Source organism: Castellaniella sp. (assembly GCF_049650445.1).
Taxonomy (GTDB): Bacteria; Pseudomonadota; Gammaproteobacteria; order Burkholderiales; family Burkholderiaceae_B; genus Castellaniella.
Genome location: NZ_JBASAD010000001.1, coordinates 57,361 through 103,011, shown reverse-complemented (window position 1 = coordinate 103,011; position 45,651 = coordinate 57,361). Strand labels below are relative to the sequence as shown.

The following is a 45,651-nucleotide window of genomic DNA, read 5'->3' as shown; positions in this document are numbered from 1 at the left end:
GATCTGGCCCAGCGCTATGCCCTGCTGTGCCGGGACTCGGCGCCCGAACTGCAGGAACGGCTGCGGGCGCCGGCCGCCTGCCGCGACCTGGCGCGGTTGCTGCCGGGAGTGCTGGCGCGTCTGGTTGCAGTGCCGAACGATGCCGCCGCCTGGCTGGCGCTGCTGGAATCCTGCGATGCACTGCGCCGACCCGAGCGTTTCGAGGCGCTGCTGGCGGCGGCTGATTGCGTACGCGGCGATGTCGACCCGGCGGCCTGGATGCGACGGCTGGATGCGGTGCGTGCGGTGGACGCGGGCGCCATCGCCCGCGCTGCCGGGGGCGATGCGGCGCGCATCCGGGATGATCTGCGCACGGCGCGGCTGCAGGCGCTGGCAGTCGTCTGAAAACCATGACCTCTGACGACCAACCCGTCCTCGTCTTCGATTCCGGTATCGGCGGCCTGACCGTGCTGCGCGAGGCCCGCGTGCTGATGCCCGAGCGGCGCTTCGTCTACGTCGCCGACGATGCCGGTTTCCCCTATGGCGGTTGGGCCGAGGAAGACCTGCGAGACCGCATCGTGCGAGTATTCGCCGATCTGTTGCATGATCACGACCCGGCCCTGTGCATCGTCGCCTGCAATACCGCATTCACTGTGGCGGGTGCGGCGCTGCGGGCGGCGTATCCGGACATGACTTTTGTCGGCACCGTTCCGGCCATCAAGCCGGCGGCCGAGCGCACGCGTTCCGGGCAGGTCTCGGTGCTGGCGACCCCGGGCACGGTGCGGCGCGACTACACACGCGACCTGATCCAGTCCTTCGCCACGCAATGTCATGTGACGCTGGTGGGTTCGCCCCGGCTGGCGCGCATGGCGGAAGCCTATATGCGTGGCTTGCCGGTCAGCGACGAGGCTGTGGCCGCCGAAATCGCCCCCTGCTTTGTCGACAGTGGCGGTGCCCGCACCGACATCGTGGTGCTGGGCTGCACGCATTATCCCTTCATGGCCAATGTGTTCCGGCGGCTGGCGCCCTGGCCCGTGGATTGGCTGGACCCGGCCGAAGCCATTGCCCGGCGCGCCCGCAGCCTGTTGCCGCGCCGTGCCGATGCGCTGCATCCGGCCGAGGACGACACGGCGCTGTTCACCGGAGGCACGCCGGACTTCGCCACGCGGCGTTTGATGAACAGTTTCGGCTTGAAAGTGGTTTAGCACGCAAGCCGTGTCGCCCGGTTGCGGTCCGCCTACAGCCGATCCCGCCGGTCCCCGCGCGTGAAACCCAGCAGGGGCGTGTCCAGGCCCCTGCCGACGGCCAGGACCTTGAACAGTTCGCCCATCTCGGCCTCGGACAGCAGGGTGTTCAGGGCGGTCAACTGGCGCGCGCGTTGTGCGGGATCGTTGCCGGGGGCATGGATCAGATCCGTCAGGCCCGCGTTCATCAGGAAGCGCGCCTGGGACGTGTAGCCCATGACGTCCAGCCCGCCGTCCAGCGCGGCGTCGGCCATGGCGGTGAAATCGACGTGGGCGGTGATGTCCTGCAGGCCGGCCAGGATCAACACCTGATCGTGGGCGTGGTGGCGGAAGTGGCACATCAGCGTGCCGCGCAGGCGTTGGGGGTGGTAGTACTCGGCCTGCGGAAAGCCGTAGTCGATCAGCAGGGCAGCGCCGTGTTGCAGCCAGCGGCCCAGATCGCGCACCCAGGCCTCGGCCTGCGGATTCATCTCCGACTGATAGCCGGGCAGGGCGGGCATGCGGGCGGCCAGGGTCGCTGCGGTGGGTGGCGGCGCTTCGCGTACTGCCCAGCGGAAGGGGGCGATGGCCTCGGGACGGGCGTCCAGGGCGACGCCCAGCAGTTCCGGCGCGCCCGCAGCGTTCCAGCGGAACAGGACGGCAGGCATGGCGTCCAGGACCTCGTTGGCTACCACGCAGCCGCTGAAGGCCGCCGGCAGCGTGTCCAGCCAGCGGACTCGGTCGCCCCAGTCCGACAGGCGCTCACGCTGGCGCACGCGCAGGTCGGCGGACAGTTCCAGGATCTCGTATTCGACCTCGAGGCCCAGGTCTTGCAACGCGGGGATCAGCGCGGCGGCCAGGGCGCCCGATCCGGCGCCGAACTCCAGGACACGGGTGGACCCGCTGGCTTCCAGCACCTGGGCGACCTGGCGCGCGAGCGCACGGCCGAACAGGGGGCTGGTTTCCGGGGCGGTGGTGAAATCGCCGTCGCGGTGGAACTTGGTGCTGCCGGCGCTGTAGTAGCCCAGACCGGGCGCGTACAAGGCGGCTTCCATCCAGCGCTCGAACGGCAGCCAGCCGCCCGCATCGCGGATGCGCTCCGCGAGCATGGCCTGGACGAGAGCGCCGTGGGCGCGCGCGTCGTCGTCGGGTTGCGGCAGGCCGGAGGGGGTATGGACGGCGGGCAGTTCGATCATGGGACGAGGCAGGACATAGGACAGTCCCCTACGGACTGTCCTATGCCTGACGAGTCGGAGCGGCTTGCAAGCCGCGACGTGGGGGGGATGCCACAACTGTAAAACAAAAACCCCGGCGTTGTGAGCGCCGGGGCCATGAGGCGATTCAGATCACCAGATCAGGCGAAGCGAGGACGCGACGCGCGAGGCTGATCCTGGCGATCCTGCCGCTTGAAGGACGGCTTGGAGCCAGCCTTGTGGGCGGGACGGGCGGCGCGCGGCGCATCGCCGTCACGGCTCGGACGCGGGCCGGCGCCGTGGGGCGCGCGGTCGGCCTTGGGCTGGAAAGGACGCCCCTCGCCGCGTTCCGGACGGGCAAAAGCCGGCTTGTCCTGTTCCCAGGGCTTGCGGGCACGCGCCGGGCGCGTGTCGCCGTCCGTGTCTTGCTGCCAGGGTTTGCGGGCGTAGGCCGGACGGCCCTCGCCGCGTTCCGGGCGGGCAAAAGCCGGCTTGTCCTGTTCCCAGGGCTTGCGCGGCGCGCGGGCCGGGCGGGTGTCGTCACCTGCCTGGGCGTCTTGCTGCCAGGGCTTGCGGCCGCGCGGTGCGGCGCCGGCGGGGCCATCCTTGTGCCAGGGCTTGCCGCCTTGCGGCCGGGCGCCCCGGGTGGGCTTGTCCTTGTAGGTGGGCCGCACGGAACGCTGCGGCTCCAGGCCGGGGATGGTTTCCATGGGGATGGCCTGGCCGATGAAGTGCTCGATGCGGCGGACCTTGTGGCGCTCGGCGTGCACCGCCAGGGTGATGGCCTGGCCGTCGCGCCCGGCGCGGCCGGTGCGGCCGATGCGGTGCACGTAGTCTTCGGCCTGCAGGGGCAGGTCGTAGTTCACGGCGTGGCTGATGGTCTGCACGTCGATGCCGCGTGCGGCCACGTCGGTGGCGACCAGAACGCGCACCTGACCCTTTTGCATCAGACCCAGGGTGCGGGTGCGCTGGCGCTGGTTCATGTCGCCGTGCAGGGCGGCGGCGGCGAAACCTTCGTCGGACAGATGGTCGGCCAGATCGTCGGCGCCCCGTTTGGTGGCGGTAAAGACGATGGCCTGATCCAGGCTGGCGTCGCGCAGCAGGTGGTCCAGCAGGCGCAGCTTGTGGGCCTTGTCGTCCGCGTACAGCAAGTGCTGGGTGATGTTGGTGTGCTTCTGGCGGTGGGTGGTGATCTCGATGCGCTGCGGTTCGCGCATCAGGTTGGCCGCCAGGTGGGCGACCGTGCCGTCCAGCGTGGCCGAGAACAGCAGCGTCTGGCGCTCGACCGGCGTGCTGCGGACGATGGTCTCGATGTCTTCGATGAAGCCCATGTCCAGCATGCGGTCGGCTTCGTCCAGCACCAGGGTCTGGACGGTGGACAGGTTCACGCGGCGCGCTTGCAGGTGGTCGATCAGGCGGCCCGGGGTGGCGACCAGCACGTCCACACGGCGCGACAGGGATTTGATCTGGGCGCCGTAGGGCATGCCGCCGACCACGGTGGCGATGCGCAGACCGTCGATCTGCTTGCCGTAGGAACGGGCGGCGTCGGCGACCTGCATGGCGAGTTCACGCGTGGGCGTCAGGACCAGGACCTGAACGCCGCGGCCGCCCGCGCCGGCACGGTGGCTCAGGTGTTGCAGGGCGGGCAGCATGAAAGCGGCGGTCTTGCCGCTGCCGGTCTGCGAGGACACCATCAGGTCATGGCCGGCCAGCGCTTGCGGGATGGCGGCGGACTGGACGGAGGTGGGCGTGTCGATGCCGAGGTCGCGCAGGGCGGCCACGAGCTGGGGGCCGAGCCCCAGGGAGTCGAAGGACATAGGTTTCCTTGCGCCCGTGATGACGGGCGATATGCCGCGGGGAACGAATCGGATGTCCCCGCCGGGTTGCTGTCGCGGATGTCTGCCGGACAGAATCAGTCGCATGTGCCGACCGAATCAACCCAAACGGCACGCCAAGCGTGAAACCGAGGTCAGAAGGTCAGAAAACAAGCAATCCGGCAGTTTGGCATAGGGATTTCCCTGAGTCAATACTAAAATGAGGCCGATAACCTCATTGCAAGGGGTTTTGTTGGATTGATGCCGAATCGGTCGGGATTTTGGCAATCATATTGTTTCGTTCTGTTAGGCTATGCGCTGCATCGACTTATCGCTTCAGGTCTCAAGGATTGACTCCGCATGATGACGCTTGACCATTTCTTCGTCACCGGCACGGAGACTGACGCTCTGGTGCAGGGCTCCTGGCAGCCCGGTCTGGTCCTGCTGTCCGTCGTGGTGCCGATCTTCCTGTCGATGATGGCGCTGCAGACCTCGCATATCGCCCGCAACACCCCCAGCCCTTACTATCGTCACGTCGCCATCGGTACAGGGGCGGTCGCCCTGGGTGGCGGGATCTGGACCATGCATTTCATCGGCATGCTGGCGTTCCATCTGCCGGCACCCATGATTTACCGCACGGACGTCACCTTGGTGTCCTTGCTGCCGGGGCTTGTGGCCTCGTGGACTGCCCTGTGGATGTTGACGCGGCGTGAGCCGACCGGCTGGCCGCTCGTGATCGGCGGCGTGGTGGTGGGCGCGGGCATCGGCGCCATGCACTACATCGGCATGGCGGCCATGGTCACGCCCCTGGACATGCGCTATGACCCGTTGCTGTTCGGCCTGTCCATCGTCGTCGCGGTGGTGCTGGCGATGCTGGCGCTGTGGATCCGCTTCGGCCTGCGCCGCACGCCGCTGTCGCGGCGGACGCGGTTCATGCTCAGCGGAGTCATCATGGGGGTGGCGATTGCCGGAATGCATTACATCGGCATGGCGGCCGTGCGTTTCTATGGTGTGCTGTCCGGTGCCGACACCGAGCATGGCGTCTGGCTGGGCACCACCTGGGCCTCCTTGGGGCTGGCATCCATCAGCCTGACGGTCACGGTGCTGGTCACGTCCCTGAACGGCCTCATCCGTACCCGCGAACTGTACCGCGAGGTCGGGGAAAGCCAATCGCGCCTGCAGGCCATCCTGGATACGGCCGTGGATGCCATCATCACCATCGACGGCGACGGTATCGTGCAGGAGTTCAGCCATTCGGCCGAACGCCTGTTCGGCTACCAGGCCCAGGAAGTGATCGGGCACAACATCAAGATACTGATGCCCGAGCCTTATCATTCCGAGCACGATGGTTATCTGCAGCGCTATCGGGCGACCGGGGTGCCGCACATCATCGGCCTGGGCCGTGAGGTCATCGGGCGGCGCAAGGACGGCAGCCTGGTGCCGGTGCGCCTGGCCGTTGGTCGTGTGCCCTTGCCCAATCAGGAACAATTGTTCGTCGGCATGCTGACTGACATCAGCGACAAGCAGGCGATGGAAGCCTCGCTGCGCGAAACCGCCGAACGTGCCGAGCAGGCCGCTGCGGCCAAGGGCCACTTCCTGGCCAACATGAGCCACGAGATCCGCACGCCGATGAATTCCATCATCGGCTTCACTGACCTGCTGCTGCAAACAGACCTGGCGCCCGCCCAGCGCGGCCACCTGAACATCATCCGCCAGTCTTCGCGCAATCTGCTGCGGCTGCTCAACGACATTCTGGACACGTCCAAAATGGACAGTGGACGGCTGGAACTGGAAAACCGCGACTTTTCGCTCAAGGCCCTGGCGCTGCAGATCGAGTCTTCGCTGCGTCTGGGCGCTCAGGCCCGGGACTTGCGACTGACGACCCAGTATCCGGCCGACATGCCGGAATACTTCAAGGGCGATACCCTGCGGCTGTTGCAGGTGCTGACCAATCTGGTGGGCAACGCCATCAAATTCACCGAGACCGGCGGGGTGGACGTGCTGTTCTCCCTGGAGGGCGGCGTGGTGCACGTGCAGGTGTGCGACACGGGCATCGGCATGAGTCCCGCGCAGGTCCAGGCCATCTTTGATCCCTTCACCCAGGCCGACGCTTCGATCAGCCGACGCTTTGGCGGTACGGGGCTGGGCACGACCATCGCCCGCCAACTGGTGGAGGCCATGAAGGGGCGCATCGAAGTCGAAAGCGAGCCCGGTCGGGGCAGCACTTTTCACGTGTGGCTGCCGCTGGCACCGGGTGAGGCGCCCGCCGAGCCGCAGGCTTCGGGCGAAGCGCCTCAACTGCCACCCCTGCGCGTACTGATCGCCGACGATGTGGAGCAGAACCTGGACCTGCTGACGCTGGTGCTGCAGTCCGGCGGCCATACGGTGGAAGCCGCCCGGGACGGCGAACAGGCCGTGGAGCTGTTTCTGGCCGGCCGCTTCGATGTGGTCCTGATGGATGTGCACATGCCGCGCGTCGATGGCCTGCAGGCGACCCGTCTGATCCGCCAACATGAGCGCACCCAGGGCCTGGGGGCTACGCCCGTCATCGCCCTGACGGCCAGCGTAATGGCCAACGACCGGCGCGAGGCGCGTCAGGCCGGCATGAGCGGCTTCGCCGTCAAACCCCTGGACATCCCCCGCTTGTTCGAGGAGATCGCCCGGGTGCTGGAAGGCCGGCCCGAGACCGGTAGCGGTCCGATGGTGGTCGGCCGTGCCGTGGTCTCGTCGATCGACTGGGAACGCGGTATGGCGCTCTGGGGGGACCGGGCGCGGTTGGCCGACCGGATCCTGGCCTTCCTGGACGAGGCGCCGGACAAATACCCCTTGCCCGATGTGGGCGAGCACGCCGATCCCGAGGCGCTGCTGTTCAGCCTGCATGGCCTGCGCGGTGCGGCGGGCAATCTGGCCTTGATGGCCCTGTCGCAGCAGGCGGGCGAACTGGAAGACCTGGGCCGGACGTCGGGATCGCTCGACGGCGTGTCGGAGCGCCTGCCGCACCTGCGTGCGTTGATGGAGGTTGCGCGTCAGGCAGCCAGGTCGGTACGCCGGAGCGCATCCGCCGCGCCTGGATCAGAGGCGCACGCAGCTCCGTCGGCGGATGCCATCGCAGCCGTGCGGGCGCCGCTGACGATCGCGGATACTGATCTGGAAGCGGCCGTGGCGGCGCTGCGGACCGTGCTGGCCAGCAATGCGCTGGACGATGCCGCGCTGGACGTCGTGTGCGCCGGGCTGGGTGAGCGAGGCGGCCGCGCCCAGGCCCAGGCCCTGCGTACCGCCGTCGACGCATTTGAATTCGAACGGGCTGGCCAACTGCTGGAGTCCATTCCGGCGGAAATCGCCGCGCATGCCTGCAAGTCGGACTGACCCCTGAGCCGATCGCAAGGAAACACTGGATGGATGACAAGAAGGATGGACGCCGCACGGTGCTGCTGGTGGACGATGAATCGACCAATCTGCAGGTGCTGCGGCATACCCTGCAGGCACAGTACCGCCTGCTGTTCGCCAAGGACGGCCCTACGGCGCTGTCTCTGGTACGCAAGGAACGGCCCGACCTGATTCTGCTGGACATCATGATGCCGGGCATGTCGGGCTACGAAGTCTGCGAGACCCTGAAGCGCGACGAGAGCACCCGCGCCATCCCGGTGATCTTCGTGACGGCGCTCAGCCAGGGAGACGACGAGCACAAGGGGCTGGAACTGGGCGCGGTGGACTACATCACCAAGCCTTTCAACCCTCCGGTGGTGCAGGCCCGGGTACGGACTCATCTGTCCCTGGTGCAGGCCGGGGAAGTCCTGGAAACCCGCCTGCAGATCATCCGCTGTCTGGGTGCGGCGGCGGAATACCGCGACAACGAGACTGGCTTGCACATCGTCCGCATGAGCCATTACGCCTGGCGCCTGGCGCGCGAGGTGGGCTACAGCGAAGAAGCGGCCGACGAACTGCTGAACGCGGCACCCATGCACGATGTGGGCAAGATCGGTATTCCCGACGCCGTGCTGCTCAAGCCCGGCAAGCTGAACGCGGCGGAATGGGCCGTCATGCGCCAGCACACCGTGATGGGCGCCCGGATCATCGGCGAACACCCGTCCAGCCTGTTGCGGCTGGCCGCCACGATCGCCCTGCGCCACCATGAGAAATGGGACGGCAGCGGTTATCCGGACGGCCTGGCGGGCGAAGCCATTCCCCATGCCGCACGCATCATCGCGCTGGTCGACGTGTTCGACGCCCTCACCAGCGTGCGGCCCTACAAGCCGGCCTGGTCGATCGAAGACGCCGTGGCCCACATCCGCAAGGAAAGCGGCCGTCATTTCGACCCGGAACTGGTCGAGGCGTTCTTGCGTTGCCTGCCGGACATTCTGGAATTCCGCACGCGTTGGGCGGACGAGCCGGAGACCCAGGAACTGGATCAGGTCCGCTGAATCGGTTGGGGTGGCCCTATTGGGTCGATTCGCCCGGATTCATGTCTGTGATGTGCCGGCCTCCCGATCGGCGGCAGTCCGGCGCCTCGTGTCGGTGCAGACCCTGGCAGAAGTAGTCACGCTGCAGTTCGTCTTGCCGGCTCCCGCCGCCTGATCTGGTTTTTGCAGAGTCTGTCGTTCTGTCGCCACGACAGTGTGATGGACCTTGCATGCCCATATTGTCAAATATCGTTTGACATAATGTTCATATTATTTCCAATTGTCTAATGATATCGAATGTCCCAAAATCGGATTTCCTGATGTTGGACGTGTGACTGTGTTGTGCAACCCGAATGATCTGGCGGTTCCAAATGGATCCGGATCGTCCGATGCGGGGGGGATCATGCAGACCGACGAACGGGCAGACCATTCGTTCAGGTTCAAGGAGACCGGAATCGCGGTGGTCTGGACGAATTTTCAGTTCCGCTGATGTATTGGCGGCATTCAAAGAAAGAGAGGAGCTTCCTGCAATGAATATTCATGGTGTGAAAATTCTGGCCGCCGCCTTGGCGGGTTTGGTCATCGCGGCACCTGCGTACAGTGTGGAACGGACGGTCGACGTGGCCGGTTTTGGCGCCAAATCCGGCGCCATCCGTCTGTTCGGCATGAATGCCGAAGCGGCGTTGAATGCCGCGGCTGATGCGATCAATGCCGCGGGCGGCGTCAAGCTGGGGGATGGCGCCACCGGCAAGATCAAGGTGACCTATTACGACGATCGCTGCAATGCCGAAGAAGGCATCTCGGTCGTCCGCAGAATCGCGGCGACCGACGCCATCATCGGTGTCGGCCCGAGCTGCTCGAACGTCGCCGAATCGGCCTTCGGCATTCTGCAGAAGAAAGTGGGGGATGCCAGCGACAGCGGGCTGCAGTTCCCGATCTTTGCGGATGTCGCTTCCAAGGTCGGCCTGGCGGGCATTTCTGAATGGTCCTTCAGAAATGTGCCCAACGAACTCGAGATGTACAAGTCGCTGTTTGGCTGGGTGAAGCAGCAGTATCCCGACCTCAAGACCCTATACGGCGGCGTGGAGGTCGATTTTGCGCACTCCAAGGCCACGTTTGGCGCGATGAAAGGACAGGCGGAGGCCAACGGTTTCAACGTCCTGGGCACAAGCGAATGGCTGTTGAACGATACGGCTTTTTCCAATCAGGTGCGTGACATGCGTCGTGCGCAGCCGGATATCGTGGCCATCTCCGCTCACCCCATCACCACCTGCGGCGTGCTGCGCGAGATGGAGCGTCAGCAGGTCAAGCCCAAGCTTCTGATCGGGCTGACCAGCTCGTCGACGCTCGAGACCCTGAAAGGCTGTGCCAAGCAAGCTCAGGGCTTGCTGATTCCGACCGGATTCGCGCCGATCAATAACCAGGCCCGGACCGCTGCGGAGCAGATCGCTGCCAAGGGCGGGAGCGCTGACCTGCACAGCGCGGCTTCTTACGAAATCATGTTCTACCTGAAGGACATCATCGAGTCGCAAGGCGTGATGGCCAAGCCCGAAACGGTCGAGGAAGATCGCCGGAAGATGCGTGCGGGCATGGCCGCGCTCGACGAGACGCGTGGTCTGCTGGGTGCTGTCAAGCGCACGGCGGATCGTGAAGCCATCAAGCCGTTCGTCTTCGTCCAGGCTCGAGGCGATCATTGGGAAATGGTTCATAACCCGGCCGTCGCCAAATAGGCCGGATATTCGAATCATTGATCCAGGGAGCAAAGCGTGGACCCATTCTTCTTTATCGATACATTCCAGTCGCTGGCGAGCGGGGTGCTGTACGGCGCCACCTATGCGCTGATCGGGCTTGGGTTCACGCTCATTTTTGGGGTGATGCACAAGATCAACCTGTCGTATGCGGCCGCCTCGATCGGCGGCGCCTATGCCAGCATCATGGTACTGAACTCAGTCGCCGCGCCTGTGTTCGTGGTGTTTCTGCTGGCTGCGCTGGCGGGCGGGTTGATCGGCCTGCTGGTGTATTTCACGTGTTTTCACTTCATTTCACCGGCGCATCCTCTTTCCATGCTGATGGCCACGCTGGGCATGCTGCTGTTCATCGAAGAGGTGATCATCCACGCTACCCATGGCGTACCCGTGGCCTATCCCAGCTTCGTCGAAGGCTCGCTCCAGTTGGGGGAGTTCTTCTTCCGTGGCGACCTGATCGCCGTGTTCCTGACGGCATGCGCCTGCATGGCGGGGTTGCTGTGGCTGCTGCATCGCACGAAGCTGGGCCTGGGCACCCGGGCCGTGGCGCAACAGCCCGTGGCTGCCAGGCTCTGCGGCATCGACATCACCCTGGTCAACGGGCAGTTGTTCGTGATCACGGGGCTGCTGGGCGGGGTCGCCGGCGCGATGATCGGTTCGGCCGTGGGCGCGCTTTCACCCTTGCTGGCGCTGCCTTTGACGGTGAAAGGTCTGATCGTCACGGTCATCGGCGGTCTGGGCAGCGTACCGGGCGCCATCATCGCCGGGCTTGCGGTGGGTGGCCTCGAGAATCTGTTCCAGTCTCTACGCGGGGTCACCGAGCGGGATCTCTACGTCATGCTGGTGTTGTTCGCATTTCTGGTGCTGCGGCCCAACGGGCTGTTCGGTTCCGTTTCGGCGCGTGATTGAGGAGAACGGCATGGATTTTTACTACGGACTCATTCAGATCATCGGCATCCATGCGTTGCTGGGTTTGTCGTCCTACTGGATTCTGCTGACCGGACAGGTCAGCCTCGCCCAGGCCGCCTTCTTCGGCATCGGCGCCTACCTTGCGGGGATGTTGACGACTTTATGGGGCTGGCCGCTGGTGCCCGCCCTGCTCGCGGCGGCGGCCGTTTCCGGCTTCGTCGCCTTTCTGATCGGATTTCCCGCGTTGCGGGTCAAGGGCTTGATGCTGGTGGTCGCGACGATCGCCTTCAGCGAGGTCGTCCGGATCGTCCTTTTCAACTTCAAGTTCCGGGTGTCGGTCGATGGCGTGGAACTTGGCCCGGCTGGCGGCGAGGGGTTCTCGCAAATCCGCTATTTCTCCCTCAATGGCTGGAGCGTCTTTGAAGTGATGATGTTCATCTGGGCATTCGTCCTGTTGGTGCTGGCGATGCTCTGGTGGCTGGACCGCTCCAGAATCGGCGTGGTGTTGCGTGCGGTGGGCGAGGACGAACTCGCGGCGCAGGCGGCCGGTATCAACGTGATGGCGATCAAGGTGCTGGCCATGACCGTGAGCGGCGCGCTGGCTGGGTTGAGCGGGGGGATCTTCGCGCATTACACGACCCACGTCGAGCATGCGCAATTTGGCATCGTGCTCGCGGCGTTTGCCCTGTCGTATCCCATCATCGGGGGCCTGTCCAGTGTCTTCGGCACGGTGCTCGCCGCCATTTTCATTCAGGGCGTGCTCGTCGAGGGCCTGCGGTTCATGGGGGATTGGCGCAGTTTCGTGTTTGGTCTGTTCATCATCTTGACCATGAATTTCAGGCCGGATGGTTTTCTGAATGGCCGCCCGGGTTGGCTGCGGTTCGGCGCGGTACGTAAAAAGGAAGCGTGAGGATGCTCAAAGTCAGTTCGCTCAGCAAGAACTTCGGAGGCATTCAGGCGCTCGACGGCCTGACCTTCGATGTCGAGGAAGGCGAAATCCATGGCCTGATCGGCCCCAACGGTTCGGGCAAAAGCACGACGGTCAATCTCGTGTCCGGCCTGTTTCTGCCATCCTCGGGCAAGATCGAGTTCCTGGGGCAGGACATCACCGGACTGCCCCTGCATCGCCGCACGGCCGCCGGTATCAGCCGGACGTTCCAGAACATTCGTCTGTTCGGCAAGCTCACGGTGTGGCAGAACCTCTGGATCGCGCAGCGGGACGGCGGCAACTCCGGCGGTTTTCTGCGCCGCTGGATGGGCGGCGAGGCGGCTGCGCGGGAAGAAATCGACGAAATCCTCGAGATGTCGTCCCTGCTGCACAAACAGGATGTCGCGGCTTCCAATCTGTCCTTTGGTGAGCAGCGGCGCCTGGAGCTCGCCCGGGCGATTGCGGGCAGGCCGAAGCTGATCCTCATGGATGAGCCGGCCGCCGGGATGAATCCGGAGGAAGTGGCCGACCTCGAGGCGCGCATCCGGGAACTGAAGCGGCGCAACGTGACGGTCCTGCTGATCGAGCATCACATGGATCTGGTGATGTCGGTCAGCGATCGAATCACGGTGCTGAACTTCGGGCGCCGTATCGCTCAGGGACTGGCCCAGGAAATCCAGTCCGACCCTGTGGTGCAGGAAGCTTATCTGGGAGTTGCGGCATGAGCACCCTATTGGAAGTCTCCGACGTCGTGACGTGCTATGGGCGGATTCAGGCGCTGCGGGGCGTGTCCCTGCGCGTGGAGGCGGGACGGGTGACGTGCCTGCTGGGGCCCAATGGCGCCGGAAAGACCACCCTGATGATGACCGTGACGGGCTTGCTCAAGCCTCAGTCGGGCGACATCGCATTCATGGGCAAGCGGATCGCCGGCGTCTCCCCCAGCACGATCGTCAAATCCGGTCTGGCGCTGGTGCCGGAAAACCGGCTGGTGTTCAAGGACATGACGGTGCTGGAGAACCTGGACGCCGGGGCCATCACGCGCACGGATCGCGTCAAGGTGCGGGAAGATCGCGAAAGATTGCTCGACCGGTTCCCGCGTTTGCGAGAGCGTGCGGGACAGCAGGCGGGCACGCTCTCGGGGGGAGAACAGCAGATGCTGGCCATTGCGCGGGCGCTCATGTCCAACCCTTCGCTGCTCTTGATGGATGAGCCGTCCGTCGGGCTGGCTCCGCTGGTGGTTCAAGAAATCTTCGAGGTCATCGCCGAACTCAAGAAGGACGGGGTGTCGATTTTTCTGGTCGAGCAGAATGTGCACATGGCGTTGCGGGTCGCCGACCATTTCTACCTGATGGATCACGGCCGCATTGCATTCGATGGCGATGCGCAGGCCCTGGCAGAAGACGAGGTGATCCGGCGCGCCTATCTGGGCGATCGTCGTTAGTGCACCAGCCGGGCGGTGCCTGATGGTGCGCCAGGGCCCCCGGATTTTGCAAGGAGTTGCGTGCACATGCTGGTTGACCTGCTGCAGAACACGGTCGAGGGTCTGGCCAATGGCGCGGCGTATGCCTTGATCGCGCTTGGCTTCACGCTGATGTTCGGGGTGTTGGGCAAGCTCAACCTCGCCTACGGCGCCGTGATCATGATCGGCCTGTATGCCGGAGCCTATGCCCACCTCCGGTGGCAGGCGGGGTGGGGTGTGGCGGCCGTCGTGGCGGTGTGCGGGGCGGTCGTCGCCGGCATTTACGTCGAGCGCGCCTGCTTTGCGCCGATGCGCCGAGGTGGTGCCATGGCCTCGATGGTGGCGAGCTTCGCGATCTGGATGCAGCTCGAGGAAGTGGCAATGCTGGTGCTGCCCAGGCATTCCTATCCCGTGCCTGCCCTGGGGGACGGCACGGTGATCCACCTGGGCCCTGTGCTGCTGCGTAGCGAGCATCTGCTCATGCTGGTCATCGCTGTCGGGGTCATGGTGATTCTGGAGTGGGTGGTGCATGGCAGCCGGTTCGGTCTGGGCTTGCGGGCGATCGCCGAGAACCCCCGGGCCGCGAAGTTCGTCGGTCGGAACGTGGGCCATACGCTCTTTCTGGCCTGCGTGCTGGCTTCGGCAGTCGGTGGCATCGCCGGATGGCTGATCGTGTCCGCCGATCAGCAGGTCAGCGGCATGTTCGGCATGTGGGCCACGTTCAAGGGGCTCGTCGCGGCGATGCTGGGCGGGTTTGGCTCCTTGCGGGGCGCCGTGGCGGGAGGCCTGCTGCTGGGTGTGATCGAGGCGCAGGCCTTATGGTTGTTCGGGCCGCAGATCCGCGATCTGTCCGCCTATCTGCTGCTCTTTCTGTTGCTCGTTCTGCGGCCCGGAGGCCTCTTCGGCCAGACGCGGGCCCTGCGCGATGCGGCGGCGCACAGGAGGCTTTGAGGCTGTGGATGCTTTTACGATCGGGGTCGTTTCCAACATCGGGATGATGACGCTCCTGGCGCTTTCCGCCTACCTGCTGTTGCTGGTGGGCGAGGTTTCGTTCGGCCAGCAGGCGTTTTTCGGTATCGGCGCCTATGCGGCCGGGATTGCGACCGCCCTGTGGGGCTGGCCGCTCTTGCCGGCGCTCCTGTTTGCCGCGCTGCTCGGCGCGGCGACTCAGTTCGCGATCGCGATTCCCACGCTGCGTTTGCGGGGGTTCTATTTTTCCATCGCGACCCTGGCTTTTGCGGAAATCGTGCGCATTCTGTTTGAATTGTTTCACTACCAGCGCGAAATTGGCGGCCGTCTGGTAGGCCCGGAGGGCGAGCACGGTTTTCGGGATGTGCGCTATGCGTTCGACAACGGGATCACCCCGCTGGACACTCTGCTGGTGATCTGGGCGCTGGTCGGGTTCGTGCTGGCCGCCTTTGCCGGTCTGGAACGCAGCCGCTTCGGTGTCAGACTGCGGATGATCGGAGAGGACGATGTGCTGGCCGCTCTCAATGGCATCGATGTGACCCGATATCGGCTGGCCGTCTCGGCGGGGGCCGGCGCGCTGGCTGCTTGTGCGGGCGGCTTCTTCATTCATTCCGTGACGTACGTCGAACCCGGCGTCTTTGGCGTGATGCTGGGCGTGCATGCGTTGGCCTATGGCCTGATCGGCGGCCTGGGCACTGCATTCGGCCCTTTGCTGGGGGTATGCCTCGATATCGGGTTTCTGGAATCTTTTCAAAGCCTGTCGCAGTATCGGATGGTTCTGTTCGGCGGCTTGGTGGTCCTGCTGCTGGTCATGCGTCCACGCGGTCTACTGGACGAAACGGCGGTCCATCGCCTCGGGCGGCTGTTCAGGGGCGCGCGATGAAACTTGCTCTGGAACGGGCCAGCCTGCATTTCGATGGGCATGCGGTACTGGACGGAATCGACCTGGAGGTCCGAAGCGGGCAAGTGCTGGGGCTGGTCGGACCCAACGGTTCCGGCAAGTCGAGCCTGATCAATGTCCTGAGCGGTATCTATCCTTTGAGCGGCGGCCGCCTGCTGATCGACGGGGCAGACGCGACCTCATGGCGGCCGCCGCAGATTGTGGCGGCCGGCGTGGCGCGCACGGTTCAGAACACCCGGATATTTGGCAGGCTCACCGTCCTGGACAATGTGCGTGCGGTGGGGAACGGCGCGCGCTCTGCGGCCGAGGCGCTGCTCGAAGACGTGGGCCTGCTCGACCAGCGTCATGCGATGGCGTCGACCCTGGGGTTCGCGCAGAGGCGGCGGCTCGATCTGGCGCGCGCCCTGGCGCTGCGTCCCCGCGCCTTGCTGCTGGACGAGCCTTCGGGAACCCTGACTGCGGCTGAAACCGACGCGATGATCGAGATGCTGGCGCGCATTGCCTTGCCGGGGCGGACGGTGGTCATCATCGAACACAAGATCAACCTGATCGCGGCGCTGTGTCCGGAGATGGCTGTCCTGCACATGGGCCGGAAGATTGCCCAGGGGCCAGTGGCCGCGCTGTGCGACGACGCGCTCGTGCGGGCCGTGTATTTTGGCGACCGGGGACCCGTCCATGCTTGAGGTGCGCGGCCTGGCCGTGAGACACGGCGCGCTCGAGGCGGTCCGTGAGGTCAGTTTCGAGGTCCCGGCAGGCGCCGCCATCGGGCTGCTGGGACCGAATGGCGCTGGAAAATCCTCGGTCCTCGAAGCCATTTCCGGGATGAAGCGGCCGGTCGGGGGGCAGATCAGCTTCCTGGGTCGGCGCATCGAGACATGGTCGTCGCATGCAGTGCTGGATCTGGGCATTGCCCATGTCCCCGAAAATCGACTGATCTTCATGCGTCTGACGGTCGGAGAGAACCTGATGGTCGCCGCGCCTGCGCGCATGAGCAAGGCACACATCCGCAGGCGGCGCGAGGCGGTGCTGGATTATCTGCCCGAGCTGGCTCCCCGCCTGGATGAGCCAGCCTCGTCTCTGTCCGGAGGGCAGCAGCAGCTTCTGGCCGTGGGGCGCGGGCTGATGGCGGATCCGCGATTGCTGATCCTGGATGAACCGACGCTCGGCCTGTCGCCGCTTGCGACCGCCAGGATGTTTGCGCTGATCGTTCAATTGTTGGCCGATGGTCTGGCTGTGCTGCTGGTGGACCAGAATGTGCACCGCGTCCTGGAAATTGCCGACACGGTGCACGTCATCGATCGAGGCCGGATCGTCCTTTCCGGGCATGGCGGCGTCTTGATCGATGAACCGTTTTTCAACGAAGTCCTGCTTGGCGCGAGCCGGCGAATTACATAGAGGAGATAGCATGATCATGATGTTGCGCCCCATTTTTTTCTCGACGGTCCTGCTTGGCGTGCCCTTGGCCGTGCCGCCTGCCGCCGCGCAGGCCGCCGGCCTTGCCGGCCGGGTGAACTGCGTGGAAACCAACCAGAAACTTGACTACGCATGCACGGTCCGGATTGCCGACGCGGCCTCGAACGAGGTCGTGGGCGGTCTTGCCGTCCAGGTCAAGGCGGGCATGCCTTCGATGCCCATGGCGCATAACATTGCGCCCGTTGCGGCCCGGGAGACTCAGGCGCCAGGCGTGTACGCATTTTCGATCAAGCTGGACATGTACGGGAAATGGGCGTTCTCCATGCATATTTCCGGCCCGCGCCAGGAACTTCTGGTCGATATGCTGGATCTCTCGCCTGGCGACGGCGACCTGGGAGCGGGCGGGCACGGCCATCACCCCGCGCATTCTTCTTCAACCCGGCCCTCTGAATGATGGGCTACACCTTGCAGGAAAACACCATGAGCGTCACATTGACGTACCGGGATGGCGCGGCCGTGATCACTTTGAACCGCCCCGAAGCCATGAACGCGCTGAATGCGGAGATGATCCATTCGATCGGCGCGCTGATCGATGAGGCGGGCGACAGCGATGCTTCCGTCCTGATCGTGGTGGGCGCGGGAGGCAAGGCTTTCTGCGCCGGCGCGGACGTCACGGGAATCCTGGGCCGGGATGCCGATGCGCAGCGGGCGTTCGCCCGCTTGGGACAGCGGACCTTCGCCAGGCTCGATGCGTTGCGCATGCCATCGATCGCCGTGATATCGGGGGTGGCTTTCGGTGGCGGGCTTGAGCTGGCTCTGGCCTGCACGTTCAGGGTGGCGACCCCGGCCGCCCGCCTGGCGCTGCCCGAGATCCGGCTGGGGCTGATTCCGGGCTACGGCGGTACGCAGCGGCTGAGCCGGTTGATCGGTCCCGCCCGTGCCCTCGAAATGATCACCACGGGAAGAGCCGTTCGAGCCGAAGAAGCTGTCCGCCTCGGCCTGGTCAACGCCGTGGCGGAGGGCGATGATCCAGTTGCGCTGGGGAGCGATTTCGCGTCCGCGCTCGGCAATCCGCCACCCGCCGCCTTTGCCCTGGCACGCGACGCGGTGCTGCAAGGCTTTGACATGGCACTGGCCTCAGGTCTCGAGCTGGAAGCCGAGCTGTTCGCCGCAGTGACACAGACGAAGGATGCCACCGAGGGCGTGGGGGCGTTCCTGGGAAAACGCCAGCCCGTATTCGTCGGTCACTGAGAGATCCCGAGCCTGGGAGCCCCTCCTTTTCTATTGAGACGTTTTCATCCGATCGAGGTCGAACAATGGAACAAGACATGTCGCACATTTCTTTCAGTGCCCTGGTCATCGATCGGGCGGAGGACGGCTCGATCACCCGCCGCTTGTCACGGATGACGGAAGATCAGTTGGACGCCGGCGAGGTCACCATCAGGGTGGCGTTTTCCAGCATCAACTACAAGGATGCCCTGGCCGCGACGGGCGCGGGCAAGATCATCCGCCGTTTCCCGTGCGTCGGGGGTATCGATCTCGCCGGGGAGGTCGTGCGCTCGTCCGACGAGCGCTATGCCATAGGCGATCAAGTGGTGGCGGCAGGCTTTGACATCGGCGTTGCGCACCATGGCGGCTATGCCGAATATGCCCGGGTTCCGGCTGACTGGATCGTACCGTTGCCGGATGGCCTGAGTCCGCTCGAAGCGATGGCGTTGGGTACGGCCGGGTTCACGGCTGCGCTGGGAATCGTCCGCATGGAGGACAACGGCCTGTCCCCCGACAGGGGCCCCGTCCTGGTGACGGGTGCCACTGGCGGTGTGGGCAGTCTGGCAATCGATATGCTGGCCGGCTTGGGCTATGAGGTCGTTGCGCTGACTTCCAAGGCGATACAGGCGGATTATTTGAAGCGGCTTGGCGCCGCCGATGTCAAGCTGGTGTCGAGTATCGACCTGGACCGTCTCCGGCCTCTGGAGGGGGCTCGATGGGCGGGAGCGGTGGACAATGTCGGTGGCCCGCTGTTGAGCTGGGTGATCTCGACGATGAAGCCCGAAGGCACCATCGCCAGTATCGGCAACGCTGCCAGCGCGGAGCTGCACAGCACGGTGTTCCCCTTCATCCTCAGAGGCGTCAGCCTGATGGGCATCAATTCGAGTTTGATCTCCCATTCGGTGAGTCGGCGGGTCTGGCAGCGCCTGGGCGCGGATCTCAAACCGCGTCATCTCATGGAGATCACCCGTGAGGTCGCTCTGGAGGCGCTGCCTGGGTGTTTTGAGGACTTCATCGAAGGTCGCGCGAAAGGGCGGACGGTCGTGCGCATCGGCGGGTAGGACGTCGGATCTGGTTCGAATCCGAAATTATGTAAAGATATTGACATAATTTCGGATTCGATGGATCATGAGGCATATCCACCTCTGATCCTATTTGAACCATGACTACCTATCCCAATTTGTTGGCTCCGATCCGTATTGGCACGACGACGCTTCCCAATCGCATGGTGATGGGGGCGATGCATACTCGTCTCGAGACACTCGACCGGCCTCAGGAGCGGCTGGCGGCCTTTTACGCGGCGCGTGCCCGGGGCGAGATCAGCCTGATCCTGACGGGCGGATATTCACCCGTGCCCGAAGGCGTGATGGATGAGGGCGGCCTGTATCTGAATTCGCCCGAGCAGCTCGGAGAGCATGAACTGATCACCTCCGAGGTCTCAAAGGCTGGTGGGCGCATCGTGCTGCAGATCCTGCATGCCGGCCGCTATGCCAAGGTGCCCGATTGCGTGTCGCCGTCGCCGGACAAGGCGCGCATCAATGCATACACGCCGCGCGAACTGAGCACGCAAGAGGTCCGGGAAACGATAGGCAGTTTCGCCAACACTGCGGCATTGGCCCGGCAGGCGGGCTATAGCGGGGTCGAGATCATGGGCTCCGAGGGGTATCTGATCAATGAATTCACCGCGCCGCTCACCAATCGGCGCGAGGACGAGTTCGGCGGTTCTTTCGAGGGCAGGATCCGCTTTCCCCTGGAAATCGTGCGATCCGTCCGTGAGCGCGTCGGCCCGGATTTCATGTTGATCTACCGCATTTCGTCCGTCGATCTGATGGAGGGCGGGATGACGGCCGAAGAGATCGCCGAGTTCGCCCGTCGTATCGAACGAGCGGGCGCCGATATGATCAACACGGGGGTCGGCTGGCATGAGTCCTCAGTGCCGACCATCGCCGCCTCGGTGCCGCGGGCGGCCTGGGCGGCCGCCGTGCGCAACATCAAGCAGGCGGTTTCGATCCCCGTCATGGCGTCGAACCGGATCAACACGCCGGAAGTGGCCGAGGCCTTGATCGCCGCAGGAGATGCCGATCTGGTGTCCATGGCGCGTCCTTTGCTTGCGGACCCTGATTTCGCTTTGAAGGCTCGGCTGGGGCAGGGCGATCTGATCAGTCCCTGCATTGCCTGCAATCAGGCCTGTCTGGATCGGATTTTCACCGAGCGGCCGGCCACCTGCATGGTCAACCCGGTTGCGGGCAGGGAACTGGAGTTCCAGGAGGGCAAAGCCGCGCGGTCCCGCCGCATCGCGGTCGTGGGTGCTGGTCCCGCAGGGCTGGCCTTTACCGTCAATGCGGTGCGCCGCGGGCATTCGGTCGAACTGTTCGAGGCGGACCGTGAACTTGGCGGGCAGTTGAACATGGCCCGGCAGGTGCCAGGGAAGAATGAGTTCAACGAACTGCTGCGGTACTTCCGGGCCTCGCTCGATCACCTCGGCGTTCCGGTGCATCTGAATACGCGCGTGGACGCGCAGCATCTGCTCGATGGCGGCTATGACGAGATCGTGCTCGCGACCGGCGTCGCACCGCGCACGCCGGACATCGCAGGCGTGGATCATCCCAAAGTGCTGAGCTATGTGGACGTGCTGAACCGGCGTGTGGAGGTCGGACAGCGTGTGGCCATCATCGGCGCAGGCGGTATCGGGTTCGACGTGGCGGAATTCCTTGTCGGGCGGGCCGATGAATCGCTGGATGTCGCAGCCTTCCAGCGCGCCTGGGGCGTCGATCCGACGATCAGCGGGCCGGGCGGTCTGCTGCCCGCCGCGCACGACCAGGCCACGCGCACTGTGCACATGTTCCAGCGCAAGCCAGAGTCGTTGGGCAAGAATCTGGGCAAGAGCACGGGCTGGATACTCAAGGTCAAACTGCGCAAGGCGGGGGTGAACATGATCCCGGGGGCGTCCTACCAGGCGGTCGATGATCAGGGGCTGCACTACACGGTCGATGGGCAGACGCATGTGCTTGCCGTCGATCACGTCATTCTGTGCGCCGGCCAGAATCCGAATCGAACGTTGCATGAAGCATTGCTGGCCAAAGGCAGGGATGCCCATCTGATCGGTGGCGCGGATGTCGCCGCCGAGCTCGATGCGGTGCGCGCGATCGAGCAGGCGACGCAGCTTGCTTATTCATTTTGATCTTCCCCATTCTATTTTCAGGAGAAAAAATTTCATGCGTGGACTCAACGATAAAGTGACTCTCATCACGGGCGCGGCGGGCGGTATCGGTCGCAGCCTGGTCCGGAGATTTCTGGAAGAGGGCGCGCGTGTCGTGGCGCTGGATCTGGATGCTGCCGGGCTGGCTGATCTCGAGACGCAGTGTGCCGGTCATGCCGGTCTTTTGAGGACGATGCCGCTCGACATCACGGATCATGCCGCCGTGCAGAAAACCGTCCAGGCGGTCCATGCGGAATTCGGACGCGTCGATGTTCTGGTCAATAATGCGGGCTGGGATGTGGCCAAGCCTTTTGTCGAGACGACGCCGGAGCTTTGGGACAAACTGATTGCCATCAATCTGAAGGGGCCGCTCAGTCTGCAGCACGCCGTGGTTCCGCTGATGCTGGCGGGCGAAGGCGGAAAGATCGTCAATATCGCTTCGGATGCCGGGCGTGTGGGCTCCTCCGGCGAGTCGGTCTATGCCGCCTGCAAGGGGGGGATCATTGCCTTCAGCAAGACCCTGGCTCGGGAAGCGGCGCGAGGCAATGTGCGGGTCAATGTCGTGTGCCCCGGCCCGACCGATACGGCCTTGTTGCGCTCGTTTACGGGAGATGGCGAATTTGGCCAGAAAATCTACGACGGCCTCAAGCGCGCCATTCCTCTGAAGCGTTTGGGACAGCCCGAGGACATCCCGGGAGCGGTCGCTTTTCTGGCCAGTGACGATGCGGATTTCATCACCGGCCAGGTGATCTCGGTCTCGGGTGGCTTGACGATGCACGGCTGAATGCGCCATGAGATCGCCACGGCCGGCGCTCGTTGCGCACGGCTTTGAGCGAAGGACGAGAGCTTGGGTGGAGTAGAATCAAGCTCGACGAATAACCAGGTTCCGGGCCGCCATGCGGCCCGAAGTCTTACCGGAACTTCGAATTCATGATCAAGGTAAATGAGCCGTCCTCGGAGGGATCTGCCTCAGAAGTCCATAACCGGCTTTTTTTCCGGCTGTTCCAGGTAGGCAATACGCTTGACCGTCAAAGCATCAAAGAATTGGGGATCACCCCTGTCCACTGGGCGGTCATGGGCGCATTGTCCCGTCCCAAGGCCCGGGCGGGGATGTCCTTTTCAGACCTGACCGAGTATCTGTTCGTCAGTCGCCAGAACCTGGACGGTGTCCTCAAGCGTCTGGAGCGTGATGCGTTGGTCGAGCGGGTGACCGACGATGTCGATCGTCGAGCCAAGAAGGTCGTGTTGACCGCTACGGGCCGGGTGTTTTGGGATGATCTGCAGCCCAAAATCTACGAATTCTATCGACAGGCGCTGGCGGGCTTCCAGTTTGATGACAAAGTCGCCTTGGTCCATTTCATGAACCGGCTCAATGAAGGCATGAAGTCGGTGAAACTGGGCGATCAGGCCAAAGAAAGATCGGTGGGCTGAACCGGAAGGCGTGCGACATGATGGGGAAGATGCCGATCAGGGTTCTGATCGGCATCGTTCGCTGGATCAGGTCGTACGTGAGGCGATGATGCTGGCGGCGTGATCGCGCAGCTTGAATTTCTGCAATTTGCCGGTCGCCGTGCGGACCAGCGGTTCGAAGATCACGTGCTTGGGCGTTTTGAAGCCCGGAAGTCTGCTGCGGCAGAATCGAATGATGTCTTCCTGGTCCAGCTTGCCGACGTGCTCGGGGCGCGGCTCGATCACCGCACAGGGGACTTCACCCCATTTCGGGTCGGGAACCGCCACGACGGCCGCTTGCAGGATGGCCGGGTGGGAAAGCAGGACCTCTTCGACCTCGATGGATGAGACGTTCTCGCCGCCCGAAATGATGATGTCCTTCGAGCGGTCTTTGATCTCCAGGTAGCCGTCCGGATGGACGACGGCCAGATCGCCCGTGTGCATCCAGCCGCCGGCGAACGCCTCATCCGTTGCTTGCGGATTCTTCAGATAACCCTTCATGCCGAGGTTGCCGCGGACCAGGATTTCACCGATCGTGAGGCCGTCCCGGGGCACCGGTTCGCAGGTCTTCGGGTTTGCAACGATGATATGGCCCGCCACTGTGGTGGCGACTCCCTGGCGACCCTTGTGGAGCAGCCTTTCCTCGGGTGCCAGCGTCGACCACGACTCCTGTGGCGCGCAGATGGCGTTGACCCCGTGCTGCTCGGTCATGCCGTAGACGTGCAGGACCTGGAACCCCAGGTCTTCGGTCTGCTGGATGACGGATGAGGGAGGCGATGCGCCTGCGCAGGCCACCAGGATCGGGGTTGCTGGCTTGGACCAGTCAGCGGGTTTTTCGGCGATCAGTGAGGAAAGCACGGCCGGCGCGCCGCAGAAATGCGTGACCCCGTGACGGCGGATGGCATCGTAGATGTCGGCCGCAACCACCTTGCGCAGACAGATGTGCGTACCGGCGACAGCGGCCATCGCCCACGCGTAGCACCAGCCGTTGCAGTGGAACAGCGGGAGGGTCCACAGGTAGACGGGGGTGTCGATGTTCAGGCCGGCATAGACGACGGTGCCCAGGGCGTTCAGGTAGGCGCCCCGGTGATGGTAGATCACCCCCTTGGGATTGCCCGTAGTGCCCGACGTATAGTTCAGCGTGATGGCGTCCCACTCGTCCTCGGGGTAGTGCAGAGGTGCGTCTGCGGGTGCCTGGGTCAGGAAGTCTTCGTAGTCGATCCGCCCCGCACGGGCGGAATCCGGCAGGCTGTCGTCCCGAATGTCGATGATGTCGATCGGTTGCTGGGACAGGGCCACGGCTTCGCGCGCGGTTTCGGCGAATGCCTGGTCCACCAGCAGCAGGCGGGTTTCGGAGTGCTGCAGGATGAACGCGATGGCCGGTGCGTCGAGCCGGATGTTGATGGAGTTCAGGATGGCACCCGCGAGCGGCGCGCCGAATTGTGCGTCGAGCATGGCGGGGATATTGGCCGCGAGGATGGCGACCGTATCGCCAGGCCGGATGCCTGCGCCGTGCAGTGCCCGGGCCAGGCTGCGGCAGCGTTGCGCGTATTCGTGCCACGAGTACCGCCGGTCGTTGTAGATCACGGCGGTGCGGTCCGGATAAATGTCAGCGGCTCGATCGAGCAGTGTCAGTGGTGTCAGTGTCTGGTAGTTCGCCGAGGTTTTCGGCAGGTCTTGGTTGAACTTGTTCATGAGAGTCCTGTTGCCATCTGTCAGAGAGAGTGGGGGCCGGTGGGCGCCTCGCCGCGAGACAGATGCGGGAGCGTCGCCGCTTCCCATCAATTTTTGGCGAAATCAGGATTTATGTCAACATATTTACATAAATCCTGATGAATACCCTGAGCCCGATCTGCCTGCGGAGGTGGGTTCAGGAAGCCGCCCAGGTGCGCACGCGCTGGATCATGAAATCGATCAGGGTGCGCGCTGCCAGTGTCTGGTAGCGTCCGGGCATGCGCAACAGGAACATGCGCGTGCCGAAGACGCTCAGGCGCCAATCCTGAAGAGCCAGGACGATGCGCTGGTCGGCCACTGCCGAAGCCACCAGGTAGTCCGGAACCAGTCCGACTCCCAGGCCGGCGAGAATGGCTTCCCGCAGAAACTGGAAGTTCTCGGAGGCCAGCGTGGGGTTGAGCGCAATCTCTTGCCTGACATCGTTCTGGTAAGCGGAAAGACGCAGGTCGCGCCCGTCCACGGTGGATGTGATGAGCGGGACACCGGGCAGGTCCTCCAGCCGCTCTGGCATGCCGTGTTCAAGCGCGTACTGGGTGGAGGCGCAGATGACGTAGCGCACCTGGCTGAGTTCATGCGCCACCATTTGCAGGGGAGGGTCCGACATGACCCGGATGGCGATGTCGATTTCTTCCCGCAAGAGATCATCGACGCGGTTTTCGAACATGACGTCCAGGGCGATGTCCGGATAGGCGCGTTTGAATTCGATCATCCAGTCCGACATGACCAGATGCCCGAAGCCGGTCGGCAAGCTCAGGCGCACTGAACCGTGCAGGCCCCGGCCCAGCGTATCCACCGATTCGCGCGCGGCCAGCAATTCATCGCGGATGATGCACCCGTGCTGGTAGAGCTTCAGGCCGACTTCCGTGGGTTCGACACGGCGTGTCGTGCGGCGCAGCAACTGCAGGCCCAGGGATTGTTCGAATTGGGTGAGGTGATAGCTGATGTTGGCGCGGCTCATCTTGAGCTTGCGCGCGGCCTTGCTGAGGTTGCCGGCATCGACGATGTCCACGAGCAGGATGAGGGACTGGGCATTCAGGGATTCCATCGTCAAATATCCTTGACAGAATGTTCATATTCTTTCTAATTGTCTAATAAGATAGAAGATTGCACAATGCATTCACCGATATACGACAGGAGTGTGCTGTGGCGCTTGACCAGGAATCGTTCGAGCTACTTAAGACAAGCTTGGATCGCTTCATTCAGGAACGGCTGGTGCCGGCGGAGGACATCGTCGAAGATCGGGACGAAGTTCCCGGCGACATCGTGGACGACATGCGCGAGCTGGGGCTCTTCGGTCTGTCGATTCCTGAGGAGTACGGCGGTATCGGGCTGTCGATGAGCCAGGAATGCGAGGTCGCTTATGCTTTGGGCCGGACGGCATTGGCTTTTCGCTCGGTCGTCGGCACGAATATCGGCATCGGGTCGCAGGGTATCCTGATGGACGGTACTGAGGAACAGAAGTCGACGTACCTGCCCGCCATTGCCAGCGGGGAATTGATCGTATCGTTCGCGCTCACGGAGCCGGACGCCGGATCGGACGCCGCTTCGATCAGAACCCGGGCGGTGCGGGATGGCGACGATTATCTGCTGAGCGGCACCAAGCGGTTCATCACCAATGCGCCACGCGCCGGAGCGTTCACGCTCATGGCCCGTACGGGCGAGTCGGGCGCCAGGGGCATCACTGCGTTTTTCGTGCCCGCAAACCTCCCCGGCCTGTCGCTGGGCAAGGCCGATAAAAAAATGGGCCAGCGCGGTACCAAAACCTGCGACGTCAATCTGGACGAGGTGCGCGTACCGGCCGCCAATATCATCGGCGGTGTGCCTGGCAAGGGGTTCAAGACGGCGATGAAGGTCCTGGATCGCGGGCGTTTGCATATTTCCGCCCTGGCGTGCGGCATGGCCAGCCGCATCCAGTCCGAAAGCATCGCCTACGCGCAGCAGCGCAAGCAATTTGGCAAGCGCATCGGGGACTTTCAACTGGTGCAGGCGATGTTGGCCGACAGCCAGGCCGAGCTTCTGGCCGCCTGGTCCCTGGTTCAGGCTTCTGCGCGCCGCTACGACGACAAGCCTGCCGGTGTCAGCGATCCGGAAGTCAGCATGCAGGCATCTTGCACCAAGATGTACGCCACAGAAATGGTCGGGCGCGTGGCGGATCGCGGGGTTCAGATCCACGGCGGGGCCGGCTACATCAATGAATACAAGGTAGAGCGCTTCTATCGCGATGTGCGCCTGCTGCGTCTCTACGAAGGCACGACCCAGATTCAGCAGCTCGTGATCGGCAAGCACCTGATGCGTACCGAATAGGTATCCGCTCTTTTTCACATGGGATCTGATTTTCGTGATGACCTCTACTTATCCTGACGATGGGGCGCAGGCCCTGGAATATCTGGCCGCCGCCCGGCGTCAGGCAAGCCAGCTCCCCGAGGCCTTGCGAGCCGAGCCGATCGAGATCCGCCGCGCCGCAGTCATCGGTGCCGGTACCATGGGGGTGGGGATCGCCATAGCCTTGCTCGAGGCCGACGTGGCGGTCGTTTTGCTCGACCAGAATGGTCCGGCGGTCGAGCAGGGGCGGTTGCGTATCGCCCAACACTACGAGCGCCGGGTTTCGACGGGGAAAATGACGGGCGAATTAGCCGCACGGCGTCAGTCCGTGCTGGCTGCCACCCCGGATTGGGGCTGTCTTGCCGACGTGGATCTCGTGATCGAAGCCGTCTATGAGGATCTTGCGGTCAAGCAGGATGTCTTTCGCCAGATCGACGCCTCGGCGCGCCCCGGCGCGATATTGGCCAGCAATACGTCCTACCTGGATGTCGATGAGATCGCGCGCGTGACGCGGCGTCCCCAGGATGTCCTGGGCTTGCATTTTTTCAGTCCGGCGCACGTCATGAAGCTGCTCGAAGTGGTGCGGGCGGCGCAGACGTCCTCCGTCGCCCTGGCCACCGGTATGGCTCTTGGGACCAGGCTCGGGAAAACCACGGTATTGGCGAGCAATGCGTTCGGCTTCATCGGCAACCGGATCTACAACGCCTATCGTCGTGAATGCGAGTTCATGCTGGAAGACGGCGCCTGGCCGGAAGACGTGGACCAGGCGTTGACGGCGCTGGGTTTTGCCATGGGGCCGTTTGCCGTCGCCGATCTGTCCGGCCTGGATATCGCCTGGCGCATGCGTCGCGCGCAGGCGGCTACGCGCCATCCGGATGAACGCTACGTCTCGATTCTGGACCATTTATGCGAACAGGGCCGTCTGGGCCGCAAGGCCGGCGCTGGCTATTACGTCTATGCGGACGGGCAGGCGGTGTCCTCCACGGATGCCGTGGTGCGGGGCCTGATCGAACAGGCCAGCGCTCAACGCGGAATCGTGCGCCGTCCGCTGGCTCCGGAAGTCATTCAACGCCGTGCATTGCTGGCGATGGTCAATGAGGCCGCCTTGTTGCTGGCGCAGGGCGTGGCGCTCCGGCCAGGAGACGTCGATGCGGTGCTGGTTGACGGTTATGGGTTTCCGAAGAAGCTCGGCGGTCCGGTGTTCTGGGCGAGGCAGCAGGCGGCCGATCGCCTGGAGACCGATCTGCGCGCGCTGGGGGAATCGACCGGGCACGGATTCGTGCGTGCCGACCTTTCCGTCCTCTCGAATGATTGAACAATGTCTGGGGGTATGAATATGAGTGGTCAGGCTTTCATTTGTGATGCGGTGCGGACCCCTTTTGGCCGGTATGGCGGCACGCTGTCTTCTGTGCGGGCGGATGATCTGGCGGCGGTGCCGCTGCGCGCCCTCATGGCGCGTCATCCCGGTGTCGATTGGGAATCTCTGGCCGACGTGCTGCTGGGCTGCGCCAACCAGGCGGGCGAGGATAATCGCAATGTGGCGCGCATGGCCGCCCTGCTGGCCGGCTTGCCCTTGTCAGTGCCTGGCGCCACGATCAATCGACTCTGCGGCTCCGGACTGGATGCGGTGGGCACGGCGGCGCGGGCGATCAAGGCCGGTGAAGCCGGTCTGATGATTGCGGGTGGCGTCGAGAGCATGAGCCGGGCGCCGTTCGTGATGCCCAAGGCCGCCAGCGCTTTCTCACGCGACAACGCTGTCTACGATACGACGATCGGTTGGCGTTTCATCAATCCGCTCATGAAAGCGCGGTACGGGGTCGATTCCATGCCCGAGACGGCGGAAAACGTCGCCACCGAGTACGGGATCGAGCGCGAGGCGCAGGATCGCATGGCGCTGGCCAGTCAGGAAAAGGCGTTGGCCGCTCAGGCCGCCGGGCATCTGGCCCGGGAAATCACCCCCGTCCTGGTGCCGCAGCGCAAAGGCGATCCGATTGCGGTGGAAAAAGACGAGCACCCACGGTCCACCAGCCTGGAGTCCTTGGCCAGGCTCAAAGGCGTCGTGCGTCCCGATGGCACCGTCACCGCCGGCAATGCCAGCGGTGTCAATGATGGCGCGTGCGCGCTGCTGCTGGCCGACGAGGCGCAGGCGAGCCGGTTTGGCCTGACCCCTCGGGCGCGGGTGGTCGGGATGGCGTGTGCCGGGGTGGCGCCCCGGGTCATGGGGATCGGCCCGGCACCGGCCACCCAGAAGGTCCTGGCCCAGACCGGCCTGAGCCTGGCGCAGATGGACGTGATCGAACTGAACGAGGCCTTTGCCGCACAGGGCCTGGCCGTATTGCGCATGCTGGGTCTGGCGGATGATGATGCGCGCGTGAATGCGTGGGGCGGTGCTATCGCCCTGGGTCACCCTCTGGGGGCCAGTGGCGCGCGTCTGGTGACGACGGCCGTCAACCGGCTGGAGGCGGATGCAGGTCGCTATGCGCTGGTGACCATGTGCATCGGCGTAGGGCAGGGGATCGCGGTCGTGCTGGAACGGGTCTGATTCGACAGCCCCGCGTTTTCCGCCAGAAGGGCCTCCGGATTTCCGGAGGCCCTTTTCGTATGGGGTCAGATGACGGAAGACTGCGAAAACACCGGTTTGCGGCGTTCTTGGAGCGACAGCAGGCCTTCCTTGACCTCAGGACCGGCGAAGCCCAGCATTTCAAGGGCCAGCGAGGTATCGAAGATCGGACCCGCCTGGCGCAGCCAGTTGTTCAGCGCGTACTTCGTCCAGCGGATCGCCGAGGGGGCGCCGGCCGCCAGTTTCTTGGCCACTTCCAGTGCCTTGTCCTGCACCTCGGACTCGTCCACGGCCAGAGAGATCAGGCCGATTTCCTCCGCCTTCTGGCCCGTCAGGGGTTCGCACAGCATGAGGTAGTACTTGGCCTTGGCCATGCCGCACAGCAGGGGCCAGATGATCGCAGCGTGGTCGCCGGCCGCCACGCCCAGGCGCGTGTGGCCGTCGACGATCTTGGCGTTGTTCGCTGCAATGGAGATGTCCGACAGCAGCGCCGCCACGAGGCCGGCCCCTACCGCCGGGCCGTGGATGGCCGAGACGATCGGCTTGGAGCAATCGATGATGTTGTAGACCAGGTCGCGTGCCTCGCGCCAGATGCGCGCGCGCGCATCATGGTGATCCATCATTTCCTGGATCATGTCGAAGTCGCCGCCCGCCGAGAAGCCACGGCCCGCGCCGCACAGGATGACGGCGCTGACGTCGGGGTCCGTATCGATCTCCTTCCAGACCTCGGCCAGTTCGCGATGGCCCAGGGCGTCCAGCGAGTTGAGGGTGTCGGGTTTGTTCAGCGTCAGCCGGAGCACGTGCGGCGCCGGGGTGTCGAACGTGATGTTGGTATAACCTGAATATCGGGTGTTCTGAGACATGGTTGCTCCAGTAGGTCAGAGGGGGGCGATGATGGGTTGAATCCGTGAGGGCCGAGGTGTGTCAGCGTCTCAGCCTTCACTGGGTGAAACTTCGGATGGGTGACCGGGTTGCGTATGACCTGGTCCGGCATGGATGGAGGTCGGAACTCTGGGCTCCAGGCCACGCATCAGCAGGTTGAAATACTCCAGTGCAATGTTTTCGGCGCTGGCACCGGCGCCCGGCTTGAACCAGCGCGCCATCCAGTTCAGCATCGAAAGGACGCAGCGGGTGGTCACGGCAGTGTCGGCCTGACCGAAGGAACCGCTGCGCACCCCCTGATCGACGATGTCCCGGAGCATCTGCTCGTACTCGTCGCGCAGGCGTACCGCCTCTTGCTTGTATTCGGCGGCGGTCATGCCGCTGAACCCGATCAGCATGGCGACGAATTCATTGTGGTGCGTTTCGAAATAGCGTGCATGCGCCACCATGAAGGAGCGCAGTTGGCCGGCGGCCGTCTGTTCCCGGGCGACCTGGACGGTCACGGCTTGCACCAGTCCGTTCAGGACCTCCAGGATGATGGCGTCGTAGATGTCCTGCTTGGTCGAGAAGTAGTGATAGATCGCAGCCTTGGAGATGCCCATGGCGGATGCGAGTTCGCCCAGAGAGCTGGATTCGTAGCCTTTCTGGGCGAACATTTCCGCTGCGATCGAGAGGATGCGGTGACGCGGATTCTCTGTCAGGGGCGGTCGTCCTGCCCGTTTTGGAGAGGCTGATCTGGCTTGGGTGGTCACAGGGAACTGGTTCCGTATAAATACTTACCGACCGGTCGGTAAGTATTAAGCCAGTATAAAAACCCGAACGCGCGCGGTCAACTCCCCAGCGCGTGGCGTCTTTGGGGCGTGGTATCTCTGGCGCGCAGCGCGGGAACGTGTTCAGAGGCTCCCGGCTGGAACCGTGCCGATCATGGGGTGTGGTGGATTGGAATGGCCGTGCAGAACTTGCTGCGCCGCGTGGCAAAGAAGCTGCGCACGTTGCGCACGCGCGGGTCGCCCGTCAGGCAGCGCAGCGCCAGGGCCTGGTAGGCCGCCATGTCCGCCACCAGCGCCACCAGCACGAAATCCGGCCCGCTGCTGACCCGGTAGCATTGCTGGATGGCCGGTTCGGCCAGTAACTGAGCCTCGAAGGCGTCGGCCTGTGCGGCCGCCTGGGCGTCCAGCGTGACTTCGATCAGGACCGTCAGGGCTGCGCCCATCAAGGCGGGGTCCAGGATCGCCACCCGCCGCTGGATGATGCCTGCCTTCGTCAGGCGGCGTACCCGCCGCAGGCAGGTCGGTGGCGAGGCGTGCACGTGCGCGGCCAGATCCTGGTTGCTCAGGGCACCATCCTGTTGCAGGAGGTCCAGGATGCGGCGGTCCAGGTCGTCGAGTTCGATCGTAGGCATGGGGATGTTTCCGGAACGCAACAGGTGTGAGGAAGGAAGAGTGGAATGGAGGTGAATTGATCTTGTTTAATTCATTTTCAGTTGTTTTATGGAATTTTATTTCATAAAACGAGGATCATGAAATCATATTTCATGATCATCTAAAAATAGAAATCAAATTTCTATCCCTCCAGTTCACAATAGCGCAAAACCGGGCGGCCTTCACCGCCAGACTCGCCACCAGGCCACGCATATGCGTCCGGCGGCGCTTCTTCCCGAATCAGGAGATCCCTATGTGTGGCATCGTCGGCGCCGTGGCGCAGCACAACATCGTTCCCGTTCTGCTCGAAGGTCTGCGCCGCCTGGAATACCGGGGCTATGACTCCTGCGGTGTGGCCGTGCACACGGGTACCGGCTTGCAACGGGTGCGCAGTACCGAGCGGGTGGCCGAGCTGGTGGCTCAGGCTGCGCAGGACGGCGTCCAGGGCTTGACCGGCATCGCCCATACCCGCTGGGCCACCCATGGCGCACCGCTGACGCGCAACGCGCATCCCCATTTCTCCGGCCCGGATCAGAGCGCGCCGCGTATCGCGCTGGTGCACAACGGCATCATCGAGAACCACGACGTGCTGCGCGCGGAACTGCAGGCCGTCGGCTACGTGTTCCAGAGCCAGACCGATACCGAAGTCATCGCCCATCTGGTGGACCACCTGTACGACGGCGATCTGTACGCCGCCGTACAGCAGGCCGTTCGCCGTCTGGCAGGCGCCTATGCCATCGCCGTGTTTTGCGCCGAAGAGCCGCACCGCGTGGTCGGTGCGCGCCAGGGCTCGCCGCTGGTCGTCGGCCGTGGGGCTGACGGCAATTACCTTGCGTCCGATGCGCTGGCGCTGGCCGGCACCACCGACCAGATCATGTACCTGGAGGACGGCGACGTGGTGGACCTGCAACTGGCGCGGATCTGGGTGACGGACGTCCAGGGCCGGGCCGTGGAGCGGGCCGTGCACACGGTCCAGGTCCATACCGGCGAGGCCGAGCTCGGACCCTACCGCCATTTCATGCAGAAGGAAATCTTCGAGCAGCCGCGCGCCGTGGGCGACACTCTGCAGGACATCGACGCCATCATGCCGGAACTGTTCGGCGACGGCGCGCACGCCGTGCTCCAGTCCATCGACCGCGTGCTGATCCTGGCCTGCGGCACCAGCTACTACGCCGGTTTGACGGCGCGCTACTGGATCGAGTCCCTGGCCGGCATCCCCGTCAATGTCGAAATCGCCAGCGAATACCGTTACCGCACCAGCGTGCCCGATCCGCGCACCCTGGTGGTGACCATCTCGCAGTCCGGCGAGACCGCCGATACCCTGGCCGCGCTGAAGCACGCGCGCAGCCTGGGCATGGACCAGACCCTGACCATCTGCAACGTGGCCACCAGCGCCATGGTGCGCGAATGCAAGCTGGCCTTCATCACCCGCGCAGGGGTGGAAATCGGCGTGGCTTCGACCAAGGCCTTCACCACCCAGTTGACCGCCCTGTACCTGCTCACCCTGACGCTGGCCCAGACGCGCGGGCGCCTGGACGCCGCGGCCGAGGAACAGGCCGTGAAGTCCCTGCGTCACCTGCCGGCGGCCGTGTCCGCCGTGCTGGCACTGGAACCGCAGATCATCGCCTGGGCCGAACGCTTCGCCAGCAAGGAAAACGCCTTGTTCCTGGGGCGTGGCATGCATTACCCGATCGCCCTGGAAGGCGCGCTCAAGCTCAAGGAAATCAGCTACATCCATGCCGAGGCCTATCCCGCCGGGGAGCTCAAGCACGGCCCGTTGGCCCTGGTGACCGATGCGATGCCCGTCATCACCATCGCGCCGCACGACGAACTGCTGGAAAAGCTGAAGTCCAATATGCAGGAAGTCCGAGCGCGCGGCGGTGAACTGTATGTCTTCGCCGACTCGGATTCCCAGATCTCCAGCGCCGAGGGCATGCACGTCATCCGCATGCCCGAGCACTATGGGAAACTGTCGCCCATCCTGCACACGGTGCCGCTGCAACTTCTGGCCTATCACACCGCCTGCGCGCGCGGCACGGACGTGGACAAGCCGCGCAATCTGGCCAAGAGCGTGACGGTGGAGTAGGGGGCGTTCCAGATCCCAGCATGACTCATGCCGCAACGGTGCCCGTGCGCCGCAAGACTGTCTTTGCCATCATCGCCATGGCCTTGCTCATGATGTCGATCGATTCGACCATCGTGGCGACGGCCTTGCATGCGATCCAGCAGGGGCTGGATACCTCGATCAATCTGGCCAGCCTGACCATCACGGCCTATTCCTTCGGTTTCGTGCTGATGCTGCCCATCAGCGGCAAGCTGGCCGAACGCTTCGGCCGCCGCAAGGTCTTCATGGGCTCCACGCTGGCATTCACGCTGGCCTCGTTCGGCTGCGGCATGGCCGACAACATCTATCTGCTGATCGTGCTGCGGGCCATTCAGGCCGCAGGCGGTGCGGGGTTCACCCCCACGGCCACCGGCATCATCGTGGATCACTTCGGCGCCGCGCGTGACCGCTACGTCAGCCTGTTCGGCAGCATTTTTCCGGTGGGCGCGATGATCGGCCCGATCTTCGGCGGATATTTCGTCGCGTATTCGTCCTGGCGCGACGTGTTCTATGTGAACGTGCCCATCGGGCTGGCCATTTTTCTGCTGGCCTGGCGCTTCATCCCACGCGATCCGCCGCCCGAGGATCGCGCCAGCCGCAAGATGGACGTGCTGGGGCTCGTGCTGCTGGGCCTGAGCCTGCTGTCGGGCATGCTGGCGGCCACCGCCCTGGGCGAGCGTCAGGCCGGCGACAGTGTGTTCGGATTCCTGGGGCTTCTGCTGACGGCGGTGCTCTCGCTGCTGTGCTTCTTGCGTCACATCCGTCGTACGGCCACCCCCTTCATCGCGCCCCGACTGATCTACGGCCGCCACTTCGGCGCCGTGAATCTGGTGAACATGGTGTTCAGCGGCTTCGTGATAGGCGCCATGGCGCTGGTGCCCTTGTACGCCACCAGCCGGTACGGTATCGATGCCGTGGGATCGGGCACGCTGCTCACGGCCCAGGGGGCTGCGGCCATGATCTGTTCGCTGACGGCGGTGCTGCTGCTGCGCCGCACCGGCTATCACTTGCCGCTCTACGTGGGCAGTGCGGTCAGCATTGTGGGGCTGGTGGGCCTGGCGCTGCCGCCGCTGGCGGGCACGCCCTATGTCTGGCTGGCTTTCTCGGCCTTCCTGGTCGGAGCGGGCAACGGTGCCATCAATCCGGCCATGCGCAATGCCGGCTTGCAACTGGCACCCGAGTCATCATCAATGCTGGCGGCGCTGCGGACCTTGTCGCTGCAGACCGGCTCCATCGCCACGATCTCGATGGTGGCGGCGTCCCTGGCGTATCAGAGCAATCCTGGTGCGATCCTGGCGTGGGTCTATGCGATCCTGGCGCTCATCCGGCTTCTGGCGCTGACCTTGGTGAAATACGTTCCGGAGCAGCGTGGCGCGTGGTAGGGCGGCGGTATCGCCGCATCTTCCCGGTGCGCGGACATCAGGCCGAGTTGGTGCGCTGCTGGCGGATGGAGGTCAGCCAGGTGTCGATCGGCATGGGGCGCGCCATCAGATAACCTTGCAGAGCATCGCAACCGTACCGGGCCAGAAAATCGGCCTGGGGCTCGTTCTCCACGCCTTCGGCGACGACCCAGAAATCCAGTTGTTCGGCCATGGCCAGGATCAGCCGGGCGATGGCGATGCTGTCGGGATCGCCGGGCAGATTCCGGATCAGGCTCTTGTCGATCTTCAGCTCGAAGATCGGCAGACGCATCAGGCAGGACAGGTTGGAATAGCCGGTGCCGAAATCGTCGATGGAAAAGCGGATGCCCAGGCGGCTGAGCTCGCGCATGCGCTGCGCCGTGGCCTCGGCGTCCTGGATCCAGACGCCTTCGGTGATCTCGAAGATCAGCCGGTTGCCGGGCGCGCCGGAGCGCCTCAGCAGGCCGCGCACGGATTCGCCGAACCCTGGATCCATCAGGACCCGGGGGCTGATGTTGATGGAAATCGGATAGGTCTCGTTCAGGCTCTGCAGGTCCAGCAAGGCCTGGCAGGCAATGTCCAGCGACCAGTAGGTCAGGTGGTTGATGAGGTTGGTTTCCTCGGCGAGGGGCACGAACAGGGCGGGCGAGATCGGGCCGTGCTCGGGATGCGTCCAGCGGGTGAGCAACTCCGCGCCCGTGACCCGGCCGTCCCGCGCATACTGGGGCTGAATGTGCATGGTCAACTGGCTGGTGTTCAAGGCCTGGGTCAGGTCCTTTTCCATCCACAGGCGCTGTTCGAAGTCGGCTTGCAGCGTGTGGTCGTAGACGACGGTCTGATTGCCGCCCTGCACCTTGGCGCGTTGCATGGCCAGGTCGGCCTCGCGGATGGCGTCGCTCGCCGTCGCGCCTTCGGGGTGCAGCAGGGTCAGACCGATGCTGGCGGTGAAGACGCAGGTCTGTTCACAGGGCTCCAGGGGTGTCGAGGCCAGGACGAGCCGGAGTCTTTCCGCGATCTTCAGCGCCTGGCGAGCGCCGGTTTCGGGGTCCGGGTCCAGCCGGGTGAGCAGCACCATGAACTCGTCACCGCTGACGCGTGAGACCATGTCCCGGTCGAGCGTGTGTTCCTTCAGGCGGCGGGCCACTTCTCGCAGGACCTGGTCGCCGATGGCGTGGCTGCGGCTGTCGTTGAGCCTCTTGAAGCCATCCAGGTCCAGAATCAGTACGGCGCCGCAGCCCGATTCGAGCCGCGCGCCGGGCAGCGTCTGTTCCAACCGGTCCAGCAGCAGGATGCGGTTGGGCAGGCCGGTCAGGGGGTCGTGGAATGCATTGTGGCGGGCCAGCGCCTCGGCCTGCATGCGGGCGGTGATGTCGGTCAGGATGGTGCAGAACATGACGGTCGTGCCGTCCGGATTGCACAGCGGCATCTTGACCGATTGGAACGTGTGTGTGCGGCCCGTCCGAGGAGAGGTCCGCTGCTCCTGGGTGACGATGCGGTCGCCTTGTTTCAGGGCCGGAAGATCGGCGGCCGAGATGCCGTCGGCGCGGATGGGGGCGCGGTCCGTGTCCGGATCGAGTGTCGCCGATGACGCGGTGGTGGGCAGGCCGAAGAAGTCGCGGAATGGCTGGTTGGCGTAATGGCAGCGCTGGTCGGCGTCTTCGATGCAGATCAGGTCGTCGATGTGGTCGAGCACCGTGGACAGACGGTGCGTGGACTTCCGCATCCGCTGCGCCTGGCGGCGTGCCCGGCACCGGGTGTATATCGCATGGCACAACGCGGCCAGGGCCAGGGCCGCTGCCAGGATCACCGGCCCGTATTTTTCCTGGTGTGCGATTTCGGACAGGATGTTGCCCAGGACGCCGTCCGGCTGCCCGTTGGGCACAGCCGACAGGGTGGAACCCATGTCGCTGACGCCGACCGTCAGTGTCGTGGCCCGAGCGGTGTGGGGCAGGAGACAGACCGGCCCCAGGAAGAAAAACAGGCAGACGTACGCGCGGATGGAACGTAAGTGAGTTTTCATCGGCGTTCCCGAAAGACGCCATGCTGGCCGACCGAGATTCGATTATAGAGTGGCATGGCGTCCGGATCCGGTGGCGTCGCGGGATAAACTGGAATTATCCTGGATTTCCCCAGTCCCGTTCGCCGACGTGCTCGTGCAGGTGCCGCACGAAGGCCTGGGTAGCCGGCGGCGGGCTGGCGTGCAGGCGGCTGTAGATGAAGAACTGGCGGCGGATCAACGGGTCCTGCAGCGGGCGCATGCGCAGGCCGTACAGGTCCACCAGGGTCTGCGCGTAAGGCAGGCCTGCCGTTACGCCCAGGCCTGCGCTGACCATGCTCAGGGCGGTGCTCATGAAGGCCACTTCGTGGCTGGGATGGATGGCGGGGATGTCGGCCATCCGGTACAGGTCCAGCGCCAACCGGTCGGTGAACTGGCCCTGCAGGGCAATCAGCGGATAGCGCACCAGATCGGTCCAGCGGATGCGCTTGAGCGATTCCAGCGGGTGGCCGGGTGGGAACACGGCCATGAAGGGCAGATCGAACAGTGGATCGGCCGACAGCTCGGTCAGCCCTTCGCGGTGGGGGCCGATGCTGATGTCCACTTCGCCGCGCACCGCCTGGGTGATGGCATTTTCGACGGCACAATCCAGCAGATGGACCTGGATGTCGGGATGTTCCCGGCGGAAGCTGGCGATGACCTCCGGGATCAGGGTGCTGGCCATCAACTGGGGCGCGGCAATGCGTACGATGCCGCGTCGCAGGCGCTTGAGGTTGTCGATGTTTTCCAGCGCGCCGTCCAGGTCGCGCAGGATGCGGGTGGCGACGGAATGGAATTCGCGCCCGACCTCCGAGAGCTGGATGCGCCGGGTGTTGCGGTCCACCAGGCGCACACCCAGTTGGGTTTCCAGCTCTTTGATCAGGCCGCTCAGGGCCGACTGGGTGATGTGCAGGGATTCGGCCGCCCGGGTGAAGCCCCCCGTGCGGGCCAGCGCCGTGAAGGCGCGCAATTGGCGCAGTGTGACTTCCATCGGATCGCCTTATGAATCGATGAATAAAAACTGTTTGAATGATAGCTGGAAACTGCGTTTAATGGGGCATCCATGACAGAGACGCACCGGTGCCCCCGGCCTGCGTCCGCATTCAGACCGGAGACAACGCCATGCCCCTCTCTTGGGACGCTCTGCAGGCTCGGCCATTGCATGGCCCGTGCGGTGACCGCAGATGATACAGCGCGCTTCTCATTTGATCGTTCGGGGTTTCGAGATCCTGATCGTCGCCTGCCTGGCGATCATGGGCATCCTGGTCTTCGGCAACGTCGTGCTGCGCTACGCCTTCAATTCTGGCATCGCCATTTCCGAGGAATTGTCGCGCCTGCTGTTCGTCTGGCTGATCTTCATGGGCGCGGTCCTGGCCTCGGCGCGGCGCATCCATATCGGTTTCGATACCTTGCAGCAGGCCGTCGGGCCGCGCGTGCGCCGGGCGCTGGTGGTCTTCACCGGCATGTTGATTCTGGCCGGCTGCGGGATCTTCATCGTCGGCGGCTGGCGCCAGACCTTGATCAACCTGGGTAACACCTACCCGGTCCTGGACATCTCCTACGCCTGGCTGTATGGCGTCGCACTGGTGTTCGGGGTGGCACTGATCTTCCCGGTCTGCAACAACGTGTACCGCGCGCTGATCGGCATCGATGACGGGTTGACCGAGGATCTGGCCGATCGCATCGAGGGGCTGGCTGAACGCATCGAGGATGAGTCCGGACACAGGGCAGTCCCTGCGCCTGGCGCATCGGAGCGCCTTGCAAGGCGCGAGGTGGACGCAGGCCGCCAGGGCTCCTCGAAGGAGATCAAATGAGCGCCATCGTCTTCCTGGGCTCGCTGCTGGGCCTGATCGCCCTGGGCCTGCCGATCGCCTTCGCCCTGATGTTCGCCGGGGTGGCGCTGATGCTGCTGACCGGACAGTTCGACGCCCAGATCGTGGTGCAGAACGCCGTCGCCGGGGCCGATAATTTCGTGCTGATGGCCGTGCCCTTCTTCATCCTGGCGGGCGAATTCATGAATGCGGGCGGCCTGTCCAAGCGTATCGTGGACATGGCCGGCGCCTTTGTCGGCCATCTGCGCGGCGGCCTGGGCTATGTGGCCATCTGCGCCGGCATTCTGCTGGCCAGCCTGTCCGGCTCCGCCGTCGCGGACACGGCGGCGCTGGCGGCGATCCTGGTGCCCATGATGCGTCAGGCCGGCTACGATCCCGCACGCGCCTGCGGCCTGATGGCCGCCAGCGGCATCATCGCGCCGGTCATCCCGCCCTCGATCGGCTTCCTGATCTTCGGCGTGGTGGCCAATGTGTCGATCACCCGCCTGTTTCTGGCCGGGATCGTGCCCGGCATCCTGATGGGGCTGTTCCTGACCGTGGCCTGGTGGTTCGTCGCCCGGAAACAGCAGGCGGCGCTGACGCCCCGGGTGCCCTGGGGGCAGCGGCTGCGTCTGCTGGGGCAGGGCGGCTGGGCGCTGATGCTGCCGGTCATCATCATCGGCGGCCTGCGCTTCGGGATCTTCACGCCGACTGAATCGGCCGTGGTGGCGGCCGCCTATGCGCTGTTCGTCGGGCTGGTGGTGTACCGCGAACTCAGTTGGCGCAAGGTCTACGAATGCCTGCTGTCCACGGCGCAGACCACTTCGGTCGTTCTGCTGCTGGCGGCGCTGGCGATGGTCGCGTCCTACATGATCACCATCGCCGATATTTCCGGCCAGGTGGGCGGCTGGCTGTCCGCGCTGTCGGATCATCCGATGGTCCTGATGGCGGCCATGATGGGGGTGGTGTTCTTTGCCGGGATGGTGCTGGATTTCATCCCCATCGTGCTGATCTTCACGCCGGTGTTCATGCCCATCGTCCAGGCGGCCGACATCGACCCCGTCTATTTCGGCGTGATCTTCATCATGAACTGTTCGATCGGCATGATCACCCCGCCCGTCGGGGTGGTGCTCAACGTCGTCAGTTCCGTGGGCAAGGTGACCATGGCCCAGGCCTCGCGCGGCATCGCCCCGTTCCTGCTGGCCCTGATCTCCTTGCTGATTGCCCTGATCCTGTTCCCCGAACTGGTGACCGTGCCCGCCCAGTGGTGGCGTTAGCGTCCGGCACCCCGTCCTATTCCACCCAAGGAGACATTCCATGAAAATGAAAATCCGCACCACCCTGCTCGTCGGCCTGCTGGCCGCGACGCTGTCCGGTTCCGCCTGGGCGGCGGTCACCGCGAAATTCGCCGTGACCTTGCCGGAAAAATCCCACCAGGGCCAGGGCGTGGCCAAGTTCGTCGAGCTGGTCAAGGCCAAGAGCCAGGGCGAAATCGACATCAAGCCCTACTACAGCGGCGCGCTGGGCAACGACGTGCAGGTGACCTCCGCCCTGCAGGGCGGCACGATCGAGTTCACCGTGCCCCAGACCACCACCCTGACGGGCATGGTCAAGGCCTACGAAATCCTGGACTTTCCCTTCCTGTTCAAGAACAGCGCACAGGCGGAAAAGGTTCTGGACGGCCCGGTAGGCCAGAAGCTGCTGGAAACCTTGCCCGCGCACGGTCTGGTGGGCCTGGCGTATTGGGAAAACGGTTTTTTCAACGCCACCAACAGCAAGCACCCGATCGCCAAGGTCGAAGATTTCCAGGGTCTGAAGTTCCGCTCGATTCAGGCCAAGATCACCCAGGAAACCATCAAGGCGCTGGGCGCCAATCCCGTGCCGCTGGCGGTGCCGGAGCTCTACACCGCGCTGGAAACCCGCACCATCGACGGCCAGGGCACGCCCAATGCCGTGATTGCCGCGCTCAAGCTCTACGAAGTACAGAAATATCTGTCCATCACACGTCACAGCTACGGCGCCTTCATCCCGCTGGTGTCCAAGGCCTTCTGGGACAAACTCACGCCGGATCAGCAAAAGATCCTGACGGATTCCGCCATCGAGGCCCGTACCTACCAGCGTGAAGTGGCGCGCGCCCAGGCGCAGTCGGCCAAGGACACCATGGCCAAGCACGGCATGGACATCAACGAGGTCAGCGATGCCGAACATGGTCGCATGCGTGAGCGTGTCCAGCCGGTGTGGCAGATGTTCATCCCCAGCGTGGGCCAGGATCTGTTCGATCAGGTCCAGGCCGAACTGAAGTAGATCAGTCCTTGGGTGCGGGCTTCGTCCCGCGCCTCCCGGCCGCCTCGGCGGCCCGGGCAACCGGAGTTTTCCATGAAGCTTGCCACCTTGAAAAATGAGTCGCGCGACGGCCGCCTGGTCGTCGTGTCCCGGGATCTGACGCAGTGTGTCGCCGTGCCCGAGATCGCACCCACCCTGCAGGCGGCGCTGGATGACTGGGATGCCTGCTTGCCGGCTTTGCGCGCTGCGTATGACCGGGTCAACTCAGGCCAGGACGGCGCAGCGCGTCCCTTCGATCCGGCGGCCTGCCATTCGCCGCTGCCGCGCGCCTATCAGTGGGCGGACGGTTCGGCCTATCTGAACCATGTGGAACTGGTGCGCCGGGCCCGCAACAGCCAGGTGCCGGAATCCTTCTTTACCGATCCGCTGATGTATCAGGGCGGGTCTGACAGTTTCATCGGTCCGCGCGACCCGATCATTGCCGACACGGAAGACTGGGGCATCGACATGGAAGCCGAAGTTGCCGTCGTCACGGGCGACGTGCCCATGGGCGCGCACCCGGCGGATGCCGCCGGCGCGATCCGCCTGCTGATGCTGGTCAATGACGTGTCCTTGCGTGGCCTGATCCCCGGGGAACTGGCCAAGGGCTTTGGTTTCTTCCAGTCCAAGCCGGCCAGCGCGTTTTCCCCGGTCGCCGTCACGCCTGACGAACTGGGGGCGGCCTGGCGCGACGGCAAGGTCCACCTGCCGCTGCGGGTCGACCTGAACGGCGAGCCCTTTGGCTGCCCGAACGCCGGCCAGGACATGACCTTCGCTTTCCCGCAGTTGGTCGCGCATGCCGCCCGCACGCGCCGGCTGGCGGCCGGGACCATCATCGGTTCGGGTACGGTGTCCAACAAGCAGGGCGGGCTGCATGGCTCCAGCATCCGCAATGGCGGCGTGGGCTACTGCTGCATCGCCGAGGTCCGCATGTACGAGACCATCGAGGGCGGTGCCCCGGTCACGCCCTTCATGCGCTTCGGCGACCGGGTGCGTATCCACATGAGCGACGCCCGGGGCGAGGACATCTTCGGTGTCATCGAGCAGACGGTCGAACGCCGCGCGGGCGCCTGAGGGGAGCCTGACTCATGCTGGAACTTTATTCTTATTTCCGCAGCTCGGCGGCCTATCGCGTCCGCATCGCGCTGGGCCTGAAGGGCCTGGACTACCACGTCATTCCCGTGCATCTGCTGCGTCACGGCGGCGAGCAGCTGGGGGACGCCTACCTGAGCCGCAATCCAGAAGGGCTGGTGCCGGCGCTGGACGAGGGCGGCCGGATCCTGACCCAATCCCTGGCCATCATGGAATACCTGGACGAAACGCATGGTCCGGCCACCCTGCTGCCGGCCGACGCCTTGGGTCGCGCCCGGGTGCGGGCCCTGGCGCTGCACGTCGCCTGCGACATTCATCCCCTGAACAATCTGCGCGTGCTGCGCTGGCTGTCGCGCGAACTGAAGGTCGAACAGTCCGCGCGCGATGACTGGTACCGGCACTGGGTGGAACTGGGTTTTCAGTCGCTGGAGGCTCAGTTGCAATCGCCCGGGACGGGTTTATGCTGCCATGGCGATGCGCCGGGTCTGGCGGATTGCTGCCTGGTGCCCCAGGTCTACAACGCGCGCCGTTATGATGTGGACCTGTCGGCCTTTCCGACGATCGCACGGATCGCGGCGCATTGCGAATCACTGCCGGCCTTCCTGGCAGCTCATCCGGGCGCGCAGCCGGACGCGGAGTGACGGGATCCCGCCCGCAGACGCGGGACGCGGCTCCACCGGCCCGGCGCGCGTGAGGCGGCTGCCGGCCGAGTTTTTCAGGAGATCATCATGAGCACGACCCCCTCTCTGGAATACCAGAGCGGATTCGGCAACGAGTTCGCCACCGAGGCCCTGCCCGGCGCGCTGCCGCAAGGGCGCAATTCCCCCCGGCAGGCGCCGTATGGCCTGTATGCCGAACAATTATCGGGCACGGCCTTCACGGCACCGCGCCACGCCAACCGGCGCTCCTGGTTGTACCGCATCCGGCCGGCAGCCACGCACGGGCCGTTCGAACCGTCTGCCGCGGGTGCGCGCTGGCTGAGCCATTACGACGAAGTCCCCACGCCGCCGGACCCGCTGCGTTGGGACCCCTTGCCCCTTCCGGCAGAGGGTCAGTCCGTGGATTTTGTGGACGGCATGGTGACCATGGGCGGCAACGCCGGCTGTGGCATCCATCTGTACGCCGCCAACCGTTCGATGGATCGGTATTTTTACAATGCCGACGGCGAATTGCTGATCGTGCCGCAACAGGGCCGCCTGGAACTGGCGACCGAGCTGGGCGTGTTGTGGATCGAGCCCCAGGAAATCGCCGTCATCCCGCGCGGCGTGCGTTTCCAGGTCCGCCTGCCGGACGGCGCGGCGCGCGGCTATGTGTGTGAAAACCCCGGCGCGCATTTCCGCCTGCCCGATCTGGGCGTGATCGGCTCCAACGGCCTGGCCAACCCGCGCGACTTTCTGGCGCCCGTGGCCGCCTACGAGGACGTCGAGGGCGACTTCGAACTGCTGGCGAAATTCCAGGGCCGCTTCTGGAGTGCCCGCATGGACCATTCGCCCCTGGACGTGGTGGCCTGGCATGGCAACGACACCCCCTGCAAATACGACCTGCGCCGCTTCAACGCGATCGGCTCGATCACCTACGATCACCCAGATCCGTCGATCTTTCTGGTGCTGCACGCGCCCAGCGCCGTGCCGGGCGTGGACAGCATCGATTTCGTCGTCTTCGCGCCGCGCATCCTGGCGATGCAGGACACCTTCCGGCCGCCCTGGTTCCACCGCAATCTGGCGGGTGAATTCATGGGTCTGATACACGGTCGCTACGACGCCAAGGCCGAAGGCTTCCAGCCCGGCGGCGCCTCGTTGCACAACACCATGACCGGCCACGGCCCCGATGCCGAGACCTTCGCCAAAGCCAGCGCGGCCGACACGTCCAGGCCGGACTACATCGCCGACACCATGGCCTTCATGTTCGAGACGCCGGTCGCCATCCAGGCCACCCGCCAGGCATTGGAATCGCCGCAGCGGCAGCGGGAATATTATCGGTGCTGGCAGGGCCTGAAGAAGCATTTCGACCCGGCCAAGCGGTAGGCCGACCCCTGCTTCCGTCGATCAAAAAAGATCGAGGGGAGTCGGGTGGAGGGGCGTGGCGCAACCGTATGAGGCGCCGGCGGCTTCCGAAGGGAGAGCGGGAAACAAGGTGCGCACTGTTTGAGGAGCGCGCAGCGCGACGAGTTTGCGCACCGCCCGCTCGTACGAGGAAGGGCCGGGCAGTCCGACCGCAGGGAGGACCGCCGAGTCGGGCGGCGTCATGCCTCCCACTCGGCTCCCCGTCTCAAGAACTCAAACCACGCTGATTGCAAGATGCCTGCCCGGCACCCTGCTCAGAAGCTCACTCCTTCCAGGAATCCAGATACCCCGGCACCTTCACCCCTTCAGGCAGGGTATCCAGTTCCAGCGGATAGCGTGAATCGATCATCACCGCGACCTCGTCAGTGTACTTGCGTTCGCCCTTGTTGTTGGCTGCGGCGGCCGCGAACGCCTTGGGGTGCGGGCCGTGGTGGAAGCCCGAAGGGTGCAGCGTGAACATCCCCGGCTTGATGTTGTCGCGGCTGAAGAAATTGCCCTGGTGGTAGAACAGCGCCTCGTCGAACTCGTCGTTGTTGTGATAGAACGGCACCTTCAGCGCGCCCGGATCGCTTTCGATGGGGCGCGGGGCAAAGGTGCAGACGATGATGGTGTTCGACAGGAACGTCGCGTGCACCGTCGGCGGCAGGTGATAGCGGTCCGACAGCAGTTCGCGGATGTCGCGCCAGTTCAGCTTTACCGGTACGCAGTCGCCGTGCCAGCCGGCCGTGTCCAGGAAATTGTAGGGGAAGGTCACCGTCGTGACCTGCTGGCGGCGCTTGGCGCGCACGCGGGTTTCATGTTCGCCGTACTGGGCCTTGTAGGCTTCGTCGATCTTCGGCGTGTCCAGCACGGCCAGGTCGAATTGCGCGTGGCGGCCGGTGATGCCGCGTTCCGGCAACTGGAACAGATCCTCGGTGGCTTCGATCGTCAGGACCTCGTTGCGTACCGAGGTTTCCAGGCGCCAGGTCGTGCCGCGCGGAATGTTGATGTAGTCACCCTCGCGGTAGCTCATGTGCCCGTAGTCACTGAAGAACTCGCCCTCGCCCCGGTGGAAG

At 64.5% G+C, this 45,651-nt stretch carries 39 protein-coding genes and 1 pseudogene (1 of these 40 only partly in view); 30 read left to right on the top strand and 10 right to left on the bottom strand.

The window, feature by feature from the left end:
• Together WA983_RS00445 and murI are read left to right on the top strand one after the other, a co-directional pair.
• A pseudogene (locus tag WA983_RS00445) lies at positions 1–384 on the top strand (CCA tRNA nucleotidyltransferase); the annotation flags it as partial.
• A gap of 5 nt (positions 385–389) precedes the next feature.
• A complete protein-coding gene (gene murI, locus WA983_RS00440) occupies positions 390–1,184 on the top strand; it encodes a glutamate racemase (protein WP_424247993.1) in 795 nt (264 codons plus the stop codon).
• A 32-nt stretch (positions 1,185–1,216) separates the two neighbouring features.
• Here murI and WA983_RS00435 read toward each other — a convergent pair whose 3' ends face one another.
• The gene (locus WA983_RS00435; protein ID WP_424247995.1) at positions 1,217–2,398 is read right to left on the bottom strand and encodes a class I SAM-dependent methyltransferase; all 1,182 of its coding nucleotides are present in this window, start codon (positions 2,396–2,398) and stop codon (positions 1,217–1,219) included.
• 158 nt (positions 2,399–2,556) lie between these two features.
• Complete coding sequence (locus tag WA983_RS00430; protein WP_424311457.1) at positions 2,557–4,212, bottom strand: DEAD/DEAH box helicase; 1,656 nt, start codon at positions 4,210–4,212, stop codon at positions 2,557–2,559.
• Between the two features lie 357 nt (positions 4,213–4,569).
• On the opposite strand from WA983_RS00430, the gene WA983_RS00425 reads away from it, so the two are divergent.
• From WA983_RS00425 to WA983_RS00345, 17 genes are all read left to right on the top strand, one after another.
• Complete coding sequence (locus tag WA983_RS00425; protein ID WP_424311456.1) at positions 4,570–7,575, top strand: MHYT domain-containing protein; 3,006 nt, start codon at positions 4,570–4,572, stop codon at positions 7,573–7,575.
• 29 nt (positions 7,576–7,604) lie between these two features.
• On the top strand, positions 7,605–8,630 hold the full coding sequence (locus tag WA983_RS00420) for an HD domain-containing phosphohydrolase (protein WP_424248796.1): 1,026 nt from the start codon (positions 7,605–7,607) through the stop codon (positions 8,628–8,630).
• A 509-nt stretch (positions 8,631–9,139) separates the two neighbouring features.
• Complete coding sequence (locus WA983_RS00415; RefSeq protein WP_424248798.1) at positions 9,140–10,339, top strand: ABC transporter substrate-binding protein; 1,200 nt, start codon at positions 9,140–9,142, stop codon at positions 10,337–10,339.
• 36 nt (positions 10,340–10,375) lie between these two features.
• Positions 10,376–11,263: a branched-chain amino acid ABC transporter permease gene (locus tag WA983_RS00410; RefSeq protein ID WP_424248799.1), complete on the top strand. Its 888-nt coding sequence runs from the start codon at positions 10,376–10,378 to the stop codon at positions 11,261–11,263.
• Positions 11,264–11,273: 10 nt separating this feature from the next.
• Positions 11,274–12,173 carry a branched-chain amino acid ABC transporter permease gene (locus tag WA983_RS00405; RefSeq protein WP_424248801.1) on the top strand — a complete coding sequence of 300 codons (900 nt, stop codon included), beginning with the start codon at positions 11,274–11,276 and terminating at the stop codon, positions 12,171–12,173.
• Between the two features lie 2 nt (positions 12,174–12,175).
• Positions 12,176–12,916, top strand: a complete 741-nt coding sequence (locus WA983_RS00400) for an ABC transporter ATP-binding protein (RefSeq protein ID WP_424248803.1) — start codon at positions 12,176–12,178, stop codon at positions 12,914–12,916.
• Positions 12,913–13,632: an ABC transporter ATP-binding protein gene (locus WA983_RS00395; RefSeq protein ID WP_424248804.1), complete on the top strand. Its 720-nt coding sequence runs from the start codon at positions 12,913–12,915 to the stop codon at positions 13,630–13,632. Before WA983_RS00400 ends, WA983_RS00395 begins: the two co-directional genes overlap by 4 nt.
• A 66-nt stretch (positions 13,633–13,698) precedes the next feature.
• Positions 13,699–14,601, top strand: a complete 903-nt coding sequence (locus tag WA983_RS00390; protein ID WP_424248806.1) for a branched-chain amino acid ABC transporter permease — start codon at positions 13,699–13,701, stop codon at positions 14,599–14,601.
• Positions 14,576–15,502: a branched-chain amino acid ABC transporter permease gene (locus tag WA983_RS00385; protein ID WP_424248808.1), complete on the top strand. Its 927-nt coding sequence runs from the start codon at positions 14,576–14,578 to the stop codon at positions 15,500–15,502. The genes WA983_RS00390 and WA983_RS00385 overlap by 26 nt, the downstream gene beginning before the upstream one ends.
• Positions 15,499–16,203 (top strand): ATP-binding cassette domain-containing protein, encoded by a 705-nt coding sequence (locus tag WA983_RS00380; protein WP_424248810.1) that lies wholly within the window; start codon positions 15,499–15,501, stop codon positions 16,201–16,203. The genes WA983_RS00385 and WA983_RS00380 overlap by 4 nt, the downstream gene beginning before the upstream one ends.
• A complete protein-coding gene (locus WA983_RS00375; protein WP_424248812.1) occupies positions 16,196–16,915 on the top strand; it encodes an ABC transporter ATP-binding protein in 720 nt (239 codons plus the stop codon). Before WA983_RS00380 ends, WA983_RS00375 begins: the two co-directional genes overlap by 8 nt.
• Positions 16,916–16,925: 10 nt before the next feature.
• On the top strand, positions 16,926–17,387 hold the full coding sequence (locus tag WA983_RS00370; RefSeq protein WP_424311455.1) for a FixH family protein: 462 nt from the start codon (positions 16,926–16,928) through the stop codon (positions 17,385–17,387).
• 26 nt (positions 17,388–17,413) lie between these two features.
• Positions 17,414–18,184, top strand: a complete 771-nt coding sequence (locus WA983_RS00365) for an enoyl-CoA hydratase/isomerase family protein (RefSeq protein ID WP_424311459.1) — start codon at positions 17,414–17,416, stop codon at positions 18,182–18,184.
• A 77-nt stretch (positions 18,185–18,261) separates the two neighbouring features.
• Positions 18,262–19,263, top strand: a complete 1,002-nt coding sequence (locus WA983_RS00360; RefSeq protein ID WP_424311454.1) for an oxidoreductase — start codon at positions 18,262–18,264, stop codon at positions 19,261–19,263.
• A gap of 101 nt (positions 19,264–19,364) precedes the next feature.
• Positions 19,365–21,383 carry an FAD-dependent oxidoreductase gene (locus tag WA983_RS00355; protein WP_424311453.1) on the top strand — a complete coding sequence of 673 codons (2,019 nt, stop codon included), beginning with the start codon at positions 19,365–19,367 and terminating at the stop codon, positions 21,381–21,383.
• A gap of 34 nt (positions 21,384–21,417) precedes the next feature.
• Positions 21,418–22,185 (top strand): glucose 1-dehydrogenase, encoded by a 768-nt coding sequence (locus WA983_RS00350; RefSeq protein WP_424248853.1) that lies wholly within the window; start codon positions 21,418–21,420, stop codon positions 22,183–22,185.
• A gap of 146 nt (positions 22,186–22,331) precedes the next feature.
• The gene (locus WA983_RS00345; protein ID WP_424248820.1) at positions 22,332–22,832 is read left to right on the top strand and encodes a MarR family winged helix-turn-helix transcriptional regulator; all 501 of its coding nucleotides are present in this window, start codon (positions 22,332–22,334) and stop codon (positions 22,830–22,832) included.
• A 66-nt stretch (positions 22,833–22,898) separates the two neighbouring features.
• On the opposite strand, the gene WA983_RS00340 is transcribed toward WA983_RS00345, so the two are convergent.
• Positions 22,899–24,545, bottom strand: coding sequence for an AMP-binding protein (locus WA983_RS00340; RefSeq protein ID WP_424311452.1), 1,647 nt, complete (start codon positions 24,543–24,545; stop codon positions 22,899–22,901).
• 175 nt (positions 24,546–24,720) lie between these two features.
• Positions 24,721–25,620, bottom strand: coding sequence for a LysR family transcriptional regulator (locus tag WA983_RS00335; RefSeq protein ID WP_424248855.1), 900 nt, complete (start codon positions 25,618–25,620; stop codon positions 24,721–24,723).
• A 107-nt stretch (positions 25,621–25,727) separates the two neighbouring features.
• On the opposite strand from WA983_RS00335, the gene WA983_RS00330 reads away from it, so the two are divergent.
• The 3 genes from WA983_RS00330 to pcaF are packed head-to-tail and all read left to right on the top strand — an operon-like array spanning position 25,728 to position 29,448.
• Entirely contained in the window at positions 25,728–26,888 is a 1,161-nt protein-coding gene (locus WA983_RS00330) for an acyl-CoA dehydrogenase family protein (RefSeq protein ID WP_424248824.1), read from the top strand.
• Positions 26,889–26,925: 37 nt separating this feature from the next.
• The gene (locus WA983_RS00325) at positions 26,926–28,221 is read left to right on the top strand and encodes a 3-hydroxyacyl-CoA dehydrogenase NAD-binding domain-containing protein (protein WP_424311451.1); all 1,296 of its coding nucleotides are present in this window, start codon (positions 26,926–26,928) and stop codon (positions 28,219–28,221) included.
• Between the two features lie 15 nt (positions 28,222–28,236).
• Complete coding sequence (gene pcaF / locus WA983_RS00320; RefSeq protein ID WP_424248828.1) at positions 28,237–29,448, top strand: 3-oxoadipyl-CoA thiolase; 1,212 nt, start codon at positions 28,237–28,239, stop codon at positions 29,446–29,448.
• A 65-nt stretch (positions 29,449–29,513) separates the two neighbouring features.
• On the opposite strand, the gene WA983_RS00315 is transcribed toward pcaF, so the two are convergent.
• From WA983_RS00315 to WA983_RS00305, 3 genes are all read right to left on the bottom strand, one after another.
• Positions 29,514–30,329 (bottom strand): enoyl-CoA hydratase/isomerase family protein, encoded by an 816-nt coding sequence (locus tag WA983_RS00315; protein ID WP_424248830.1) that lies wholly within the window; start codon positions 30,327–30,329, stop codon positions 29,514–29,516.
• A gap of 69 nt (positions 30,330–30,398) precedes the next feature.
• Complete coding sequence (locus WA983_RS00310; protein ID WP_424248831.1) at positions 30,399–31,004, bottom strand: TetR/AcrR family transcriptional regulator; 606 nt, start codon at positions 31,002–31,004, stop codon at positions 30,399–30,401.
• Positions 31,005–31,270: 266 nt separating this feature from the next.
• On the bottom strand, positions 31,271–31,750 hold the full coding sequence (locus WA983_RS00305) for an Lrp/AsnC family transcriptional regulator (RefSeq protein ID WP_424248833.1): 480 nt from the start codon (positions 31,748–31,750) through the stop codon (positions 31,271–31,273).
• Positions 31,751–32,022: 272 nt separating this feature from the next.
• Between WA983_RS00305 and glmS the strand changes: the two genes are divergently transcribed.
• Positions 32,023–33,855, top strand: coding sequence for a glutamine--fructose-6-phosphate transaminase (isomerizing) (gene glmS / locus WA983_RS00300; RefSeq protein ID WP_424248835.1), 1,833 nt, complete (start codon positions 32,023–32,025; stop codon positions 33,853–33,855).
• A 20-nt stretch (positions 33,856–33,875) separates the two neighbouring features.
• Complete coding sequence (locus WA983_RS00295) at positions 33,876–35,255, top strand: MFS transporter (RefSeq protein WP_424248837.1); 1,380 nt, start codon at positions 33,876–33,878, stop codon at positions 35,253–35,255.
• A gap of 37 nt (positions 35,256–35,292) precedes the next feature.
• Here the strand turns inward: WA983_RS00295 and WA983_RS00290 are convergent, their stop codons facing one another.
• A complete protein-coding gene (locus tag WA983_RS00290) occupies positions 35,293–37,293 on the bottom strand; it encodes a sensor domain-containing protein (RefSeq protein ID WP_424311450.1) in 2,001 nt (666 codons plus the stop codon).
• Positions 37,294–37,387: 94 nt separating this feature from the next.
• Entirely contained in the window at positions 37,388–38,299 is a 912-nt protein-coding gene (locus tag WA983_RS00285; RefSeq protein WP_424311449.1) for a LysR family transcriptional regulator, read from the bottom strand.
• Between the two features lie 193 nt (positions 38,300–38,492).
• Between WA983_RS00285 and WA983_RS00280 the strand changes: the two genes are divergently transcribed.
• From WA983_RS00280 to hmgA, 6 genes are all read left to right on the top strand, one after another.
• The gene (locus tag WA983_RS00280; protein ID WP_424248843.1) at positions 38,493–39,122 is read left to right on the top strand and encodes a TRAP transporter small permease; all 630 of its coding nucleotides are present in this window, start codon (positions 38,493–38,495) and stop codon (positions 39,120–39,122) included.
• The gene (locus WA983_RS00275) at positions 39,119–40,396 is read left to right on the top strand and encodes a TRAP transporter large permease (protein ID WP_424248845.1); all 1,278 of its coding nucleotides are present in this window, start codon (positions 39,119–39,121) and stop codon (positions 40,394–40,396) included. The genes WA983_RS00280 and WA983_RS00275 overlap by 4 nt, the downstream gene beginning before the upstream one ends.
• A gap of 40 nt (positions 40,397–40,436) precedes the next feature.
• Complete coding sequence (locus tag WA983_RS00270) at positions 40,437–41,423, top strand: TRAP transporter substrate-binding protein (protein WP_424248847.1); 987 nt, start codon at positions 40,437–40,439, stop codon at positions 41,421–41,423.
• A 72-nt stretch (positions 41,424–41,495) separates the two neighbouring features.
• A complete protein-coding gene (locus WA983_RS00265; RefSeq protein ID WP_424311448.1) occupies positions 41,496–42,515 on the top strand; it encodes a fumarylacetoacetate hydrolase family protein in 1,020 nt (339 codons plus the stop codon).
• Between the two features lie 17 nt (positions 42,516–42,532).
• A complete protein-coding gene (maiA, locus tag WA983_RS00260; protein ID WP_424249070.1) occupies positions 42,533–43,174 on the top strand; it encodes a maleylacetoacetate isomerase in 642 nt (213 codons plus the stop codon).
• An 87-nt stretch (positions 43,175–43,261) separates the two neighbouring features.
• The gene (hmgA, locus tag WA983_RS00255) at positions 43,262–44,557 is read left to right on the top strand and encodes a homogentisate 1,2-dioxygenase (protein ID WP_424249068.1); all 1,296 of its coding nucleotides are present in this window, start codon (positions 43,262–43,264) and stop codon (positions 44,555–44,557) included.
• Positions 44,558–44,858: 301 nt separating this feature from the next.
• Here the strand turns inward: hmgA and WA983_RS00250 are convergent, their stop codons facing one another.
• Positions 44,859–45,651, bottom strand: the 3' portion of a protein-coding gene (locus WA983_RS00250) for a homogentisate 1,2-dioxygenase (protein ID WP_424249066.1). 338 nt of this gene lie beyond the right edge of the window; only the last 793 of its 1,131 coding nucleotides appear in the window; its start codon lies off the right edge, out of view — the gene reads right to left on this strand; the stop codon is at positions 44,859–44,861.

Coding starts and splice junctions, on each gene's coding strand:
- WA983_RS00385 (WP_424248808.1), top strand. CDS start 14,576: ATGCGGCGGCGCACAGGAGGCTTTGAGGCTGTGGATGCTTTTACGATC.
- WA983_RS00270 (WP_424248847.1), top strand. CDS start 40,437: ATGAAAATGAAAATCCGCACCACCCTGCTCGTCGGCCTGCTGGCCGCG.
- WA983_RS00285 (WP_424311449.1), bottom strand. CDS start 38,299: ATGGAAGTCACACTGCGCCAATTGCGCGCCTTCACGGCGCTGGCCCGC.
- WA983_RS00290 (WP_424311450.1), bottom strand. CDS start 37,293: ATGAAAACTCACTTACGTTCCATCCGCGCGTACGTCTGCCTGTTTTTC.
- WA983_RS00310 (WP_424248831.1), bottom strand. CDS start 31,004: ATGTTCGCCCAGAAAGGCTACGAATCCAGCTCTCTGGGCGAACTCGCA.
- WA983_RS00425 (WP_424311456.1), top strand. CDS start 4,570: ATGATGACGCTTGACCATTTCTTCGTCACCGGCACGGAGACTGACGCT.
- pcaF (WP_424248828.1), top strand. CDS start 28,237: ATGAATATGAGTGGTCAGGCTTTCATTTGTGATGCGGTGCGGACCCCT.
- WA983_RS00345 (WP_424248820.1), top strand. CDS start 22,332: ATGATCAAGGTAAATGAGCCGTCCTCGGAGGGATCTGCCTCAGAAGTC.
- WA983_RS00360 (WP_424311454.1), top strand. CDS start 18,262: ATGTCGCACATTTCTTTCAGTGCCCTGGTCATCGATCGGGCGGAGGAC.
- WA983_RS00420 (WP_424248796.1), top strand. CDS start 7,605: ATGGATGACAAGAAGGATGGACGCCGCACGGTGCTGCTGGTGGACGAT.
- WA983_RS00415 (WP_424248798.1), top strand. CDS start 9,140: ATGAATATTCATGGTGTGAAAATTCTGGCCGCCGCCTTGGCGGGTTTG.
- WA983_RS00405 (WP_424248801.1), top strand. CDS start 11,274: ATGGATTTTTACTACGGACTCATTCAGATCATCGGCATCCATGCGTTG.
- WA983_RS00350 (WP_424248853.1), top strand. CDS start 21,418: ATGCGTGGACTCAACGATAAAGTGACTCTCATCACGGGCGCGGCGGGC.
- WA983_RS00280 (WP_424248843.1), top strand. CDS start 38,493: ATGATACAGCGCGCTTCTCATTTGATCGTTCGGGGTTTCGAGATCCTG.
- WA983_RS00390 (WP_424248806.1), top strand. CDS start 13,699: ATGCTGGTTGACCTGCTGCAGAACACGGTCGAGGGTCTGGCCAATGGC.
- WA983_RS00435 (WP_424247995.1), bottom strand. CDS start 2,398: ATGATCGAACTGCCCGCCGTCCATACCCCCTCCGGCCTGCCGCAACCC.
- WA983_RS00375 (WP_424248812.1), top strand. CDS start 16,196: ATGCTTGAGGTGCGCGGCCTGGCCGTGAGACACGGCGCGCTCGAGGCG.
- WA983_RS00400 (WP_424248803.1), top strand. CDS start 12,176: ATGCTCAAAGTCAGTTCGCTCAGCAAGAACTTCGGAGGCATTCAGGCG.
- WA983_RS00365 (WP_424311459.1), top strand. CDS start 17,414: ATGAGCGTCACATTGACGTACCGGGATGGCGCGGCCGTGATCACTTTG.
- WA983_RS00325 (WP_424311451.1), top strand. CDS start 26,926: ATGACCTCTACTTATCCTGACGATGGGGCGCAGGCCCTGGAATATCTG.
- murI (WP_424247993.1), top strand. CDS start 390: ATGACCTCTGACGACCAACCCGTCCTCGTCTTCGATTCCGGTATCGGC.
- WA983_RS00380 (WP_424248810.1), top strand. CDS start 15,499: ATGAAACTTGCTCTGGAACGGGCCAGCCTGCATTTCGATGGGCATGCG.
- hmgA (WP_424249068.1), top strand. CDS start 43,262: ATGAGCACGACCCCCTCTCTGGAATACCAGAGCGGATTCGGCAACGAG.
- WA983_RS00340 (WP_424311452.1), bottom strand. CDS start 24,545: ATGAACAAGTTCAACCAAGACCTGCCGAAAACCTCGGCGAACTACCAG.
- WA983_RS00305 (WP_424248833.1), bottom strand. CDS start 31,750: ATGCCTACGATCGAACTCGACGACCTGGACCGCCGCATCCTGGACCTC.
- glmS (WP_424248835.1), top strand. CDS start 32,023: ATGTGTGGCATCGTCGGCGCCGTGGCGCAGCACAACATCGTTCCCGTT.
- WA983_RS00370 (WP_424311455.1), top strand. CDS start 16,926: ATGATCATGATGTTGCGCCCCATTTTTTTCTCGACGGTCCTGCTTGGC.
- WA983_RS00395 (WP_424248804.1), top strand. CDS start 12,913: ATGAGCACCCTATTGGAAGTCTCCGACGTCGTGACGTGCTATGGGCGG.
- WA983_RS00265 (WP_424311448.1), top strand. CDS start 41,496: ATGAAGCTTGCCACCTTGAAAAATGAGTCGCGCGACGGCCGCCTGGTC.
- WA983_RS00295 (WP_424248837.1), top strand. CDS start 33,876: ATGACTCATGCCGCAACGGTGCCCGTGCGCCGCAAGACTGTCTTTGCC.
- WA983_RS00430 (WP_424311457.1), bottom strand. CDS start 4,212: ATGTCCTTCGACTCCCTGGGGCTCGGCCCCCAGCTCGTGGCCGCCCTG.
- WA983_RS00315 (WP_424248830.1), bottom strand. CDS start 30,329: ATGTCTCAGAACACCCGATATTCAGGTTATACCAACATCACGTTCGAC.
- WA983_RS00355 (WP_424311453.1), top strand. CDS start 19,365: ATGACTACCTATCCCAATTTGTTGGCTCCGATCCGTATTGGCACGACG.
- WA983_RS00275 (WP_424248845.1), top strand. CDS start 39,119: ATGAGCGCCATCGTCTTCCTGGGCTCGCTGCTGGGCCTGATCGCCCTG.